A 54,345-nucleotide genomic window follows, 5' to 3' on the forward strand; every position below is an offset into this window, starting at 1 on the left:
ATGCCGGCGAAGGTGGCGAACACGATCGTGCCGTAGAGCACGTAGTGGAAGTGCGCGACGACGAAGTAGCTGTCCGACACGTGGAAGTCGATCGCCGGCGCGGCCAGCATGATGCCGGTCAGGCCGCCGAAGAGGAACGTGACGATGAAGCCCATCGAGAAGATCATCGGCGTCTCGAAGGACAGCTGGCCCTTCCACATCGTGCCGATCCAGTTGAAGAACTTGATGCCGGTCGGGACGGCGATCAGGAACGTCATGAAGGAGAAGAACGGCAGCAGCACGGCGCCGGTGGCGTACATGTGGTGCGCCCACACCGCGACCGACAGGGCCGCGATCGCCAGCGTCGCCCACACCAGGCTCTTGTAGCCGAACAACGGCTTGCGGCTGAAGACCGGGAAGATCTCCGAGACGATGCCGAAGAACGGTAGCGCGACGATGTAGACCTCGGGATGGCCGAAGAACCAGAAGAGGTGCTGCCAGAGGATCACACCGCCGTTTTCGGGGTCGAACACGTGCGCCCCGAGGTGCCGGTCCGCCAGCAGGCCCATCAGAGCCGCGGTCAGGATCGGGAAGGCGAGCAGGATCAGGATCGACGTCACCAGGATGTTCCAGGTGAAGATCGGCATCCGGTACATCGTCATGCCGGGCGCGCGGAGGCAGACCACGGTGGTGACCATGTTGACCGCGCCGAGGATGGTGCCGAGACCGGAGACCACCAGGCCGGAGATCCACAGGTCCGCGCCGACGCCCGGCGAGTGGATCGCGTCCGACAGCGGGGTGTAGGCGAACCAGCCGAAGTCGGCGGCGCCACCCGGGGTCAGGAAGCCGGACAGCACGATCAGGCCGCCGAAGAGGTACAGCCAGTACGAGAACGCGTTCAGCCGCGGGAACGCGACGTCCGGCGAGCCGATCTGCAGCGGGAGCACGAAGTTCGCGAAGCCGAAGAGGATCGGGGTCGCGTACAGCAGCAGCATCACCGTGCCGTGCATGGTGAACAGCTGGTTGTACTGCTCCTGCGACAGGAACTGCTGACCGGGGCGCGCCAGCTCGGTGCGGATGAGCATGGCCATCGCGCCGCCCGCCATGAAGAAGGCGAACGACGTGACCAGGTACATGATCCCGATCTGCTTGTGGTCCGTCGTGCGGAACAACCGCAGCAGGTACGAACCCTTGACCGACTCGCGCGCGGGATACGGGCGCGTCGCGATCGGCTTGGGGGCTACGGCCGTCACTCCTGCCTCCAACACTGAAACCTCGTGGTGGTCATCGTCCGGCCGCCGAGGCGGGCAACGCCCGGTTCAGCGGTCAAGGGGGATCGTAGCCCTCGCTACCGACAGTCGCGCGCACCGGCTGGCAAGATCGGGCCGTGGCCGACGAATACACGCGGACCGCGGTGCGCGCGGCACTGACCGTGACCTCGCGGCTCGGCCTGCGCGAGCACGCGCCCGAGGTGCTCCACGAGCGCTCGAACGTGCTGGTGAGGCTGGGTCCGCTGGTCGCGCGGGTGCCGGGGACCACCCGCCTCGCGCGGCCCGGTCCGGCCTGGCAGGAACGCGATCTGGCGGTGTCGCGGTTTCTCACGGAACGTGGTGTGCGCGTCGTCTCACCGGCCACGGATCCCCCGGCCGGGCCCCATTTCGCCGACGGTCTGCCGGTCACGCTCTGGAACTGGACGCCGCACGATCCGGACCACCGGTACGCACCGGACGTCGTCGCGCGCTCGCTCGCCGAGGTGCACGCGGCGCTGCGCGAGTACCCCGGCGAACTGCCCCGGCGCGGCCCGCTGGAGGACCTCGAACGCATCTTCGCCCGGCACGACCTGGACCCCCGGTTGCCCGCCGAGGCGGCGCGGCTGGCCGCGGCGGCGCCGGACGTCGCCGCGCAGCCGCTGCACGGCGACGCGCACCCCGGCAACCTGATCGCCACTCCCGCCGGGCCGTGCTGGCTGGACTTCGAGGACACCTGGCGCGGGCCGCTGGCCTGGGACCTCGGCATCCTCGCCCGCCAAGGCGGCCCGGAGTACCTCGCGGCGTACCCGGGTGAGGCGGACGAAGAGGTGCTTCGCTTTTTCACCCGGCTGCGGGAGCTGTACGCGGTCGTCTGGCAGTTCGTCATCGCGATCCGCTTCCCGGACCGGCTGGCCGGCGCCCGCTCGGCGCTCGACGCCTACTTCTCGTGAGTCGCCGGGTACCAGGACAGGATCGCCTCGACCACGCCCGCCGGGTCCTCCAGCGGGGTCAGGTGCCCGGCGCCGGGGAGCACCACGAGGGTCGCTCCGGCCAGCGCCTCGACCATGGCGCTCGCCGCCGCCACCGGGGTGATCGGGTCCTCTTCGCCGACGACGACCAGCGCCGGCACCCCCGACTCGCGCAGCAGCTCCACCGAATCCGGCCGCGTCCGCAGCGCGAGCGCCGTCCACGAGATGCCGGCCGGCGGCTGCGATTCGATGATCTCCCGGACGGTCTCGACGACCTCGGGCCGCGTGGCGCGGGTGGACTCGGCCAGCAGGTTCGGCAGGTTGGCCTCGGCGAGCCAGCCCTTGATGCCTTCGTCCTCGACGCGCTTCGCGACGTCCAGCCTGCTCTGCGCGGCCTCGGGTGTGTCGGGCGTGGCCTTGGTGTCGATGAGCACGAGCCCGCCTACCCGCTCGGGCGCCAGCCGCAGCACGGCCATCGCGAGGTAGCCGCCCATCGAGCAGCCGCCGAGCACCACGCGGTCCAGGTCCAGGCGGTCGAGCAGGGCGACGACGTCCCGCGCGGCGTCTTCGAGGCTCGGTTCGCGCTCGGACTCCGGCAGCGGCGAGCGGCCGAGCCCGCGCTGGTCCGGCGTGATCACCCGAAGGTGTGAAGCGAGGGGCTCGCGCACCGCGTTCCACATGCGGGCGTCCAGGGGAAAGGCGTGGAGGAGGACCAGCGGCAGTTCGGTCATGCGGGCCATTTTGTCGGACCCCCGCGCTAGCTTCGCCGATGTGTTCACCGACATCGAAACCGACCGGCTGCTGCTGCGTCCGCTCCACGAGGCGGACCGGCAGGCGATGGTCGACATCCACACCGACCCGCGCACCAACCGCTTCCACCCGGATCCGCCCGACGTCCCGCGCGCGTCGGCGATGTTCTCGGACTGGCTCGCGCACTGGGCCGAGCACGGCTTCGGCTACCCCGCGGTGCTCGAACGCGGGGGCACCGAGGTGCTCGGCATGTGCGGGGTGCGGCTGCGGGAGTTCCACGGCGAGAAGGTGCTGAACCTCGGCTACCGGTTCCGGCCGTCGGCGTGGGGCAAGGGGTACGGGGTGGAGGCCGGGCTGGCGGTGCTGGCGTGGTGCGCCCGCGACCTGCCGTCGCTGCCGGTGCTGGCGAGCGTCAGCGTGGAGAACAAGCCGTCGCTGCGGGTGGCGGAGCGGCTGGGCTTCACCGAGTACACGGAGGAGATGTACGACGGCGCGTACTCGCGTCACTACCGGCGCTGAGCCGGGCGGTGTTTGACAACTCCAGAGTGTTCAGCGGCGGCGGTTCGGCCGGCGCCGGGCCCGGGCGTCCCAGCAGGCCCGGTGCCAGTGCCTGCGGTCGGCGACGGAGCCGGTCTCGTCGGCGGGCCAGACGACGACGTGCGGCGTCCCGGGCCGGATCTCGTGGTCGCAGCCGGGGCAGCGGTAGGTCTTGCCGGCCTGCGCCCCGGGCACGGTCCGCACGAGCCAGTCGCCATCGGTGCCGGATTCGGCGCGCGCCCACCCGGTGGCGGCACCGAGCTCACGTTCGGGCGGCCCACCGTCCGAGCGGCGGCCGGGACGGTTCCGTCGAGGCACGCGGCCCACGGTAAACGGCGGCGGCCGGGGCCGGCCGCCCAGGCCCGCGCGGCTCCGGCCGGGGAGGCCACCACCCCGGAACGCGGGGCGCGAGCGGCCCGGTCCGCGCCGGCCCGGCACCCGGCGCGGACTCAAGCCGCCCGGCCCGGCGCCGTGTCCAACCCTGCATACCGCCGCGCGGCCCGGCCACCCGGCGGCCCTCACCCGGCGGCCCTCACCCGGCGCGGCCTCGAACCGCCCGGCCCGCCACCGGCATCCCTTCCGAGCGGCCCCGGCCACCCAGCGCCCATCACCCAGCGCGGCCTCAAACCGCTCGGCCACCCGGCGCCCATCACCACCGGAGGCCTCAAACCGCCCAGCCCGCCACCGGCATCCCCACCAAGCAGCCCCAGCCACCCAGCGCCCACCACCCGGCGCGGCCCCAAACCGCCCAGCCCGCCACCGGCATCCCCACCAAGCAGCCCCAGCCACCCAGCGCCCACCACCCGGCGCGGCCCCAAACCGCTCGGCCACCCAGCGCCCATCACCACCCGCGGCCTCAAGCCGCCCGTTCCACCGCCCCACGGCCGGCCGCCAATCGGCCCACGATCCCCTCGTGCCCCAGCCCCTCCCAGCCGAGCCGGACCAGCGTCCGCCCGGTCCGGCGGAAGTCCTCCCCGCCGAGCACGGACATGATCGTGATCGCCGCGTCCACCATCGGCGTCGCCACCCCGGCGCACCGCGCGAGCGCCTGCAGCGGCACCAGCGTCGACCGGATGTCCTCGGTCAGGAACCGGTGGTCGAGGCTCGTCGGCGCGGCGATCGTCCGGTACGGCTCCACCGTCCGCAACGCGTCCAGCAGCGTCGTGGCCGGGCACCCGTAGTACCGGTCGAGCACCTCGGTCATCGGCAGCAGCCGCGCGCCGTAGGCCCGCGCGACCAGCGCGAACTCCGCCTCGGTCCGCTCCAGCAGGGCGACCGTCCGCGCCGACACGCCGTCGACGTAGAAGAGCAGCTCCTCCGCGCGGTCGATGGTGCCGAGGTTGGCGAGCGCGATCGGCACGTGCGCGACCGCGCCGAAGTCGTGCAGGCCGCGTTCGACGGGGTTGCGCGCGACCTCCAGCATCGGGAACCACTCGCGCAGCAGCCCGGCGTGCCGTCCGACGGCGGCCGGCGTGCTGCCCGAGATCAAATTCCAGCCCTTGGCGCCCAGCACCGTCACTCCGTGGACGCCGGACGGTCGCGCGGCGAACAGCGCGTCCGTCTCGACGACGTCGACCTCGGGTGCCCCGGCGGCGGCGAGCGCGTGCGCGAATTCGACGCTCCCGCACAGCTTCCCGGAGAACAGCACCACGACCTGCCCGGCGCGCAGGTGCGGCGCGAGCCGGGCGGCGACCTCCGGATAGGCGGTGGTCACGGTGGCGACCAGCACCACGGCCCGCCCGGCGAGCGAGGCGCGGTCGTCGGTCACTTCCCGCAGCGGGAACCGCCCGGCGAACACCCCGCTCGCGACGATCTCCCGCCGGCGCGCGATCTCCGCCACCGCACCGAGGTCCCGCGTGCAGAGGTGCACCGCCAGGCCCCGCGAGGCGAGGTATGCCGCGACAGCCCGTCCCTCACCACCGGCTCCGACGACCCCGATCCCGTCCATTCCGCCCACTCCCCTCACTCGGATACGCAGTGGACGAGTCGGGGCACCGCGAGCGAAAGTTCCGGCGAGGGCACGTTCCCGTGAACCGGACCGGTCAGCCCTGGGCGAGGGCGAGCGGAACCAGCTGTTCGGCGGTGGTGAGCGACCCGTGCTGCCCGATCAACGACGTCTCGACGGCCTCGGCGAGCCCCCGGACCATGCCGAACCGGTCCCGGGCCGCCGCGACGACGTCGCCGATGCGCGGCAGCACCCGGTCGCTGACGGTGTGCCCGAACCACCCTTCGGCGACGGCCTCCTCCCGCGAGCGCACCCAGGCCCGCTCGCCCAGCACCTCGCGCCAGGCCGCGAGGACATCCGCGGCCGCGCCCGGTTCGGTGTAGACGTGCCGGGCGCGCACCTCGCCCCCGAACGTCCGGACGCCGTCCAGGAGTTCCGGGACGTCTTCGAGGTCGAGCTTGTCGTCGACGGTCACCATCCCGTGGTCGGCCACCACGGCCAGCAGGGCGCCGGGCGGCAGACCGTCCACAAGGGACTCGACGAGCCGGTCGATCTGGCGCAGCTGCATCCGCCACGCGGCCGAGCCGGGGCCGTAGACGTGCCCGAGCAGGTCGAGCTCGCTGTGGTAGGCATAGCAGAAGGCGCGGCCGCCGAGCACCGACAACGTCCGCGCGGCGAGGTCGCCCAGCGCGTGCACCCCGGCGTACTGGGCGCCGCCCTGGGTGGCCAGGGTCAAGGCCGTGTCGCGGAACTTGGCGGAGGACACCACGGCCGCGTCGATGCCCGCCGAAGCGGCCCGCTCGAAGGTCGTCGGCAGCGGCTGCACCTCGCGTGGCGGGAGGGCGCCGCGGAGATCGCTGCCGTCTTCGTGGCTGCACCAGCGCAACGCGTTCAGCACGCCGGTGCCGGGCATTTCGAAGGTGTAGCCGACCATGCCGTGCTCACCGGACGCGAGCCCGGTGCCGATCGCGGCCACGCCCGCGGCCGTCGTGGACGGGAACCCGACGCGCAAGGACTCCCGGGCGAGCTCGGTGAGCACCGGCGCATCGGCGGCGTGCTCGGCGAGCAGCTCCCGCCCGAGCCCGTCGACGAGCAGCACGCCGGCGCTGCGAGCCTCCGGCAGGGCGAGGGTGTTCCCGCAGCCCGGCACCCCGAGCGCGGCGAGCAGGGAAGGGACGACCTGGCCGAGGTGCGGGACATCGGCGAGCGAAGGCGGCTGCACGCGCCCAGCTTCCCACCGGAGGGCCCGCCCGGCCGAGCGGCTGGCCGCCCGGCGACGATTCCGTCGCCCGCCGCGGAGCCCGTCCACCGCGCGGCCTTTCCCCGGCCCGAGCGGTGGGCCCGGGCCGGGACTCGGCACCGACTGCCCCCACCCCGACGCGGCGCTCCCGGATACCGCGACCGCGCCGCTCCCCGGCCCCACCGCGGCCGCCCCAGCCGATTTCCGGCCCGGCACGGCAGCCACAGCCACCGAACCCAGCCGGCGCCACCCCACCCCACCGCGAAGACCCGGGTCTGTCCCCACAACCCGTTTCCGGCGATAATCGCGGCATGCCGACCTACGCCTACCGCTGCCGCGAGTGCACCGAGACCTTCGAGCTCCTGCGCCCGATGAGCGAATCCGGCGCGCCGGCGGCCTGCCCGGACGGGCACACCGACACCGTCAAGCTGCTCACCACGGTCGCCCTCACCGGGGCCGCGGGCGGACCCGCGGTCCCGGCCGGTGGCGGCGGTGGCTGCTGTGGCGGCGGCTGCTGCGGCTAGCGCGCCTTCAGCGCCTGCTCCAGGTCCGCCCAGAGGTCCTCGACGTCCTCCAGCCCGGCGGAAAGTCTGATCAGCTGGTCGGACACGCCGGCGTCGTGCCGGTCGCCCTCGTCGACGATCCGGTGGCTGATCGACCCCGGGTGCTGGATCAGCGTGTCGACGCTCCCGAGGCTGACGGCCGGCGTGATCAGCCGGACCGCACCGATCAGGGCGTGCGGGTCGCCGTCGACCTCGAACGCCACCAGTGGCCCGCCGATCCGCGGGTAGTGCACCGCCGTCACGGCCGGGTGTTCGCCCAGCCGCGCGGCCAGCGTCGCCGCGGTGGCCGACGCCGCGTTCACGCGCAGGGGCAGCGTGGAAAGCCCGCGCAGCAACAGGTATCCGGCCAGCGGGTGCAGCACGCCGCCGGTCGCGAAGCGGATCTGGCGCAGCCGCGCGGCTTCCTCCGCGTCACACGCGACGATCCCGCCCATCACGTCGCCGTGGCCGCCGAGGAACTTCGTCGCGCTGTGCAGCACGATCCGCGCCCCGTGGCGGCCCGGGCGCTGGAGCACCGGGGTCGCGAACGTGTTGTCCACCAGCAGCGGCACGTCTCCGCAGGCGCCGGCCAGCGCGGCGATGTCGGCCTCGGCCAGCGTCGGGTTCGCCGGCGTCTCGACGAACACCAGCCCGGTGTCGGGCCGCAGCGCGGCGGCGACCCCGTCCGGCGCGGCCCAGGTGACCTCGGTGCCGAGCAGCCCGGACTCGAGCAGGTGGTCGCTGCAGCCGTACAGCGGGCGCACGGCGACGACGTGCCGTTTCCCCTGCGCCACCGCGGAAAGCAGGCAGGCCGAGACGGCGGCCATCCCGCTGGCGAACGCGACGCCGTGCTCGAAGCCCTCCAGCTCCGCCAGCGCCCGTTCGAACCGCTCGACCGTCGGGTTGCCCACCCGGCCGTAGATCGGCGGCCCGTCGAGCTCGCCACCGGCGGCGAAGGCGTCGATCCGGGCGGCTTCGGCGGCACTGTCCCGGGACGGGTACGTCGTGGACAGGTCCAGCGGGGCGGCGTGCACGCCGAGGTCCGTGAGGTCGTCACGGCCGGCGTGGACGGCGCGGGTGCGCAGCGAGGAAGTCATGTCCGCATCGTCGAGCTTTCACCGGAGCGGGAGCAACACTCTCGGATATCATTCGGCGATGCCCGATTCCGTCGAACTGAGTCCGGTCGATCTCGAGATTCTGCGCCTGCTCCAGAACGATGCCCGGATCACCAACAAGGACCTCGCGGCCGCGGTCGGCATCGCGCCGTCGACGTGCCTGGACCGCGTCGCCCGGCTGCGGGACACCGGCGTGATCACCGGGCAGCACGCGTCGGTCGACGCCGCGAAGCTGGGCCGTCCGCTGGAGGCGTTCCTGTTCGTCCAGGTCCGCCCGCACCGGCGGCCGCTGGTCGACCCGTTCGTCGAGCACCTGCTGTCCCTGCCCGAGGTGCGCGCGGTCTACCACCTGACCGGGCCGGACGACTTCCTCGCGCACGTCGCGACCAGCTCCGCCGGCGAGCTGCAGCGCCTGGTCCTCGACGAGCTGACCGCGCGGGACGAGGTCGCCCGCGTGCACACGAACCTCGTCTTCCAGCACTGGAGCGGCGGCCCGCTGCTGCCGCCGGCCTGACCTCAGAACGTCGAGAGCCAGCGGCGGGTCTCGCGCGGCGATGTCAGCCGGACGACCGAGGGGCCCGGCGACGTCGCGGCCCACTCCCGGATGGTCGCCCGCTTCCGCGCGAACGACCGGAAGTGCCAGCGGATGATCGAGTCCCGGGAGAACATCTGGCGGAACGACTCGACGTTGCCGTTGCAGATCCGCTCCCGGGTGATCGAGCGCACGGCGGTCCGGCGCACGAGCCGGCCCAGCGAAAGCCAGCGCGGGTAGTCGAGCCCCACGATGAGCTGTGTGCGAGGCAGCACGACGTCCCTCCACTTGCCGTACACGGCGTCGAGGACCCAGCGCTCGCCCGCGCACACCTCGGCGATCCGGCGGCGCTGCTCGTCGTCCGGGACCCCGACCCAGCCCGGCTCCCAGGTGAGGTCGTCGGCCGAGACGTAGGGCAGGCCGGCGCGCTCGGCGATCCGGGCCGCGAGCGTCGACTTGCCCGAGCCGGTCACGCCGTAGACGACGATGCGTTCAGGCGTCGAGATCACGGGCGGGCTCCCTCGGTCCGCGGTAGGGCAGGGTCTGGCTGTAGACGATGCTCGTGGTCGTGCTGCCGAACTGGGCCAGCTCGTCCATCGTGTGCTCCAGGTGGGCCATCGAGGCCGCGGCGACCTTGAGCGTGTAGCAGTCGTCGCCGGTGGTGCGCAGGCATTCGAGGATCTCGAAGCGCTCGCCGAGCAGCTTGTGCAGCGCGTCGTGGCGGCTGCCGGGGTACTTGAGCCGGACGACGGCCAGCACCGGGTAGCCGACCTTGCCGAGGTCGACGTCGGCGCGGTAGCCGGTGATCACGCCCGTCGCTTCGAGCCGCCGGAGCCGTTCGGTGGTGGCCGACGCGCTGAGGTTCACCCGGCGGCCGAGTTCGGTCAGCGGCAGCCGGGCGTCCTGCTGGAGCTCGACCAGGATGGCCCAGTCCGTCGGGTCGAGACTCTCGGTCATCCGGTGAATGTACCGCGAGATCCACGGCCGAAGCCGCCGAACACCGTGATCATTCCCTTCCGACCACGGCTTCGACCTCGATAGCCTTTTCCGGTGAAGATCGGCGTGAACGTCCCCAACTTCGGCCCCGGCACGGACCCCGGCGTGCTGCGCGCGTGGGCGCGGACGGTGGAAGGCCTCGGCTTCGACCTGCTGATGGTGTCCGACCACGTCGCGATCACGCCCGACGTCGCCGGTCAGTACCCGGCGCCGTTCTACGAGCCGTTCACGACGCTGTCGTGGCTCGCGGGCGTCACCGAGCGGGTGCGGCTCGGCACCACCGTGCTGGTCGTGCCGTACCGGCACCCCCTGCTGGTGGCGCGGATGGCGGCGAACCTCGACGCGCTCAGCGGCGGCCGGCTGGTGCTCGGCGCCGGGATCGGCTGGGCGAAGCAGGAGTTCGCCGCGCTCGGCGTGCCGTTCGAACAGCGCGGGAAGCTCACCAGCGAGTACCTGCGGGCGATCCGCGCGGCGTGGGCCGACCGCGACGACTACCGCGCCGGCCCGATCCCGCTGTGGCTCGGCGGGCACAGCGACGCCGGGCTGCGCCGGGCGATCGAGCTCGGCGACGCCTGGCACCCGCTGCGGCTCACCCCTGACGGGTTCCGGGAAGGCTTGGCGCGCTTGAAGAACCTCGCGGGCGATCGGCCGCTGCCGTCGTTCGCGCCGCGGATCCTGCTGCGGGTGACCGAAGAGCCGGTGGCCGGGCCGGACCGGCGCGCCGGGGAAGGAACGCTCGCCCAGATCGTCGGCGACCTGGCGCAGCTGCGGGCGCTGGGCGCGGACACCGTCGTGCTCGACCCGTTCGATGCGGACCCCGCCGAGACCCTCCACCCGGAGGTCGCTTGGCGAGACCTCGCGGCGCTCGCCGCGTCCTGGAAGGAGAACCGGTGAAGGACACCGAAGAAGCCCTGCTGCGCCGTGCGATCGAGCTCGCCCGCGAGGCGCGGGAGGAGCACGGCAACCCGCCGTTCGGCTCGCTGCTGGCCGACGCCGACGGGAACGTCCTCGCCGAGGACCGCAACACGTCGTTGACCGACAACGACATCACGGCGCACCCGGAGCTGAAGCTCGCCCGCTGGGCGGCGCAGAACCTGGACCCGGAAACCGCGGCGGCGACCACGATGTTCACGAGCACGCAGCCGTGCGGGATGTGCACGGGCGCGATCGAGCGGTCCGGGCTCGGCCGGGTCGTCTACGCGCTGTCGTCGGAGCAGTTCATGACGCTGCGCCCGCCGGTGACGTGGGGCTACAAGTCGGAAGGCCCGGCGTTGTTCGACGAGGCGCGCGTGCCGGTCGAGGGCTACTACAAGTGACCGGCTACGAGGTGCGCCCGGTGGCGCGCGTCGAGTCGCCGTTGACCGACCGCGCGACGGCGCCGAGGCAGGCCGACGAGGGCGCGCCACCGGCCCGGGTGGTGTTCTCCCCGGAGTACCGCCCGGCGGCGGCCGACCTCCGCCCGGGCGACCGCCTGGTCCTGCTGACGTGGCTGCACGAAGCCGACCGGGAGGTCCAGGCGGTGCACCCGCGCGGCGACCCGGATCGCCCGCGCGAGGGGGTGTTCTCGACGCGCTCACCGGACCGCCCGAACCCGATCGGCCTCCACACGGTGACCGTGACGGAGGCAGCGGACGGCGTGCTGACGGTGACCGGACTGGAGGCGATCGACGGGACGCCGGTCCTGGACGTGAAACCGGTCCTCGGCGAGGTGGCCGAGCGCTGATCAGTAGTCCTTGAAGCCCTTCCCGGTCTTGCGGCCCAGCCGCCCGGCCGTCACGAGGTGCTCCAGCAGCGGCGCCGGCGCGAAGCCCTCCTCGCGGAACTCGTTGTACAGCGTCCGCTGGATGGCCAGCGACACGTCCAGGCCGACGACGTCCAGCAGCTCGAACGGGCCCATCGGCAGACCGCAGCCCACCTTCATGGCCGTGTCGATGTCGTCCGCGCCCGCGTAGTGGGCCTCCAGCATCTTCACCGCGTCGTTCAGGTACGGGAACAGCAGCGCGTTGACGATGAAGCCCGCGCGGTCTCCACAGTGGACCGCGTGCTTGCCCACCGCGGCGCAGACCGCGCTCGCCGTCGCGACGACGTCCGGGGCGGTCGCGATCGTCGAGACCACCTCCACCAGCTTCATCACCGGGGCCGGGTTGAAGAAGTGGAGGCCGATCACGTCGGCGGGGCGGGACGTCGCCGCCGCGCACTCGATCACCGGCAGCGAAGACGTCGTCGTCGCCAGGACCGCGCCCGGGCGGACGACCTCGTCGAGCGCGGCGAACACCGCCTGCTTCACCGAAAGCTCTTCGGCCACCGCCTCGACGACCAGGTCGACCTCGGCCAGCGCCTCGAAGTCGGTGACCGGGGTGATCCGGCCCAGCGCCGCCGCGGCGTCCTCTTCGGACAGCTTTCCGCGAACCACGGCCTTGTCGAGCGACTTCTTGACGCGAGCCACCGATGCCTGCGCCTTCTCCAGGCTCCGGGCGCGCAGCACGACGTCGAGGCCGCGCTTGGCGAACACCTCGGCGATGCCGGTCGCCATCGTCCCGGTGCCGATCACACCCACGCGGGCGACCGGGCGCGGTTCAACAGCGTCCACAATGGACACGACCGTCGAGTCCGCGACCACGTTCGGGGAATCCGGCGCGTCGTAGGCGTAGAAGCCGCGGCCGGTCTTGCGGCCGAGCAGGTTCGCCGTGATCATCTGCTTGAGCAGCGGCGCCGGCGCGTGCAGCCGGTTGCGGGACTGGTGGTACATCGTGTCGAGGATTTCGTACGCGGTGTCCAGCCCGATGAGGTCGAGCAGCGCCAGCGGGCCCATCGGGTACCCGCAGCCGAAGCGCATCGCCGCGTCGAGGTCCTCGCGCGTCGCGTAGCGCTGCTCGTACATCCGCACCGCGTGGTTGAGGTAGCCGAACAGCAGCGCGTTCGCGATGAACCCGGCCCGGTCGCCGATCACCACCGGCACCTTGCCGAGCCGTTCGGCGAACGCGACCACCTCGGTGACCACTTCCGGCTCGGTCACCACCGTCTTGACGATCTCGACGAGCTTCTGCACCGGCGCCGGGTTGAAGAAGTGCATCCCGACGACCTTGCCCGGGCGCGTGGTGTGCACGCCGATCTCGGTGATCGACAGCGACGAGGTGTTGGACGCGAAGACCACCTCGGGCCGGGTGATCTTGTCCAGCTCGGCGAAGACGTCCGCCTTCAGCCCCAGGCTCTCCGGGATCGCCTCGACGACCAGGTCCACTTCGGACAGATCCGACAGCGAGGTCCCGTACCGGATCCGGCCCAGCAGCGCCTCCCGGCCCGCCGCGTCGAGCTTGCCGCCGGAGAGCGCGCGTTCGGTCGAGTGCTCCAGGTGCCCGCGGCCGCGGGCGACACCGGCCTCGTCGAGCTCGACCGTGACGACGTCGAGCCCGCTGCGCGCGAGCACTTCGGCGATGCCGGCCCCCATCGTGCCCAGGCCGACCACTCCGACCGTCGAGATGTCCCGCGCCATCGAGGCCTCCAGAGATGTTACTCGCTGGTAATTGGCCCCGATGCTGCCACACGGAACCGCCGGAAGCCCAGACGGAATCGAGTCAGAACCGCGGACGTCACCCGGTCGGCGACCCCGGATCACTCGCCGAAATTGCCGTCCACCAGCTCTTTCGCCTTGTCCAGCGCGGCGGTCGCCTGCGGGCCGCGCGCCCGCACGCGGATCCGGTCGCCCTGGCGGGCACCCAGCGACATCAGCGCCAGCACGCTGTGCCCGTCGGCCTCCTGCTCGCCGAGTGAGACGGTGACCTCGGCGTCGAACGCGCTCAGCGCGCGCACCAGCACCGCGGCCGGGCGCGCGTGCAGCCCGACCTCGTTGCGCAGCACCAGCTCGACCTCGTCGCCCCCGCCGGCGCCGGGTTCGACGGGCGCGAGGTCTTCGGGCATGCCGGCCGCCGCGGCGGCCTCCGCCACCGCCTTGCGGTCCCGGCCCGACTGCGCCGCGACCGCCGCCGCGATCGCGCCTTCGACCAGCGGTCCGTCCGCGACGACGGCGGCCGAGGGGTCGGCCAGCGACTCGACGGCGAGCTCGGCGGTCATCTGCGCGCTGCCGAGGTCGTAGAGCAGCACGACGCCGTCGCCGGAGTCGGCGCGCTGGGTGGCGGCGACGACCTCGTCGTAGTCCGTGCCGATCGAGCCGTCGGAGAGGCCGCCGGCCGGCAGGATGGTGACGTCCGGCGCCATCTGGGCCGCCAGCTCGGCCAGGCCTTCCGCGAGCTTCGAGCTGTGCGAGACGAGCACGATGCCGACGCTCACCGGGCGGCCTCCGCGAAGGCGCGTAACAGCAGCGCGGACGACCGCGCACCCGGGTCCATGTGCCCGACCGCGCGCTCGCCGAGGTAGGACGCGCGGCCCTTGCGCGGCACCAGGTCCACTGTGGACTCCGCGCCCCGGTCGGCCGCGTCGGCCGCCGCCGTCAGCACCGCGGCGACGTCACCGCCGTCCTCGGCCGCCTTCTCCGCAGCCGACACCGCCGGGATCAGGGCGTCGACCATGGTCGCGTCACCGCCCACGGCCTTGCCACGGGCCTGGACACCTTCCAGCGCGGCGCGCAGCGCGTCGAGCAGGCCTGCGACATCGAGGTCTTCGGCGGTGCCGAGCTTGGCCGACGCCCGCAGGAAAGCCGTGCCGTACAACGGCCCCGCGGCCCCGCCGACCTTGGAGATCAACGTCGTCGCGACGAGTTTCAGCACCCCGCCGGGCGTGTCCGGAGCGGCGGAGTCGAGCCCCGCGACGACGGCCGTGAACCCGCGGTTCATGTTCTCGCCGTGGTCGCCGTCGCCGATCGCGCGGTCGAGGTCGATCAGCTCGGCGCGGTGCTCGGCGACCACCGCCGCGGCGGCGCGCACGGCGGCCGCGACCCCGTCGGCCTTGCAGGTCATCAGAGCCCCCACCGCAGCGCCGCGGTGTTGACCGGTGCGTCCCAGAGCTCGGTCAGCTCGTCGTCCAGCTTGAGCAACGTCAGACTCATCCCCTGCATCTCGAGGCTGGTGATGTACGGGCCGACCAGCCGGCGTTCGACCACGATCCCACGCTCGGCCAGCAGCCGCTCGGCGATGCCGTGGGCCAGGTACAGCTCGACGAGCGGGGTGCCGCCCATCGAGTTGGTGAACAGCAGCACGCGGTCGCCGGAGGCGAACGGCAGGTCGAAGGCGACCGCCTCGACCAGCCGCGCCACCAGCGCGTCGGCCGGCTCGGCCGGGATCCGCTCGCGGCCGGGCTCGCCGTGGATGCCGATGCCGAACTCGATCTCGCCGTCGCCGAGGTCGAAGCTGGGGGTGCCGGCGTGCGGCACGGTCGGCGCGGTCAGCGCGACGCCGATCGAGCGCACCTGGCCGATCACCTTCCGCGCCAGCGCCGTCACGGCGTCGAGCGAGTCACCGCGCTCGGCGGCCGCGCCGGTGATCTTCTCCAGCAGCACCGTGCCGCCGACGCCGCGGCGGCCCGCCGTGTAGGTCGAGTCCTTGACCGCGACGTCGTCGTCGATCACGACGCTGCGCACCTCGAGGCCCTCGGCGGCGGCCAGCTCGGCGGCCGTCTCGAAGTTCAGCACGTCGCCGGTGTAGTTCTTCACGATGAGCAGGGCGCCGGCGTCGCCGGTGGTCGCGGTGACGGCGGCCTGCACGGCGTCCGGCGTCGGCGAGGTGAACACCGCGCCGGGCACGGCGGCGGCGAGCATGCCCGGGCCGACGAACCCGCCGTGCAGCGGCTCGTGCCCGGAGCCGCCGCCGGAGATCACGGCGACCTTGCCCGCGACCGGCGCGTCGGCGCGGACCACGACGTCCGGGTCGTACTGGACGCGGAGGATGTCGGCGTGCGCGGCGGCGAGCCCCCGCAGCGACTCCGCGACGACGTTCGCCGGATCGTTGATGATCTTCTTCACGGCAGCCTCCGGCACATCGGCGGGTGGGGTGTCCCCTTCCTACCTCGCCGCGCGGCCGACCGCCAGATCAGGGTTTGGGCAGCTTCGAAACGACGTTCTTCGCGACGGTGACCGCTTTGCCGCACGGATCGTCGGTGCCCGGTTGGGCGGCGTAGCTCTGGTAGTCCACTTGGGCCAGCTCGACGTCGTCGCCCTGCCACGGCCGGTGCTGCCACTCGACCTGGCACTGCGACGAGCTCGTCGACCCCTTCTTCTGGAAGCCGGTCACGCCACCGCCGAGGTCCACCTTGGAGTACCCGTCGCCTTCCAGCGGCGGGAGACCGGGCAGGAACTCGACGGTGACGGTCGGGTCGGTGCCGTTGCTCTTCCAGTCGCAGGAGTGCAGGCCACTCGGCGCGGACTTCGGCGACGGCACGACGGGGGTCACCACCGCGGTGTCGGCCATCGTGCACGGGTCGGCCGTCAGCACGGTGCCCGACGGCGTCGAGTACTTCTCCGGCCCGTTGTGCACCTTCTGGACCACGGCTTCCATCACCGTCCGGCCGGGACGGCACGGGTCGCCGGGGTAGGTGACCGACAGCGTCAGGGCCAGGTCCGGGTTGAGCGCCGTCATCGCCGCGACCGTGCAGCTGGTCTCGTCGGTCTTGTTCTCGCGCAGCGGCAGCCCGCCCACCTGGCCGGTGGTCTTGTCCGCGCGCGGCAGCAGGGTGTTGCCGATCTCGAACTCGAGCCGGATCTCCTTGCCGCCCGGGTCCTTCACCTTGGTGCTGCACCGGTCGAAGGCGATCGAGGACGGCGACGGGTCCTCTTCGACCGTGCCGAGGCCCAGCGAGCCGAGGGCCTCCTTGGTCAGGAACTGGCACGGCTTGATCGTGCGCAGGACGTTCGCCGCCACGGCGGCGTCGGTGATCGGGCCGTCGGAGGTCTGGCCGGTCCCGGCCGCCGCGGGCACCGTCGTCCGCGCGAAGTTGGACTTGCCGAGGTCCTGCCCGCACGCGGTCAGCGGCAGCGCGAGGGCGGTGACCAGCAGGAACAGCTTCGGGAGACGGCGGCGCCGAACGTCAGGGAGCACGCGGTGCACGGTAGCGGGAACCTCGCACCCCTGTCCGGACAACCCGGCTATTCGGCCTTCGCCGCGGGTGTGTCGTCGCTCTCGGGCTCGGCCGGCACGACCAGCGGCCGGACCTTGGCCCAGGTGACGAACAGCGCGGCCACGACCAGCATGCCGATGCCGGCCCACAGGTTGATGTTGACGTCCGCGGCCTTCTTGATCTCCTCGTCGGAGGTGAAGCCGATGCCCATGACCGTCAGGATGATCCCGTAGACGCCGATCAGCAGGGCGATGATCAGCCGGATGTCGAAAGCGCCGGCCTTCCGCGGCCGCGCGCCGGACTCGGTAGCCATGACGGACCTCCTAGAAGATGGCGTTGAGGGCGATGGTCAGGATGAGCACGATGCCCGCGAGCAGGCCCGGCTTGCGGTACCAGCCCGCGTTCTCGCCGGTGTCGTCGTGCATGCGCGTTTCCTTCGGGGTCAGCGAGTAGACCAGCCCCACCAGCTCTTCGTCCGGCTTCGGCTTGGTCGCCAGCGACACCGCCACGCTCACCACGATGTCGACCACGAACGCGGTCCCGGCGGCCACGAAGCTGGTGCCCTGGCCCTCGAGCCCGATCACCCCGGCCTGCGAGAGGCCCCAGACCGTGATCGCGGAGGCGGTACCGAGCACCAGGCCGCTCCAGCCCGCGTGCGGGGTCATCCGCTTCCAGAACATACCCAGGATGAACGTCGCGAACAGCGGCGCGTTGAAGAAGGAGAACAGGTCCTGCAGGTAGTTCAGGATGTTTCCGGAGTTCGACGCGATGAACGCGGTGCCGATGGCGAGGATCGTGCCGACCGACGTCACCACGCGGCCGAGGCGCAGGTAGTAGCCGTCCGGCTTGTCCTTCTGGATGTAGGTCTGCCAGATGTCGTAGGTGAAGACGGTGTTGAACGAGCTCAGGTTGGCCGCCATGCCGGCCATGAAGGAGGCGAGCAGACCGGCGATGGCGATGCCGAGCATGCCGTTCGGCAGCAGGTCGCGCATCAGCAGCAGGAGCGCGTTGTTGAACGTCACGCCGCTCTCGGCCTTGCCGCCGTCGAGCAGCACCTGCTTGTCCTTGACGTACTCGGACACGCTGACCGCGGCGATCATGCCGGGGATGATGACGATGAACGGGACCAGCATCTTCGGGAAGGCACCGATGATCGGCGTGCGCCGCGCGGCCGACATGCTCTTCGACGCCATCGCGCGCTGGACCTCGACGAAGTTCGTCGTCCAGTAGCCGAACGACAGCACGAAGCCCAGACCGAACACGATCCCGAGGATCGACAGGATGTTGTTGCCGAAGCCGGTGAGGTTGTCACCGGGCCAGGAGTGCAGCTGCGCGGTGCCGCCCGGGCTGTTGGTGACCTTGTCGACCAGGCCTTCCCAGCCGCCGACCTTGACCAGGCCGATGATCGTCAGCGGCACCAGCGCGATGACGATCACGAAGAACTGCAGCACCTCGTTGTAGATCGCGGCGGAGAGACCGCCGAGCGCGGTGTAGGAGAGCACGATCGCCGCGGCGACGATGATCGACACCCACAGCGGCCAGCCGAGCAGCAGATTCACCACGCTGGCCAGCAGGAACAGGTTCGCGCCCGCGATCAGGATCTGAGCGGCGGCGAAGCTGATGCCGTTGACCAGGTGGGCCGGCTTGCCGAAGCGCCGCCGCATGAATTCCGGGACGCTGCGGACCTTCGAGCCGTAGTAGAACGGCATCATCACGATGCCGAGGAACAGCATCGCCGGGATCGCGCCGATCCAGAAGTAGTGCACGGTCGGCAGGCCGTACTGGGCGCCGTTCGCCGACATGCCCATGACCTCGACCGCGCCGAGGTTCGCCGAGATGAACGCCAGGCCGGTGACCCAGGCGGGCAGCGACCGGCCGGACAGGAAGAAGTCGAGACTGCTGGACACCTGCCGGCGCGCCAGGTACCCGATGCCGAGCACGAGGGCGAAGTAGAACGCCAACTCGATGTAGTCGATCGCGCTCGCGTCGAGTCGCAGGTTCGCATCGGCTAGGACGAGCACCCGACCCACCTCATTTCCCAACTGGACAACAACCCACAGGAATCACCACTGTCCTGTCGGATCCGGACAGTACTGCATGGATTCAGGGTCGGCACGCTGACGTGTCCAAAATGGTCAGAGGGCGCGTCCCCCCGGCTGCGACCTGGGGAAACGCGCCCTCTTTCGAGTGCCGCGGGAGCGGTGCGGGGGATCACCGGTCGGTCGGGACCCCGATCTCGCCCTCTTCGTCGATCAGTTTGGCGAGCACCTCGTCGGGCAGGTAGGTGCGGTGCGGGAAGCCCGGGCCCCACGAGTTGAGCAGCGGCACGGCGCCGAGTTCGTCGGCCCGCGGGTTGGCGAGCACGGAGTGCACGTCGTCGACCGACTTGGCCCAGCGGAAGGCCTTGATGCCCTGCTTGGCCTCGGGCACGTACTTCTCGCGCGCCTGCCAGTCGTCGTTCGCGTAGGAGTCGTCCCACAGGACGTGCCCGGCTTCCTTGAGCACCTCGGCCGCGGCCCGGACCGACGTGCCGTTGTCGTCGCCGGGGTTGGTTTCGGGCCATTCGTCCCGCTTCTTGGCCGAGTCCCAGAGCCAGCGGGCGGTGTACTCGCTGCCGTTGAAGATCGACATGCAGCGCGACCAGCCGAACCCGACGCAGGCGCCTTCCTTGCCCTGGTCGTAGAAGCCGTACCAGGCATCGGTGTCCGGGGTGCCGCCCGGTTCGAGGCAGACGCAGTGCCCGCCGCGGATCCGGCCCAGCTTCTTGACGCCCGCCCTGGCGATGAAGAACTCACCGGAGGTCTCGTCCTGCTCCGGCTTGTCGAAGGCGGAGTACCAGTTGACCCCGATCACGACGGGCGCCCGGCTGGGCCGGTCGTCCTCGGACAGCGCGGTCAGCGGATACCGTTCGACGTGCCGCCAGTCGTCCGGGATGAACCGGCCCAGCCGCGGATCGGCGGGATCGGAACCGAGTGGGCGATAACGCATGACTTCCTCCTCCGTGCAGGCGAAAAGCGCGCACACCGGCCGGAAGAAGTGGCGCACACCGAGCTCGAAGGCGGACTGAAACGTAGGCACGGCAAAGAAAGACGGCCGAGCGCACCACCCTCCGGCCACGCCGGACGCACCGGCGGAACCCCTCGGAAATAGTGTGCCACCCGCCGGTGAAAAAAGATCCCGAACTCACCCGAACAGCGCATAAAGCCAGGTCAGAATGGGACGGATAACTTCTCGGCCACGTATCGGGTCAACGATTTCCTTGCGGAGTAATCGACGGGGAAACGAGATACCGGAATCAGGCATCGATTCGGTATCGGTGTTTCAGCTCGACACCGCACGCCCGGCGGAGCTCAGTCCGCCACCCGCCGGAACCGGGGCACCGGCCCCGAAGCCGTCTCGACGGTCTCGGCGAACATCGCCTCCGGCCGCACCCACAGCCCTCGCGAACCGTAAAGCGCCCGGTACACCACCAGCCGCTCCTCGGTCTCGCTGTGGCGCGCCACCCCGAGGACCTCGTACTCGCCGCCCTTGTAGTGGACGTAGCGGCCCGGTTCCACCTCAGAACAGCCGGAACTCGTCGGACTCGATGCCGCGCAGCTCGTCGTAGTCCAGCGTCAAACAGCGGATCCCGCGGTCCTCCGCGAGCGTCCGGGCCTGGGGCTTGATGATCTGGGCCGCGAACACCCCCTGCACCGGGGCCAGCAACGGGTCGCGGTTCAGCAGCTCCAGGTACCGCGTCAGCTGCTCCACCCCGTCGATCTCGCCTCGGCGCTTGATCTCCACCGCCACCGACTTGCCGTCCGCGTCGCGGGCCATGATGTCGACCGGGCCGATCGCCGTCGGGAACTCGCGGCGGACCAGCGTGTAGCCGTCGCCCAGCGTTTTGATGTGCTCGGCCAGCAGTTCCTGCAGGTGCGCCTCCACGCCGTCCTTCTGCAGGCCCGGCTCCGCTCCCAGCGCCTGCGAATAGTCGTGGAAGACCTCTTCGATCGAGATCACCAGCTTTTCGCCCTGTTTGTTCTCGACGATCCAGAGCTTGCCGTCCTCGATCAGCCAGCAGGGCGGGCTCATCCAGTTCAACGGCTTGTACGCACGGTCGTCGGAGTGGACCGACACCGAGCCGTCGGACTTCACGAGCAGCAGGCGGGTGGCCATCGGCAGGTGGGCGGTGAGCCGGCCGGCGTAGTCGACCTGGCACCGCGCGATCACGAGACGCACCCGAGGAGGGTAGGACAGGGTCGGTGATACTGGGCGCGTGGACCCCATTCAGCGTGTCGCGTCCCGCGAGGTGTACCGGAACAACTGGATGACCGTGCGCGAGGACGACATCCGCCGTGCGGATGGCTCGGCCGGCATCTACGGCGTGATCGACAAGCCGGACTACGCCCTGGTCATCGCCCAGGACGGCGACCGGTTCCGGCTGGTCGAGCAGTTCCGCTACCCGCTGGGCGAACGGCGCTGGGAGTTCCCCCAGGGCACCGCGCCCGACCTGGCCGACGTGCCGCCCGCCGAGCTCGCCGCGCGTGAGCTGCGCGAGGAGACGGGCCTGCGCGCCGGCACGATGACCCTGCTCGGCAAGCTCGACGTCGCCGCCGGGATGAGCAGCCAGCGCGGCTGGGCGTTCCTCGCCACCGACGTCACCGAAGGCGAGCCCGAACGCGAGCTCGAAGAGCAGGACATGCGCAGCGCGTGGTTTTCCCGCGCCGACCTCGAGAAGATGATCCTGGCCGGCGAGATCACCGACGCCCAGTCGATCGCCGCGTGGGCGCAGCTCATGCTGGCCGAGCGGCACCGGCCTTGAGCATCCCCCGGATCACCAGGTGGTGGAACGGCTTGATCAGCGCGAAGTAGGCCGGCCCGATGCGGTTGTGGAAGTGCACGATCGTGCCGAGCCGGAAACCGCGGGGCACCGCTTCGAAGGTCAGGTACCCGGTCAGGTGGCTGTCGTCGATGCCGCCGACCAGGTAGCGCTCGGGATCGCCCGCCCGCACGGTGAAGATCGCGACCTGGTCGCCGGGCGTGAAACTGACGTCTTCGGGCCGCAGGCGGCCGGTGCGCGGGACCGCGGCCGTTTCCAGCCGCAGGGCTTTCGCGAGCACGTACCGGACGCCGAAGAGGGCTTTCATCCACGCCGGCGACCAGCCGAACACGCCCGCGACGAACTCGCGCAGGCTGTTCTCGCTCTCGATCTCCTTGAATTCGACGTAGTCCGCGCCGTCGGCGAAAGGTTCGGTCATGTCCGTCTCCCCAGTACGAGTTCCAATGTGTTCTCGAGCTGCCGTCCGGTCAGCGGCGGCACGACCTGCCCGGCGCCGACGACGATCAGGTACAGCGCCTGCGCCAGGCCGGCGTCGCCGCTGACGTCGGTCAGGTAGGCCACGCGGGTCCGGTCGACGCGCTCCTGCACCGCCCTCGCTTCGGCGTCCTGCAGCGCCCAGGCCCGGACGGCGATCTCCAGCCCGAGGCCGGGGCCCGGCGCGAGGACGAGCTTCAGCAGCGCGCCGAGACGGTCATCGGGCGCGGTGTCGGCCTGCTCCATGAACCGCGTCGTGCGTTCGGTCTCGAAGTGCGCCAGCAGGGCCGTGCGAAAGCCGCTGATGCCCTTGAAGTGGTGGTAGAAGGAGCCCTTCGACAGGCCGAGCCGCTCGGTCAGCCGCTCGATGGTGACCGAAGGCGCACCCTGCTCCGCCAGCTGCACCAACCCCGCGTCCAGCCAGTCCCGCTTGCTCACCATGACTCGACCATACCATACCGTATGGTACGGTCAGCGGACAGCGAAAGCCGCACTTTCACGTGAAAGTGCGCCTTGGGGTCAGTCGGGCCAGGACGGCTTGCGCTTCTCCAGGAACGCGGCCATGCCTTCGCGGGCGCCGGGCAGCTGTGACGCCGCGGCCATGACCTCCAGCGCGATCGCGTAGGCGTCGGCCTCGGGCCGGTCGAGCTGGGCGTACAGGGTCACCTTGCCCATCGTCTTGCTCGCCCGGCTGCCCCGCGTCGCGCGGGCCAGCAGCTCCGCGACGGCGTCGTCGAGCCGGTCGTCGGGCACGACCCGGTTGACCAGCCCCCAGTCCAAGGCGGTGGGCGCGTCGATGACGTCGCCGGTCAGGGCCAGTTCCATCAGCCGCTTGCGGCCGATCGAGCGCGCCACCGGGACCGCCGGGGTGTGGCAGAACCAGCCGCCCTTGCCGCCGGGCAGCGCGAAGCCCGCGGACTCGGCGGCGATCGCGAGGTCGCACGACGCCACGAGCTGGCAGCCGGCCGCCGTCGCCAGGCCGTGCACCCGCGCGATGACGACCTGCGGCACGGACTGCATGGTCTTCATCAGGTCCGTGCACAGGGTGAGCAGCTCACGCACGCCCATCAGGTCGCGCGCGGCGACGTCGCCGAAGTCGTGGCCGGCGGAGAACACCGGCCCGGCGGCGGCCAGCACGATACCGGTCGCGTCGGACGTCCCGGCCTCGTGGAACGCGGCGAGCAGCTCGGCCAGGTGGTCCGCGGACAGCGAATTGCGCCGCGCCGCCCGGTTCATGGTGATCGTGACGGTGTCGCCGTCGCGCTTGACCAGGATGTGTTCGTACTCGGTCATGCTTCGAAGGTACAGCGGCGCGGAGCGCCTCAGTTGAGGGTGGCGGTGGGGAGGAAGGCGGAGGTAACCCTTCGGAACGTGCGCCGATAGCTGTCCGGACCGACGCCGACCTCGGCGTGCATCCGGCGCCGCAGGTTCGCCGCGGTCCCCAGGCCAGACCGCTCCGCCACGCGGTCGACCGGCAACGACGTCGTCTCCAGGAGCTGCTGGGCGAGCCGGACGCGTTGCACGCGCAGCCAGCGCCCCGGCGTCACCCCGGTGGCCGCGGCGAACTCGCGGTGGAACGTCCGCTCGCTCATCCGCGCGTGCCCGACGAGGTCTTCGACGCCGATCCCGGACCCGAGCCGCGCCAGCGCCCAGTCCATTGTGGACGAAAGCCCCGGCTGCGTCGCGGACGGCACCGGGCTGTCGACGTACTGCCGCTGCCCGCCTTCCCGCGCCGGCGGCATCACCAGCCGGCGCGCCAACGCCGCGGCCACGTCCGCGCCGTGATCGCGGCGGACCAGGTAGAGGCACAGGTCGAGGCCGCCGACGACACCCGCGGACGTCAGGACGCCGCGGTCGTCGGTGTAGAGCACGTCCCGCTGCAGGTCCGCCCGCGGCGCGACGCGGGCCAACGCGTCGAGGTCGCGCCAGTGCGTGGTCGCCGGGCGGCCGTCGAGCAGGCCCGCGGCGGCCAGCGTGAACGCGCCGGAGCACAGCCCCGCGACCGTGCGGCCGTCCCGATGAGCCCGGCGCAGCGCGGCGCCGGCGGCGGCCGGCACCGGCGCGAGGGGATCGTCGCGGCCCGGCGCCAGCACGAGGTCACAGCCGTCCAGCCCGGTGAGCCCGTGCGTGGCCGCGACGTCCCCGAACGGCGACACGGCCGTGCGCGCCCGGCCCGGGCTGCACAGCCGCACGGTGAACGGGCCGATCCCGCTGTCGGTGCGGTCCTGGCCCCAGACCTCGCCGATCACCGCGAGGTCGAACATCCGGGTGCCGGGCAGCAGCAGAACGCCGATGGTGCGCATGGCAGGAAAGTACCGCATCGCGCGTCTTCTGCCACTCCCCTGGGCGCGAGCGGCCCGCGAAACTCGACGTCATGACCGCACCAGCACTCATCCTGATCGACGTCCAGCGCGGGTTCGACGAGGCGGATTTCTGGGGGCCGCGCAACAACCCCGGCGCCGAAGCGAACATGAAGGCACTCCTCGACGCGTGGCAGGAGCGGCGGCGGCCCGTCGTGCTCGTGCACCACGACTCCGTGAAGCCGGACTCGCCGCTGCGGCCCGGTCAGCCGGGCAACGACTTCAAGCCCGAACTCGACGGCGCGCGGCCGGACCTCGTGTTCGGCAAGAAGGTCAACTCGGCGTTCCTCGGCGACGTCGACCTCGACGCGTGGCTGCGCAAGCGCGGTATCGGCAGCATCGTGGTGGCCGGGATCCAGACCAACTTCTGCTGCGAGACCACCGCGCGAATGGGCGGGAACCTCGGCTACGACGTGACTTTCGCCCTCGACGCCACGTTCACCTTCGACCTGCCGGAGGTGACCGCCGACGAGCTGTACCGCGTCACGGCGGCGAACCTGGCGAACCAGTTCGCCACCGTGAAGTCCACAAAGGACGTGCTGGCCGGGCTCAGCTGAGCCCGTTGCGCTCCCGCACCAGCGAAACGATGCCGTCCATGATCTCGGTCAGCTCGTAGTCCTTGGGCGTGAACACCCGGGCGATGCCGCGTTCGGTCAGGAGCGCGGCGTCGTCCGGCGGGATGATCCCGCCGACGATCACCGGCACGTCCCCGGCGCCCGCGGCGCGCAGGCCGTCGACGACGTGCGGGACGACCTCCAGGTGCGAGCCGGACAGCACCGAGAGCCCGACGACGTGCACGCCCTCCTGCACGGCGGCCGCCACGATCTGCTCGGGCGTCAGCCGGATGCCCTGGTAGACGACCTCGAAGCCGACGTCACGCGCGCGGACGGCGACCTGCTCGGCGCCGTTCGAGTGCCCGTCGAGCCCCGGCTTGCCGACCAGGATCCGCAGCCGCTCGCCCAGCTCCGCCTCGGTTTCCCGGACCCGGGAGCGGACGCGCTCGATCTCGGGGTCGCCCCCGCCACCCGCCGCGGCGGCGGAAACCCCGGTCGGGGCGCGGTATTCGCCGAACACCTCGCGCAGCGCGCCCGCCCACTCGCCGGTGGTCACGCCGGCCCGCGCACAGTCCACAGTGGCCTCGAAGAGGTTCTCCGTGGTCTGCGCGCGCTCCTTCAGCGCGGCCAGGGAGCGCTCGACGGCCTCGTTGTCGCGCTGGGTGCGCCACTCCTCGATCGCCGTGACGGCGGCCTTCTCGACCGCGGGGTCGATCGTCTCGATCGCCTTCGCGCCTTCGGCCTGCAACGGCGAGGGTTCGGTCGTCTCGAACTTGTTGACCCCGACCAGGACGCGCTCGCCGTTCTCCATCCCGCGGCGGTACTCGGCCAGCGACGCGACCAGCTGAGACTTCATGTAGCCGCTTTCGACGGCGGCGACCGCGCCGCCGAGGTCCTGCACGCGCGCGATCTCCTCGCGCGCGCCGGTCATGATCTCGTCGACCTTGGCCTGGATGACGTGCGAGCCGTCGAAGATGTCCTCGTACTCCAGCAGGTCCGTCTCGAACGCGAGCACCTGCTGCATCCGCAGCGCCCACTGCTGGTCCCACGGCCGAGGCAGGCCGAGGGCCTCGTTCCACGCGGGCAGCTGGATCGCGCGGGCCCGGGCGCCGCGCGAGAGCGACACCGCGAGCATCTCCAGCACGATCCGCTGGACGTTGTTCTCCGGCTGGGCTTCGGTGAGCCCGAGCGAGTTGACCTGGACGCCGTACCGCAGCCGCCGCGCCTTCGGATCCGTTACGCCGTAACGGTCCCGCGTGAGCTCGTCCCAGAGCGCGGTGAACGCGCGCATCTTGGACATCTCCTCGACGAACCGGACGCCGGCGTTGACGAAGAACGAGATCCGCGCGACGACCTTGGCCATGTCGGCCGCGTCGACCTGCCCGGAGTCGCGGACGGCGTCGAGCACGGCGATCGCGGTGCACAGCGCGTAGGCGACCTCCTGCGTCGGCGTCGCGCCGGCTTCCTGCAGGTGGTAGCTGCAGATGTTGATCGGGTTCCACTTCGGCACGTGGTGCACGGTCCACGCGATCATGTCGGTGATCAGCCGCAGGCTGGGGCCCGGCGGGAAGATGTAGGTCCCGCGGGACAGGTATTCCTTGATGATGTCGTTCTGCGTGGTGCCGGTGAGCTTCGCGAGGACTTCGTCGACGTCGCGGCCCTCGGCTTCGGCCTGCTCACGCGCCACGGAGACGTACAGCGCGAGCAGCCACATGGCCGGCGCGTTGATGGTCATCGACGTGTTGGCCTCGGCGAGCGGGATGCCGTCGAAGAGCCGCCGCATGTCACCGATGTGCGACACCGGCACGCCGACCTTGCCGACCTCACCGCGGGAGAGCTGGTGGTCCGGGTCGTAGCCGGTCTGGGTGGGCAGGTCGAAGGCGACCGAGAGGCCGGTCTGGCCCTTGGCGAGGTTGCGCCGGTAGAGCTCGTTCGACGCGGCCGCGGAGGAGTGCCCCGCGTAGGTCCGCATCACCCACGGTCGGTCTCGCTCGCGGTCCGTTGGGTACGGCACTGGGCACCTCCGGCGGTGGACGTTTCGTCGAGTGTACCGACCGGTAACTTAACGTGGCAGTGCAATGGGACACGTCCGGGTGAGCGTGCCGGAGCCGTCGACGCCGGGCGAGGTGATCGCCGGGATGCTCAGGTCCGCCTGCCTGCGGGCGTGGCCCGAGAGGCGGGCGGTTGCCTTCAGGCGGCCGAGCTGCCGGACGCGTCCGGCGGGGCCTGACGGGACTTGGCCTCTTCGATCGCCTTGACGAGCAGGTCGCGGACGCGGCGGGACTCGCCGATGCCCATCAGCGTCACGGTTCCCGGCGCGGCGAAGGAAAGGGTGCCGGTGCGGGACGGGCCCGGCTTGAGCACCGGCTCCGGCAGGCCGGCCAGCTCGCTCGAACGTTCCTTCTGCCGGAACAGCCCCGAGCGCGCGATGATGCGGCTGTCGGTCACCGCGTAGGTCGTGCGGCCGAGCGCGAGGTACCGGACCACGGACCGGCCGACGGCGCCGTAGAGCCCGATCACCAGCACGACGACGGCGCCGGCCATGGCGCCCCCGCCGGGCTGCTTCGCGAGCAGGAACCAGAGCGCGGCGGCGGTGAGGATGAGTCCGGCAGGGGCGATCACCCCGTCCGCGGCGACGTAGAGCGGGCGCTGGACCGGTTCTCCCGCCCAGAGCACGCGCTCACCGGGTAGAAGATCGATTTCCCCTGCTGACATGGCCGAACACTACTCTGTGGACCCTCCTCCCGCCGAGTTCCGCGCGCGCCGCACGCGTTCGTGCACCCTCTGTGCCCGCCCGTACCCCGGGTCCGAACGATGTGACGGAAATCCGCGAGACCGGACCGATGCCCCTCGATTAGCGTGGGCAGCCGTGACGTGGAGTGCCTACGGGAGTTACCTGGTCATCGTCGTCCTGATCGTGCTCGCGCCCGGTCCCGACACGATGGTGATGCTGAAGAACGCGCTGTCCGGCGGGTTCCGCGGTGGGCTGCTCGCTTCGCTGGGCATCTTCGCCGGCAACGCCGTCCAGGGCAGCGCCGCCGCGCTCGGGCTCGGCGTGCTGATCGCGCGGTCGCAGCCGGTGTTCCTCGCGCTCAAGTGGGCCGGCGCGGCCTACCTCTGCTTCCTCGGGTTCCAGGCGCTGCGCGGGGCGTTCCGCGGCAACTACGACGTCGTCGGGAACGCCCAGCGTCGGCGCGGCGGCGGGTTCCGGCGGTTCCGCGAAGGGTTCCTCTCCAACGTCACGAACCCGAAGGTGCTGGTGCTGTACCTGTCCGTGCTGCCGCAGTTCCTGACGCCGTCGTCGACGGTCGCCGACTCGCTCGTCCTGGCCTACACCGTCGCGGTGCTCGGCGGGCTGTGGCTGCTGGTGCTGCTGTTGTTCGTGCACCGCGTGCGCGAGTGGCTGGGCCGCCGCCGGGTCCGCCGTACGCTGGACGGCGTGACCGGCACCGCGCTGCTCGGGTTCGGCGCCGCCCTCGCCGTGGAGTCCTGATGACGTGGAGCACCTACCTGGGGTTCGCCGGGATGATGGCGTTCCTGGCGATGATGCCGGGCCCGGACACGATGGTCGTCCTGAAGAACGCCCTGACCGGCGGCGCCCGCGGCGGCGGCTGGGCGTGCGCGGGCATCAGCGTGGCGAACTTCCTGCAGGGCACCGCGGTCGCGCTCGGGCTGGGCGCGGTGATCACCCGCTACCAGCCGTTGTTCGAGACCGTGAAGTGGCTGGGCGCGGCCTACCTGGTGTTCCTGGGGATCCAGGCCCTGCGCGGGGCGTGGCGCGGGAACTACGAGGCCCTCGACGACGTCCGCCGCGCCCGCGGCAGCCGGGGACGCCGGTTCCGCGAGGGGTTCCTGTCGAACATCACCAATCCCAAGGTGATCGTGCTGTACCTGTCGGTGCTGCCGCAGTTCCTCACGCCGGCCTCGACGTTCGCCGACTCGCTGCTGCTGGCCTACACGGTCGCGGCGCTCGGCGTGGTGTGGCAGGTGCTGCTGCTGTTGTTCGTGCACCGGGTGCGGGGCTGGCTGCAGCGCCGCCGGGTGCGCCGCGCGATGGACGGCGCAACCGGCATGGCGCTGCTGGGCTTCGGCACGGCCCTGGCGCTCGAGGGCTAGAGCGTCCGGTCCAGCCAGTCGTAGACGCGGCCGGCCGCGAGGCGCTGGGCGCCGACGTGGCAGTGCGCGTCCGCGCCTTCCTCCGCCGTGAACGTCATCAGCGTCTTCGGGGCCTTCAGGTGGTCGTACAGCCGGCGCGGCTCGGTCTCCGTCTCCCCGGCGAAGAACAGGTCGTCCGCCGCCTCGCAGACCAGCGTCGGGCACTCGATCCGCTCCGCGATCCCGCCTTCGAGCGAGTACTGGAGGTACTTCGCGACGAACTCGCGGTCCGTCGCCGCACCCAGCACGTACCGGCCGTGGTCGCACGCCCAGCGCAACGTCGAACTCGCTTCCCGGCCCGCCGCGAGGATCGCGTCGAACTCCGCGTCTTCGGCCGCCCGGGCCCGGCGGACGATCTCCTCGCGCGGCCACGGCAGCATCGACGTCACCGCGGAACCCGCGTCGTACACGCCGTCGACCGCGACCACCGCCGCCAGGCGACGCTCGAACGCCGCCGCGCGCGGGGCCAGCACGCCGCCCAAGCTGATGCCCAGCAACGCGATCCGCGCCGGGTCGACCCCGTCGAGCCCCAGCGCGAAGTCCACCACCGGCGTCACGACGTGCTCCCAGTCCGGCCGGAACACGAGCTTCTCGCGCCGCAGCGCGCTCGGCTGGCCCGGGCCGTCGAACGTCAGCACGTGGTAGCCGCGCTCGGTGCCCGCGCCCGCGCCCATGAAATGGCATTCCTCGGCGCTGCCGTCGAAACCGTTGTGCATGATCAGCAGCGGCTTCGGGCCGTCCCCGGGGGCGCGGTAGAAGTACCCGTGCAGAACCGTTCCCTCGTAAGGGATTTCGACCGGTTCCGCGACACCCGCACGCCGGAAGCACTCGACGCTGCGGTCGTACGCCGACGCGATGCGCGGGTCCGCCGGGTCGCCGTGCAGGAAGAACTCCGCCGAAAAGTAGTACGTCGACGCGCGCAGCAGCAGGTCGCGCGCGGTGACCGGGCCGGCGTCGGCCGCTTCGGCGGACAACCGGTCGGCCAGGGCGCGGTAGGCGTCGTGCCAGCTGTCGTAGTCGCCGGCCGTCACGGTCGACGCGGCGGCGAGCACCTCACCGAAGTCCGAACCACCGTAGGTCGCGTGGCCGAACAGGCGCAGCGTCTCGAACCAGAACTGCGGGTCTTCTCGGAACAGGAGCTGCTTCATCGGATCTCTTCCTCCACAAAGGTTTCGAACGAGCGGGCGGGCCGGCCGGCGACCTCTTCGACGGCCGTGGTGACGCGGTCTTCGGCACCGCGCCGGATGTCCTCGTCGAGCGCGGCGAGCACCGCCGCGAACTCCGCCGGGATCCCGGACGCGGTCAGGCGGGCGGCGAACTCGGCGGTGCCCACCGCGCGGTGCCGCACCGGGCGTCCGGTGTGCGCGGCGATGATCGACGCGGCTTCGGCGTAGCTCACCGCCGCGGGACCGGTCAGGACGTGTTCGGTGTTGTGCGGTTCGGGGTCGGTCAGCGCGCGGACGGCGACCGCCGCGATGTCGCCGGCGTCGACGAACGCGACGCGGGCGTCGCCGGTGGCCGTCACGATCTCGCCGTCCCGCACGCCCTGGGCGACCAGGTGCTCACCGGTGAAGTTCTGCATGAACCAGGACGGCTTCAGCACAGCCCACCCGGGTGTCGCGCGCACCAGCCGCTGCAGGTCGCCGAGCCCGGGCGTGTCCGCCGTGACGGCCGACGAGCTGAGCAGCACGACCCGCCGGACGCCGGACGCCAGTGCGTCGTCCAGGAAGGGTTCGACGAGCCCCGCCGGCGCGGCCTCGCCGATCGGCGCGAGCAGGTACACCGCGGAGGCGCCGCGCAGCGCGTCGGCGTGGGTCGAGCGGTCGGCCCAGTCGAACCGGACCTGATCGGGCCCGGCGGGCTTGCGGGTGGCCGCCCGCGCCGCGAATCCGGCGTCCCGCAGGCCCGTGACGACCCGGCGGCCGGTGGTGCCGGTGCCGCCGAGCACCAGGACGTCACCCACCGAAGGCCGCCGTCAGCTCGTCGACGCCACCGAGGATCCCGGCCGCGGCGAGCGGGCTCCAGTAGTCGCGGTAGTGCCGGATCTCGCCGTCCTCGACGGTGATCACCGCGATGTACGACAGCTCGTACGGCTTCCCCGTGGCCACCACGACCCCGGCGAGCGTGAACTCGGCGACGACCACGGCCGGATCGGTCGTCTCGTGCACCGTCTTGGCGACGACCTCGCGGACGTCCAGCAGGTTCGGGTAGTCGCGCAGGTACTCGGTGATCGCTTCGCGCCCCTCGACGCGTTTCGGGTAGCCCGGGCCGGCGAACGGGAACTCGAGGACGCCGTCCGGGGCCCACAGCCCGGCGAACCCGGTCATGTCGTGCTTCAGCAGCAGATCGAGCGCGCGGGAGACGAAGTCGCGCATCGCAGCCTCCTTGAACGTTTGGACGAGACGGTACCGTCCCGACGTCAGGATAGACGCGACGGTACCGTCTCGTCCACCCGCTAGACTGCCACCCATGGCACGCACCCCCACCGGCGCGGCGGTCCTCCAGCCCGAGGTCACGCACGCGATCACCGACGCGGTCCTGCACGAGCTGGCCGAGCAGGGCTACGGACGGCTGTCGATGGAGGCCGTCGCGAAACGCGCCGGAGTCGGCAAGAGCGCGCTCTACCGGCGCTGGAAGTCGAAGGAGGAGATGATCGCCGCGGTGGTCACGGAGTTCAGCGTGTCCCGCGCGGTGCTCGAAGACACCGGCTCACTGCGCGGCGACCTGCGCGCGACGATGCAGGCGGTGCTCGACTGGCTGACCCACCCGCTGTTCTCGCGGATCCTGCCGGACCTGGTCGCCGAGGCCGCGCGGAACCCGGAGCAGGCCCGGGCCACCAGCGAGAACATCGGCGGGCCGCGGCGCGAAGTCGCCGAGGTGATGCTGCGCCGGGCGATGACGCGCGGCGAGCTGCCGGCGGACCTCGACCTGGAGATGGCGATGGACGTCCTCGCCGCGCCGATCTACTGGCGGCTGGTGGTCCGCCAGGCGCCGGCGGAACCCGACTACCTGGACCGGCTGGTGGAGTTCGCCCTGCGCGCACTGGGCGCGCAGGGCGCTTGACTCAGTTGCGTTCGGGGTCGCCCTCGACGCGCTTGATGTTCGCGCCGAGCCGGTTGAGGTTTTCCACGAAGTGCGGGTAGCCGCGGTCGATGTGGAAGACGTCCCAGACCTCGGTGACGCCGTCCGCGCACAGGCCCGCAAGCACCAGGCCGGCGCCCGCGCGGATGTCGGACGCCCAGACCGGCGCGCTCGACAGCGTCTCGACCCCGCGCACCACCGCGTGGTGCCCGTCGGTCCGCGCGTCACCCGACAGCCGGACCATCTCCTCGATGAACCGGAAGCGCGCCTCGTAGACGTTCTCCGTGATCATCGACGTGCCTTCGGACACCGCGGACAGCGCGACCGCGAACGGCTGCAGGTCGGTCGCGAAGCCGGGGTACGGCAGCGTCACCCAGTCGACCGCCTTCGGCCGCTCGGGCTGGACCACGCGGAAGCCCTTGTCGTCGTAGGTCTCGACTTCGGCGCCGGCCAGCTGCAGCTTGTTCAGCACCAGGTCGAGGTGGTGCGGGTTGACACCGCGGACGGTGATGTCGCCGCGGGTCATCGAGGCGGCGAAGGCCCAGGTCGCCCCGACGATCCGGTCGCCGATCACGCTGTGGGTGGTCGGGTGCAGCTGCTCCACGCCGTGCACGGTCAGCGTCGACGTCCCGGCGCCCTCGATCTTCGCGCCCATCTCGGTCAGCATCGTGCAGATGTCGACGATCTCTGGCTCGCGCGCGCAGTTGTCGATGACCGTGGTGCCCTCGGCCAGCACGGCCGCCATCAGGATGTTCTCGGTCGCGCCGACGCTCGGGAAGTCCAGCCAGATCTGCGCGCCGACCAGCGTCTCGGCCTTCGCGACGACACAGCCGTGCTCGATCGTGCTCGTCGCGCCCAGCTTGCGCAGGCCGTTCTGGTGCATGTCCAGCGGGCGCGAGCCGATCGCGTCGCCGCCCGGCAGCGCCACGACGGCCTGCTTCAGCCGTCCGACCAGCGGGCCCAGCACGCAGACGGACGCGCGCAGCTTGCCCATCGCCGCGGAGTCCGCGCGGTGCGACAGCTCGGCCGGCGTCGTGATGGTGGCGGTGTCGCCCTCGATGACGACCTCGCAGCCGACGCTCCGCAGCACGTCTCCCATCAGCGGGACGTCCAGGATCTGCGGGCAGTTCGTGATCGTCGTGGTGCCCTCCGCGAGAAGGGCCGCGGCCATCAGCTTCAGCACGCTGTTCTTGGCGCCGACCACGTCGACCTCGCCGACCAGCCGGGCTCCGCCATGCACGTCGAAGTGCTCGCTCATGGCCGCCAATCATGCCCTCTCGCCCGGATTCGGCCCGGGCGGGGGCCGCTATGGTGGGTTCATGGTCGTTCGCATCAACCGCGTCTACACGAAGGTCGGCGACAACGGCACGACCGCCCTCGGTGACGGCTCGCGCGTGCCCAAGACGTCCCCGCGGCTGGGCGCGTACGCGGACACCGACGAGACGAACTCGGTGCTGGGCCTGGCGATCGCGGTCGGGCAGCTGCCCGGCGAAATCACGGACGTGCTGCGTACGGTGCAGAACGATCTCTTCGACGTCGGCGCCGACCTGTGCCTGCCGATCTCCGACGACCCGCCGTACCCGCCGCTGCGGATCACCGAGAAGTACGTCGAGCGGCTCGAAGGCTGGTGCGACGAGTTCAACGAGCGGCTGCCGAAGCTGACGTCGTTCATCCTGCCGGGCGGCACGCCGGGCGCGGCGTTCCTGCATCAGGCGCGCACGGTGTCCCGGCGCGCGGAGCGCAGCGCGTGGGCGCTCCACGAGGCGGAGCCCGAGACGACGAACCCGATCGCGGTGAAGTACCTGAACCGGCTCTCGGACCTGCTGTTCATCCTCGCCCGGCTGGCCAACCCCGAGGGTGACGTGCTCTGGCAGCCGGGCGGGCAGCCCTCCTAGATCCCCCAGCTCTCCCGCAGAGAGCCCAGCGCCTGGTGGAAGCCGGGGAACGTCTTCTTGACGCACTCCGGGTCGTCGAGCGTGATACCGGGCGTGCGCAGGCCCGTGATGCTGAACGCCATCGCGATCCGGTGGTCCCGGCGGCACTTGACCAGGGCGCCGGCCGGCGTGCCCGGCTGGATCTCGATCCAGTCCCGGCCCGTCTCGACCCGGATGCCCAGCGCGCGCAGGTTCTCCTCGCACGCGTCGAGGCGGTCGCACTCCTTGATGCGCGTGTTGTAGACGTCCTCGATGCGCACCGGCCCGGACGCGAAGGGCGCGATCGCCGCCAGCGTCGGGACCGTGTCGGAGATGTCGCGCATGTTCACCGTGACCCCGCGCAGGCCGTCCGACGGCCCCGCGACGGTCACCGAATCGGGAGCCAGCTCGACGTGCGCGCCCATCTCCCGCAGCACGTCGGCGAACTTCACATCACCCTGCAGGGCCGAAGAGCCGAGGCCGGGGATGGTCACCGTGCGGCCCGTGACGGCCGCCGCGGCGAGGAAGTAGCTCGCCGTCGACGCGTCGGGCTCCACCGGGTACTCGCACGCCTGGTACGGCTGCGGCGGCACCACGAACGTCTGTCCCTCCCGCCGGACGTCGACGCCGAAGCGGCGCATCATCTCCAGCGTGATCTCGACGTAGGGCACCGACACCAGGTCGGTGACCGTGATCCGCAGCCCCTCCGCGGTCAGCGGCCCGAGCAGCAGCAACGCCGTCAGGAACTGCGACGACAACCCCGCGTCGAGGGTCAGCTCGCCGCCCTTGACGCCGTTCGCGCGGACCGTCACCGGGTGGTGGCCCGGCTCGCCGTGGAAGGTCAGGTCGACGCCGAGCTCCGCCAGCGCGTCGGTCAGCGGTCCCAGCGGGCGCCGGCGCATCTGGTCGGAGGCGTCGAAGTGGAACGTGCCGGTGCCGGCCGCGGCCAGCGCGGGCAGGAACCGGGCCGTCGTGGCGCCGTCGCGGCAGAAGACGTCGGCTTCGGCCACCCCGGGGCCGGACGGGCGGCCCTCGATGGTCCAGGCGCCCGGCTGCCGGTCGACGCGGTAGCCGAGCTTGACCAGGCCCTCGGCGAAGCCCTCGGTGTCGTCCGAGTGCAGCGGGCGGCCGAGGGTCGTGGTGCCGTGCGCGGCCGCGGCCAGGAAGAGGCCGCGGGCGGTGACGGACTTGGAGCCGGGGATCTCGACGAGGGTCACACAGCGAGTTTAGTGCGGCTGGATCTCGGCCATCGGGCCCCAGTCGGAGGCGTCCTGGACGTTGATGATCTGCGGGTTGTCGCTGAGGTAGGCGCCGAGGTTCGCCACCGCCCACTTGAAGTGGTCGGAGCCGACGTGCGCGACCGCCGCGTCCTGGCCGTCGAAGCCTTCGACCAGCACATACGTGTTCTCGTCCTCGAGGCTGCGCGACCACTCGAAGAACCGGTTCCCCGCCTCGGCGCGGGTGTTCCGGGTGTAGTCGGCGACGATGTCCGGCCAGTTTTCCGCGTGCTCCGCCTTGACCGGGAACTTGACCACGATGAAGATCATGGCCCCAACCCTAAGGCCTGCCGCGGGGGTCCGGCTGTCCCAGTTTGAGACAGGTCAGGAAGCGCGCGGGAGGCGTCGCCCGGGCGGGGCGGATTCGAGCCACGAGAGGAACCCGGTCAGCGCGCCCGGCCCCATGGCGATCTCGATCGCTTCCTGGGTCTCGGACTCGCAGCGCAGCACGGTCGAGCCTTCGGGAACGGCGTAGGCCTCGGTGCCGGACGGGTCGCGCCGGTCGGCGATCTGCATGCTTTCGCGCTGGAAGACGCGGTCGGGGCCGGTCCGCAGGCTCCACACCCGGTACCAGACGAATTCGTCGCCCTCGTAGCGGCCCAGCCCCAGGTGCCAGCTGGACCGCGCGTTGTCCGGACGCCACCGCAGCGCGACGCTCACGCCCCCGCCGCGGCGCATCCGGATCCACCGCTGGCCGTACCAGGCGGCCAGCACGGCGAGCACGATCAGGAGCCCGACTACGACCACGGTGATCTTCACGGCCCGGCTCCTGCCCGTCTCGCGCTCAGACCGACTTGCCTGCCGCGCGGAGCTGGGCCGAGGCCCTCGCCCGCTCGGTCTCGTCATCGGCGCTCAGTGCCGCCTTCGCGGCGTCGACGTCGATTTCGTCGGACAGCTCGGCGCTCTCGGCGAGGATGCTCACCCCGGTGCCGGTCACGGAGAGGAATCCGCCGTGCACGGCCGCGCAGACCGTCTCGCCGTCGGTGGTCGTCACCTTGACTACGCCACCCTCGACGAGCTGCCCGAGCACGGGTTCGTGGCCGGCCATGATGCCGATCTCGCCCTCGGTGGTCTGCGCCACCACGAAAGTGGCGGTACCCGACCAGAGACGGCGCTCGACGGCCACCAGCTCCACGGACATCTCGGCCACGTAGCACTCCTTAACTCGGGGTGTTGCCACCGAGTGTAATAGGTCTGTCTGGGGTTATGAGAACGGCGGGGGCATGAGTCCACATAGGACACTGCCCCCGCCGCGCTCAGGACATCACTTCTTGGTGATTTCCTTGTACTTCTTCTCGAGGTCCTCGAGGCCACCGATACCCAGGAACGCCTGCTCCGGGTAGTGGTCGAAGTCACCCTTGGTGATGCGGTCGAACGACTCGATGGTCTCCGACAGCGGCACCGTCGAGCCCGGGATCTGCGTGAACGCCTCGGCGACCAGCATGTTCTGCGACAGGAACCGCTCGATGCGGCGCGCGCGCTGAACGGTCAGCTTGTCCTCTTCCGACAGCTCGTCCATACCGAGGATCGCGATGATGTCCTGCAGCTCCTTGTACTTCTGCAGGATCCGGATGACCTCGGAGGCGACGCGGTAGTGGTCCTCACCGACGATCGCCGGGTCGAGGATCGTCGACGTCGACGCCAGCGGGTCCACCGCCGGGAAGATGCCCTTCTGGAACACCGACCGGGAAAGCTCGGTGGTGGCGTCCAGGTGGGCGAACGTCGCGGCCGGGGCCGGGTCGGTGTAGTCGTCCGCGGGGACGTAGATCGCCTGCATCGAGGTGATCGAGCGACCCCGGGTCGAGGTGATCCGCTCCTGCAGCTGCCCCATCTCGTCGGCCAGCGTCGGCTGGTAACCCACGGCCGAAGGCATGCGGCCCAGCAGGGTCGACACCTCGGAACCCGCCTGGGTGAACCGGAAGATGTTGTCGATGAACAGCAGCACGTCCTGGTTCTGGACGTCGCGGAAGTACTCCGCCATGGTCAGCGCCGACAGCGCGACGCGCATGCGCGTGCCCGGCGGCTCGTCCATCTGGCCGAAGACCAGGGCGGTGTCGTTGATGACGCCGTCCTCGGACATCTCCAGGAAGAGGTCGTTGCCCTCACGGGTGCGCTCGCCGACCCCGGCGAACACCGACGTACCACCGAAGTTCCGGGCGACACGGGTGATCATCTCCTTGATGAGCACCGTCTTGCCGACGCCGGCGCCGCCGAACAGGCCGATCTTGCCACCCTGGACGTACGGGGTGAGCAGGTCGACGACCTTCAGGCCGGTCTCCAGCATCTCCGTCTTGCCCTCGAGCTGGTCGAAGGACGGCGGGTTGCGGTGGATGCCCCAGCGCTCGAGGTCGTCGCCGTAGCCGGGCTCGTCGAGGCACTCGCCGAGCGCGTTGTAGACGTGGCCCTTGACCTTGTCGCCCACCGGCACGGTGATCGGCTTGCCGGTGTCGGTGACCTCGGCGCCCCGGACCAGGCCGTCCTGCGGCTGGAGCGAGATGGTGCGGACGAGGTTGTCACCCAGGTGGCTGGCGACCTCGAGGGTCACCGTCTTGCGCAGCTGCTCGAACTCGATGTCGACCTTGAGCGCGTTGAACTGGTCGGGAACGGAACCGCGCGGGAACTCGACGTCGACGACCGGCCCGGTCACCGAGACGATGCGCCCCTTGGCGCGCGGGGCTTCAGTACTGGTCATCAATCATCACTTCCTGCTGCGGTGAGCGCGTTCGCGCCACCGACGATTTCGGAGATCTCCTGGGTGATCTGCGCCTGGCGGGCCTGGTTCATCTCCCGCGTCAGGGTGCCCACCAGCTCGTTCGCGTTGTCCGACGCGGCCTTCATCGCCGTCCGGCGGGCGGCCAGCTCGGACGCCGCGGACTCGAGCAGCGCCGCGTAGAGCCGCGTGTTGATGTACTTCGGCAGCAGCGCGTCCAGCAGCTTGTCGGCACTCGGCTCGAACTCGTAGCTGGGGAGGAGGCCCGCGGGCTTCTCCTCTTCGCCTTCGGAGTACTCGACCTCGAGCGGCGCGACGCGCTTGGCGACCGGCCGCTGGGTCAGCATCGACACGAACTCGGTGTAGACGATGTGGATCTCGTCGACACCCGTGATGCCGTCGGCGTTGCCGTGCTCGTCGTCGGCGCCGAGCATGAACGACTCGACCAGCGCCTCACCGGCGGCGACCGCGTTGGTGTAGGCCGGCTGGTCGGAGAAGCCCGTCCAGCTGTCCACGACCGGGCGGTCGCGGAACCGGTAGTAGTTCAGCCCCTTGTTGCCGGTGACGTAGACCTCGGGCTCCTTGCCCTCCGAACGCAGGAGGGCGAGCAGCTCTTCGGTCGCGCGCAGCACGTTGGAGTTGTAGCCACCGCACTGGCCCTTGTCACTGGTCACGACCAGGACAGCGGCCCGCTTCGGGTTCGGGCGCTCGACCAGCATGGGGTGGTCGAGGTTGGCCGCCGCACCGGCCAGCGCCGAGAGCACCTTGGTGATCTCGTCCGCGTACGGCCGGGAAGCGGCGACCTTCGCCCGCGCCTTGGTGATGCGCGCGGTGGCGATGAGCTCCATCGCCTTGGTGATCTTGCCGATCGACTTGGTCGCCTTGATGCGCGACCGGAGTTCCCGGAGTTGTGCGGCCATGAGCTATCAGCTCACTTCTTCGGGGCGGGCTTGTTGACCTTGACGGTCTCGTGCCCGACCTTGTCGGCGTCCATCGCGTCGGCGTCCGCCTCGACCAGGGGCTTGCCCTCGGAGGTGGTGAACTCCTTCTTGAACTCGTTCACCGCTTCGACGACGGCCTCGCGGGTCTCCTGCGGGAACTTGCCCGACTCGCGGATCTCCTTGATCAGGTCGGCGTGCTTGCGGCGGGCCGAGTCGATGAACTCGTGGTTGAACCGGCGGACGTCCTCGGTCGGGACCGAGTCGTAGTGCCCGTTCGTGCCCAGGTACACCGTGAGGACCTGCTCCTCGACCGGGATCGGCGAGTACTGCGGCTGCTTGAGCACCTCGTACAGCCGGGCACCGCGCTCGAGCTGCGCCTTCGAGGCGTCGTCGAGGTCGGAGGCGAAGGCCGCGAAGGCCTCCAGCTCGCGGTACTGCGACAGGTCGATGCGGAGCGAGCCCGCGACGTCCTTCATCGCCTTGACCTGCGCGGCACCACCCACGCGGGAGACCGAGATACCCACGTCGATGGCCGGGCGCTGACCGGCGTTGAACAGGTCCGACTGGAAGAAGCACTGGCCGTCGGTGATCGAGATGACGTTCGTCGGGATGTAGGCCGACACGTCGTTCGCCTTGGTCTCGATGATCGGGAGACCGGTCAGCGAGCCGGCGCCCAGCTCGTCCGACAGCTTCGCGCAGCGCTCCAGCAGGCGGGAGTGCAAGTAGAAGACGTCGCCGGGGAACGCCTCGCGGCCCGGCGGGCGGCGCAGCAGCAGCGAGATCGCGCGGTAGGCGTCGGCCTGCTTGGTCAGGTCGTCGAACACGATGAGGACGTGCTTGCCCTCGTACATCCAGTGCTGGCCGATGGCCGAGCCGGTGTACGGCGCGATCCACTTGAAGCCGGCCGAGTCGGACGCGGGGGCCGCGACGATGGTGGTGTACTCCAGCGCGCCGGCGTCCTCGAGGGACTTCTTCACGGCGGCGATCGTGGAGCCCTTCTGGCCGACCGCGACGTAGATGCAGCGGACCTGCTTCTTCGGGTCGCCGGTCTCCCAGTTGGCCTTCTGGTTGATGATCGTGTCCACGGCGACGGCGGTCTTGCCCGTCTTGCGGTCACCGATGATCAGCTGGCGCTGGCCGCGGCCGATCGGGGTCATCGCGTCGATGGCGGTGATACCGGTCTGCAGCGGCTCCGACACCGGCTGGCGCTCGACGACCGAAGCGGCCTTCAGCTCCAGCGCGCGGCGCTCGGTGGTCTCGATGTCGCCGAGGCCGTCGATGGCCTGGCCCAGCGGGTTGACGACGCGGCCGAGGTAGCCGTCGCCGACCGGCACCGACAGGACCTGGCCGGTGCGCTTGACCTGCTGGCCTTCTTCGATGGTCTCGAAGTCACCGAGGATCGCGGCACCGATGGAGCGCGCGTCCAGGTTCAGGGCGACGCCCAGGATGCCGCCGGGGAACTCGAGCAGCTCGTTGGCCATGGCCGAGGGCAGGCCCTCGACGTGGGCGATGCCGTCACCGGCGTCCACCACGATGCCAACTTCTTCCCGGCTCACGTCCGGGGCGTAACTCGAGACGTAGTTCTCGATCGCGCTACGGATCTCATCCGAGGAGATCGTCAGCTCGGCCATGTCTTTCCCGCTCTCGCTTCGTTCTTGCCAGTATGCAAAGTCTTGTGTGACCGGGGCTATGCCCGGGCCAGCCGCCTGCGCAGCGCCGCCAGCTGACCCGCCGCGCTCCCGTCGATGACCTCGTCACCGACGCGGACGACGAGCCCGCCGCCGAGCCGGGGGTCGACCTCGACGTGCAGCGCGATCGGCCGCCCGTAGATGTCGTTGAGCTTCGCGCCGAGCTGGGCGGTCTGCTCGTCGGACAGGGCGTTCGCGCTGGTCACGTAGGCGACCGAGCGTTCACGGCGTTCCGCGGCCAGCTTGACCAGCTTGTCGAGCCCGACGCCGACGCCGCGGCCCTTGGCCCGGCGCACGACCTGCTCGACGAGGGTCTCGGTGACCACGTCCACCTTGTCGGCGAACAGCCCGCGCACCAGGGTGCGCTTGGCGTCGGCGGGACCGGCCAGGTCGGAGAGCGCGGCCTCCAGTTCCGGGGCGCCGGCCACGATCCGCGCGACCTGGAAGAGCTGGGACTCGACGGTGTCGACGTTCCCGGTCTTCTCGGCCGCGGTGAGCAGCGCCGAGCGGCCGAGCTCCTCGAGCCCGTCGGTCAGCTCACGGGGGCTGGACCAGCGGCTGCCGGCCACGGCGTCGAGCACCTTGAGGGCCGGTTCGGACAGCTTGCCGTCGAACAGCCGGCGCACCAGCTCGGTGCGCGCCTCCGGCGTCGTCGACGCGTCGCTCACCGCCCGGCGCAGGCCGATCTCCCGGTCCAGCAGGTCGACGACCGAGAGCAGCTCGTCGCCGACCGTGGCGGCATCGGCTCCCGCGTCGGCCAGAACCTCGCCGAGGCGTTCCTCGGCGAGGCCGAGCGCTTCACGGCTCGCAGCATGCAGCGTCATCTCTGGTCTACTTCCCCGCTCCGTTGGAGGCACCGGCGGTCTCCAGCTCCGCCAGGAACCGGTCGACGGTGCCGCGGCGGCGCGCCTCGTCCTCGAGCGACTCGCCGACGATGCGGCTCGCCAGCTCGACGGCGTTGCGGCCCATGTCGGCCCGCAGCTCGGCGATGATCTGCGCCTTCTGGGCCTGCAGCTGGGCCTGGCCCTGGGCGACGATGCGCTGGGACTCGGCCTCGGCCTCGGCCCGCAGCTCCGCCTTGATCTGCTCGGCTTCGAGCCGGGCGTCGTCGCGGATCTTCGCCGCTTCGGTCCGGGCGTCCTGCAGCTGGGCCCGGTACTTGGCCAGCGCCTCTTCGGCCTCGGCCTGGGCCTTCTCGGCCTTCTCGATGCCACCCTCGATCTTCTGCGCACGCTCTTCGTACGCGGCCTCGAAGCGAGGGACGACGTACTTCTTGAGGATGAACAGCAGGATGAGGAAGGCGACGATGCCGAGGATCAGCTCCGAGATGTCGGGGATGATCGGGTTGTGCGTTTCGCCCTCTGCGGCGAGGACCAAGGCACTGTTCAGCACGGCGTCTCCTTAAAGCGATGAGCCGAGGACTCAGGCGGCGGAGGCGATGAAGTAGATGACGATGCCGATCAGGGCGAGCACCTCGGTCAGAACGAAGGTCGAGAAGCCGATGCCCTGCAGCTTGCCCTGCGCCTCCGGCTGACGCGCGGTGCCGTTGATGACGGCGGCGAAGATCAGACCCACACCGATGCCCGGGCCGATCGCGCCCAGGCCGTAACCGATGGCGGCGAGACCGGGGTTGATGTTGGCGGCCTGCTCGGCGGCCTGGGCCAGAACGATGTTGCTCACGTGCATTTCCCTTCACTTCGGTCCACGCGCTCGCGTGGATCGGGGGCTTGTGTTCTCAGTGCTCCGACGCCAGCGCGGCGCCGATGTACCCAGCCGACAGCAGGGCGAAGATGTAGGCCTGCAGCACCTGGATGAAGGCTTCGAGGAAGGTCATCCCGATGGCGAAGATCCACGCCACCAGCGAGACCGGCTTCAGCGCCCAGCTCGACGTCTCGGTCAGCAGGAAGGTGCCGCCGAGGGTGAACACCGCCAGGATCAGGTGACCCGCGAACATGGCGGCGAAAACACGGATGGCGAGCGTCAGCGGGTTGAGGAAGAACTTCTCCGCGAACTCGATCAGCGAGAAGAGCGGCAGCACCGCCTTGGGAACGCCCGGCGGGGCGAGTTCCTTCTTGAAGTAGCCGGCGAAACCGTGCCGCTTGAACCCGACGAAGTGGTAGACCGGGTACACGACGAGGACCGACAGGGCGACCGGGAAGCCGAATCGCGCCATGGTCGGGAACTGCAGGACGGGGATGATCCCGTAGAGGTTGTTCACCAGCACGAAGGTGAACAAAGCGAAAACGAGGGGAACGAACGGCTTGAAGTCCTTCGAGCCGATCTGTTCACGCGCGATGTTGTTGCGGCTGAAGTCGTAGATCGACTCCGCGACGAACTGTCCCTTGCTCGGGACGACCTGGAGTTTGCGGGTCGCCAGCAGGAAGTACGTCGCGATGATGACCACCGAGGCCACGACGAGCAGCATCGGCTTGGTGACCCCGCCGAACAACGCCGGCAACTCGAAGCTTTCGGCGCCGGGCGGCGCGAATACCGCACCCTCGGCCAAAACCAGCGCGCCCACTGGGCTCCTTCCGGTTCTCCCGGCCGGCGTTCACTCCGCCGGGGGAATCGTCACGATCTGGACTTAACGTACCCGATACGTATCGGGACGTCGGAGGCGGCTACCCCACGGTCCGCAGAACACACCTTCACGTTCTGCACACGGGGTTGTCTCGCGTGAACACTGCCCTGCGGTCTACTTCGGACCAGCTGCGGAGGAGGCGGAACTACACGGTCGCCACACTGCTGATCGCGGTTCGTCTTAGGGAGTGCGCGGCCGAGGCCGCCACCCTTGACGCGGACCATACCAGCAGGTCAATCAGTGCCGTACACGCGTACTCCATACCCACCGATCAGCCCAGGACCTAAGTCCCGGGTCGATCCGGGACCCAGGTCCGGGACCGGGCGGGACCCGCCCGGCAACGGCGCAGGCGGCGGGTCCCGGCGCAGATTCCGGGCGCGCACGAAGGCGCACTTTTGTGGCACCGGTCACACTCGGGCGGCCGCAGCCCGGCTCACGGTGCGTAACGGAAGACCGTGGCAAAACGGACGGCGCCCGGCGGCGTCAGGAGGGGATGATCGTCGGGATCTTGGTCTTGCGGAAGGCGGCGAACTCGGCCGCGGCGGCCACCAGGATGGCGACGATCATGGTGATGCCGAGCGACATCGGGTGCAGCGCGGTGACGCCCTTCAGCAGCGTCAGCGCACCGAACAGCAGGACGACCTTCACGACGTACCCGCCGAGCGCGATGACCATGACGAACATCGGGTCCTGGCCCGCGCTGAAGCGCATCAGGCCGAGCGTGCTCAGCGACGCCACCATCGCGAGCACCGCGCCGACCAGCGAGCCGAGGAAGCCGGGCATCCCGTTGAGGATGCTGAAGAGCACGATGCAGACGAGCACCGCGGGCGGGGTGACGAGCAGCGAAGCCTTCGTCATCGCGCGGGCGGCCTGCAGCACCACCTTGGCGTGCGGGTTCTCCTGCGCTTCGGTTTCGGTCTCGCTCACGGCTGGCTCCCTGCTCGGTTCAGCCACCGAGTGTAGAGAACCCGGCCGGTCAGGTTCCGGGCTGGTTGCGCGAGCGCAGCCGCGGCACGATCGAGACCACCACCGCGAACACGAGCCCGGCCCCGATGATCCAGAGCGCCGCGGCGTCGTCGAAGAGCGTCACCGAGACCGCGCCGAACGCGAGGATCCCCGCCCACAAGTAGATGAGCAGGACCGCGCGGCGCTGGGAGTGGCCGATCTCCAGCAGCCGGTGGTGCAGGTGCATCTTGTCGGCCGCGAACGGGCTTTCGCCGCGGCGCGTGCGGCGGACGACGGCCATGATCAGGTCCAGCATCGGCACGAACAGCACCGCCGCCACGACCACCAGCGGGGAAAGCAGCGCGATCGCGTCCTTGCCGCTGAACTGCGGGTACGGCACGCGCCCGGACGCCGAGGTCGTCGCACCCGCGAGCATCAGGCCGATCATCATCGACCCGGAGTCGCCCATGAATATCTTGGCGGGCTGGAAGTTGTACGGCAGGAACCCCAGACACGCGCCGGCGAGCGTGGCCGCGATCAGCGCCGGCGGGTAGGTGCCGACGTCGCCGCCGGAGCTGTCGAGCAGGCCGATGGAGAACGCGCACGTCGCCGTGGCGGCGATGAACCCGAGGCCGCCGGCCAGCCCGTCGAGGCCGTCGACGAAGTTCATCGCGTTGACCATCACCACGACCATCACGACGGTGAGCAGCGCGCCCTGGTTCTTGTCGAGCACCAGCACCGAGCCGAACGAGTCGCCCTGACCGCCCCACGGCACCCAGAACGACACCCACTGCACGCCGAAGATGACCAGGATCCCGGCGCACATGACCTGCCCGGCCAGCTTCGTCCACGCGTCCAGCTCGAACCGGTCGTCGAGCGCGCCGATGAGCGAGATGACCCCGGCGGCGAGCAGCACGCCGACCGAGTCGAACGAGGCGTCGAAGCCGTGCGACAGCGCGGGCAGCTGGTGGGCGAGGCCCATCGCGCCGGCGACGCCGAGGTAGATGCCGACCCCGCCCATCCGCGGGATCGGGGCGACGTGGACGTCGCGGGCGCGGGGGTTGGCGATCGCGCCGACCCGGATCGCGATCCGGCGCACGACGCCGGTGAGCAGGTAGGTCACGGCCGTCGCGGTCAGCGCGACGAGGATGTATTCCCGGATGGGGAGGAGACCGGATGTGGGCGGCACGGGTGCGTCACGCTCGCGGGGTCGGGGTCACCCGCGACACGCTATCGTGCCGCGGATCTTGGCCGGATCCGGCTTCACGCCAACGATTCCGCGGGCACACCGAGCACCTCCGCGATGGCGTCCTTGCGCACGGCGCCCTCGCGCAGCACCACCGGTTCGGTGCCGGTGAGGTCCACGATGCTCGACGCGACGGGCTCGCCACTCGACCCGCCGTCGAGGTAGACGGCGACCGAGTCGCCGAGCTGTTCCTGCGCTTCCTGCGCGGTGCTGGCCGGCGGCCGGCCGGAGACGTTCGCGCTCGAGACGGCCATCGGGCCGACGTCGCGCAGCAGTTCGAGGGCGACCGGGTGCAGCGGCATCCGCAGCATGACGGTGCCGCGGGCGTCGCCGAGGTTCCACTGCAGGCTCGGCGCGTGCGGGAGCACGATGGACAGATCGCCCGGCCAGAAGGCTTCGATGAGCGCACGCGCCTGCGGGGGCACGCCGAGGACGAGGCCGTCCACAGTGGACCAGGACCCGACGAGCACGCCGACGGGCATGTCCGGCCCGCGGTTCTTCGCCCGCAGCAGCGCTTGGACGGCGCCGGCGTCGAAGGCGTCGGCACCGATGCCGTAGACCGTGTCGGTCGGCAGGACGACCAGCCTGCTCGACCGAACCGCGCCCGCGGCCGCCGCCAGTCCGTCGGCCCGGGACTCCCGCTTGCTGCAGTCGTAGACCACGCTCATGGTGGCCAAGAGTAGTCCCGCCGCCGGAGGGGGCGTTCGCCGCGTCACACCGGGTCGGTCCGGGGGCGCACGTTCTCGCGCGCGCCGGCCTGGAGCCGTCGCCCCGTGGGCCGGACTGACCGGCGCCCCCGATCCCTCGCCCCATCCGGCCCGGTCCGCTACCCCACCCACCGCAAGGTGCACGCCGCCGGGCGGCCGCGGTCGCCGCTCCCTCGCCAGTCACCGGCCGGCCTGGAGCCATCGCCCCATGGGCCGGACCGACCGGCGCCCCCGAACCCTCGCCCCAACCGGCCCGATCCGCTACCCCACCCACCGCAAGGTGCACGCCACCGGGCGGCCGCGGTCGCCGCTCCCTCACCAGTCACCGGCCTGGAGCCATCGCCCGGTGGGCTCGCTCAGCCGGCCGCCCGCTGTCCCGCCGTCTCCGTGCGGCAAGACACCCCGCGAGGCCGAACGGAGCCCGCGCGGGGGCGCCCCCGTCTTCAACGCTACCGGCGACCACCGACAGTTCCGGGTGCTCGCCGAGCGTTCTTCCCGGAGTTGTCCACAGCTCCCGGCTGACAAACCGGCCAAACTTTCGTCGTGGGGCAAGCGGGTAAACCTCGCCGCGAGGCAGAACCACGACAGCGCGGCTCAATACGGTCGATCTTCGGGAACCACCACCCCCGTGGGTTCCCAGTGAAGGAGCCGCAGATGCGCCCCAGAACCCCGAAAGCGCTCGCCCTGCTCGCCGCGGTCACCGTCCTCACCGGGCTCGGCGCCGGCACCGCCGCCGCCGAGCCGCTCACCCGTGGCTGGCCCGCCCCGATCGACGCCGCGCACTGGGAGAACCAGGACCACATGACCTGGTCCGACTACAAGAAGGTGCCCGGGACGAACTGGGCCGACCCGAGCGTCAAGCCGACCCAGCGCACCTTCAAGGGCGCGGTCGTCCTCGCCGACTACCCGGACCAGGACTTCGTCGTCACGAAGCCGGCGAACTCGACCATCTTCGGCAACCCCGGCCCCGCCGCCGCGAACATCCCGCGGGCCGGCGTCGCGCAGTACTACCAGGACTTCCTCAACAAGCCCGAGGCGCTCAACAACGGGCACACGATCAACGAGTACTGGATGGAGGACTCCGGCGGCCGGTTCGGCGTGCAGCTGACCGCGTTCGGGCCGTACCGGATGCCCGGGAAGTCCTACGAGTACGGCATGGAGTTCCAGCCGAGCGCGTGCCCGCCCGGGGCGAACTGCACCCGCGACATCCGCAAGGACGCCGGTGACGCGTGGCGCGCCGACGTCGGCGACACCGCGAAGCAGTTCGACTTCGTCTTCTACCTCTCCGCCGGCCAGGACGAGAGCTCGACCTGGCAGGAGTTCGGCGAGATGAAGTTCGGCACCAAGGAGAACGTGCCGGACAGCTTCGGCCCGCCGAACCACGACCTGCCCAACTACGCGGCGACGCGGTACGTGCCGTGGACGTCGTGGGCGTCGGCCGCCAGCATCTGGCCGAACGCCCAGGACGGCAGCTCGGTGCAGGCCGAGAGCTCCGGCCAGTCGACCTACGCCCACGAGTTCAGCCACATCCTGGGCATCGGCGACAACTACAACAACCCGTTCGGCGTCCCGCCGTCCCGCAGCTACAGCGGACCGTGGGACATGCTCTCGCGCGGGACGTTCAACGGGCCGGGCGGCCCGCACACCCGCTGGCAGATCCCGGCGACGCAGGGCAGCTCGATGGGGGCCCAGCACCAGCTGCGCAACAAGCTGAAGCTCGGCATCGTCGACCCGGCGGACGTCCTGCAGCTGGATCGCAACGAGCTGGCGAAGACCGGTCCGGTGTCCGCGCGCATCACCGCGCGCGAGACGGAGGCGCAGCCCGGCGCGTTCACCGGGATGAACATCAAGCTGACCGGCGGGGACAAGGCGCCGAAGTGCGACCGGGCGACGGACCCGTTCTGCGACGGCGGCGGCTACGACAACTACACGGTCGAGGTCGTCGACCGGATGGGCGCGGACTCGTTCGCCCCGGACTCCGGCGTCATGATCACCAAGACGAAGAACAAGGACAACGCGCCCTTCGACTGGGTGATCGACGCGAACCCGCAGGACATCGGCATCACCGACTACACCAAGCCGGACGGCACCCCGGTCAAGATCACCATCGGTGACTACCGCCAGCTCAACGACGCGCTGTTCAAGGCGGGCACGGAGGCGGCGAGCCCGTACGAGTACACGGACGAGGCGAACCGGCTGCGGTTCCTGATCACCGACTTGGCGCGCGACCGCCGCGGCGTGCTGTCGTACACGGTGATGGTGGCTTCCCTGGACGGCTCGGGCAGCCAGGCGCGCGGCGCGGCGCTGACCCCGGCACTGCCGGCGTTCGCCCGCGGCGGCCTCGCGACCTGCGACTTCGGCCTGCTCAACACGGGGTCGGCGCATGGTGCGACGGCACCGTACGACACGGACACGTACCGGCTGAGCGTGTCGACGGACGCGAAGGGCTGGGAAGTCCGCCTGCCGAACGAGCTGGCGACGGCGAAGTTCGGCGGCCACGTGAAGGTCCCGGCGTACGCGAAGCGCGGGGCGCGAGGTGACCTGGCGGCCCGGGTGAAGCTGACGGCGACGTCGATCAGCGACCCGTCGAAGACCGCGACGGCGAGCTGCACGGCGTTCGGCTTCTAGTGGACATCCGGAGGGGGCTGTGGACAGCCCCCTCCGGACCACCGGAAACTGTCGGTGCCCACCGGTAGCGTGGAAGACGGGGGGCGCCCCCGCGGGCGGGCAGGGCTCCGGCAAAGTCGAAGCGCTTTTTTGCTGGTGTTTCACCGGCCCGAACGGCAGGCTGACGGCCGGATCTGCACCCCCATCCAGACCTCCCCCGCCGCCCCGATCCGAAGCCAGAACCGGCCGTAGTCACAATCGGGCTTCGGGGTGGTGGGCACCACATGATCACCACCGAGAGCCACTGTCCGCCTGCAGCGACACGACTTTGCCGGGCCCCCGCGGGCGGGCGGGGGGGTCAGCCCAGCCGGCGCGCCGTGACGAACCGGGCCCGGCCGGTCAAGTCCGCGTGGTCCTCGACCCCCGTCAGCACCCGGCGGGCCCGCACCAGCGCCGGCACCGCCGACCCGTGCGTGTCGTCGTGCTCGATCGCCAAGCCTCCCCCGGGCCGCAGCAGGCGGGCGCCCGCCGCGATCGCGTGGCGGATCACCGCCAGCCCGCTCTCCTCCGCGAACACCGCGCGCGGTGGGTCGTGCTCCGCCACCTCCGGCGGTACCGGGGTGCCCTCCGGCACGTACGGCGGGTTGCACAGCACCAGGTCGACCAGGCCGTCCAGCTCGGCGAACATCGTCGGGTCGCCGATGTCACCCGAGTACAGCCGGATCGGGGTGTTGCCCGCGTCCGCGTGGACGTCCGCGTTGTGGCGCGCCCAGGCCAGCGCCTGCGGGTCGACGTCCACCGCGTACACCACCGCGTCCGGCCGCGCGTGCGCCACCGCCAGCGCCAGCGCCCCCGATCCCGTGCACAGGTCCACCACCACCGGGAACTCGCGCCCCTGCAGGAACTTGACGCCCCACTCGAGCAGCAGCTCGGTCTCCGGCCGCGGCACGAACACCCCCGCGCCGACCGCCACCGTGATCTCCCCCAGCGCGGCCCAGCCCGTCAGGTACTGCAGCGGGATCCGCTTCGCGCGCTGCTGGACGAGCTGGCCGATGGCCTCGATGACCGGCGGGTCGACCAGCGGCACCATCGGCAGCCGACCGCGGTCGACGCCCAGCACGTGCGCCGCGATCACCTCGGCGTCGAACCGCGGCGACTCGACGCCCGCCCGTTCGAGAATCCGGGTGGCCTCGATGATGGCCAGGCGCAGCGGCTGCCGATTCACTCGTCGTCCTTCACCTCGTCAAGCCTGGCACACCAGGCGGAACTCCCCCGTCAGGACACGCGCCGGTCCTACGCCGTCCAGCGTATCGAGGCCCCCTCACCCGCATGACAAACAGCCGCGAAACACGGGTCACCGCCACAATGGATCCGCCCGGGGACGCTCACGGCCCGCCATCGCGCGGATATCCTGGCCGGACCGTCGCCGATCACCGAGACCCGACCCACCGGGAGCGCCAGTGCCGACCGAGCCGACCACGCGCCGCCGGGTCGCGTTCATCTTCCCCATCTACAACGAGGAAGCGAACATCGACCTGCTGCACCGCACGGTCGACGAGGTGACCGCGCCGCTGGCCGGGCGGTACGACTTCAGCTTCATCTACGTCGACGACGGCAGCCGCGACGCTTCGCTGGACCGGCTCACCGAGCTGGCAGCGCGCGACCCGCGGGTCACGGTCGTCGAGCTGTCCCGCAACTTCGGCCACCAGATGGCCGTCACCGCCGGGCTCGACCTGGTCGACGCCGACGCCGCGATCATCATGGACAGCGACCTGCAGGACCCGCCGCGGGTGGCGCTCGAGCTGCTCGAGAAGTGGGAAGAGGGCTACGAGGTCGTCTACGCGCAGCGCCGGTCGCGCCGCGATCCGCCGTTCAAGCGGTTCACCGCGAGCGCGTTCTACTGGTTCCTGCGGAAGATGGCCGCGGTCGACATCCCGAAGAACACCGGCGACTTCCGGCTGATCGACCGCAAGGTCGTCGACGAGCTGCGCAAGTACCGCGAGCGCGACCGGTTCCTGCGCGGGCTGGTCAGCTACGTCGGGTTCCGGCAGACGGCGGTGCTGTTCGACCGCGACAAGCGCAACGCGGGCGTCACCGGCTACCCGCTGACGAAGATGCTCCGCTTCGCCGCCGACGGCATCCTCGGGTTCTCGACGACGCCCCTGCGGATGATCACCCGGATGGGGTACCTGATCTCGCTGCTGAGCTTCCTCGGCGTGCTCTACGTCGTCGGCGTGAAGCTGTTCGCGCCGGAGACCGCGGTGCCCGGCTGGGCGTTCATCACCATCGCGATGTTCTTCCTCGGCGGGATCCAGATCATCATGCTCGGGGTGCTGGGCAGCTACATCGGCCGCACGTACTCGCAGGTCCAGAACCGGCCGTTGTACACCGTGGCGTCGGTGCGCACCGGTGCCGGCGATCGGAGCGCCGTCCAATGAGGTTCGTCACGGCCACGCAGGTGCGCTTCGGGATCGTCGGCATCGGCAACACCCTGGTCGACGCGCTCGGCTACGCGCTCCTCGCGACGCTCGGCGTCCCGACGTTCGTCGCCAACTTCATTTCGACGACGGCCGGGATGCTGCTGTCGTTCGCGCTGAACCGCAATTTCACGTTCCGGGCGAAGGACGGCGACATCCGGCGTCAGGCGCTGCTGTTCTTCGGCGTGACGGCGTTCGGGCTCTGGGTGGTGCAGTTCTCCGTGATCTGGCTGGTCGGGCGGCTGTTCCCGGGCGTCAACCTGCTGGTTCCGAAGGGCGCGGCGATCGTCGTCGGGCTGTTCTGGAACTACCTGCTCTACCACTACGTCGTGTTCCGGCACCGGCCCGTTTCGCCCGTTCCCGGTGCAGCGCCCGCCGACTCTGCGTGATCTCGTACCCTCTTCGGAGTGCGATTCCGTGAACTGCGCTTCGGCTTGGGCGTCTTCGTCCTTTCCCTGGGCGTCCTGCTGGTCCGGTTCCTCGTGCCGCGGCCGGTCGGGATGGCCGACAACGGCGACGGCTGGCGCCTGCTGTGCGGCCTCGGCGGCCGGCACCCGGAGCTGAGCTCCGAGTTCTACGTGCACTTCAGCTACGGGCCGGGTTCGGCCTGCAAGAGCGACTACATCTCCAGCCAGGCGTGGCTCGACTGGTTCGCGAGCAAGCTCGGCAAGGTGCTCGGCTCGTCGGCGGAGCTCAACCTGCTGGTGCTCGGCGCGATCACGTGCGTGCTGGTCGCGGTGGGCGTCGCGGCGACGGTGCTCGGCCTGGACCTGAGCCGCCGCAACCGCGTGATCGCCGCGGTGCTCCTGCTGCTCGTGATGGCCGACTCGGCGTTCTTCGGCTACTTCGCGTCGGTGCTCAGCGAGGGCGCCGGGTTCGTCGGGATGCTGCTGATGGCCGGCGGTCTGCTGCTGATGAGCCGCACGGACGCGGGCCGGTACTGGGGCGCGGGGCTGACCGTCGTCGGCGCGCTGATCGGCATCAACGCGAAGTCGCAGACGCTGCTGCTGATCCCGTTGTTCGTGCTGGCACTGGCGCTGATCAAGCCGCTCGGCAAGCGCGGCTGGTCGCGCTGGCTGCTGCCGCTGGGCGTGCTGGTGGTCGTCGGCGCGGGGACGGCGGCGGTGCAGTCTGACGGCGACCCGGCCAACGCGGAGTACCGCGAGGCGAACATGTACCACGTGGTGTTCGACAGCATCGTCGACGGCAAACACGACACGGACGCCGACCTGGCGGCGCTGGGCCTGCCGCCGAGCGCGAAGAAGTTCATCGGCACGGGCTGGTGGGCGGCGCACCCGTGGACGGACGCGGACTACAACGGCTTCCGCGACAAGATCAGCCGCCGCAACGTGGTGAGCTACTACGCGGCCCACCCGCAGCGCACGCTGCAGATCCTCCAGCAGGGCGCGGTCGACACGCTGACGGCGCGCCCGTCCCGGCTGGGCAGTTTCGCGGAGTCGTCCGGGCTGCCGCAGATGGCGCAGGAGTACCGGGTGCCGGTGTTCTCCGGGCTGTCGAAGCTGGCGGCGCCGCTGGGGCTGTTCGTGCTGGTCCCGTTCTGGCTGCTGATCGGCTGGGCGGGCGTGCGCGCGTTCCGCCGTCACCGCCGCGAGTACGGGGTCGTGGTGTTCTTCCTGCTGCTGTTCGCGGTGGGTCAGTTCGGGCTGTCGGCGCTCGGCGAGGGCGTCGAGGGCGTGAAGCACCAGCTGCTGACGCTGTTCCCGACGTTCCTGGCGTTCGTGTTCGGGGTCGTCAGCCTGTTCCCGAAGCCGGCGCGGCCCGAGCCGGAGCCGGACGAGGTCCCGGACGTGGACCAGCCGACCGAGATCTTCGAGGCCTTCAAGGAGCCGGAGAAGCCCGCCCTCCGCTGAGACGGCGGGCTCGCCGCCTCGGTCAGCCGGCCGAGGCGGCCAGCCGCTCCTCGCGGTCCGCGGTCGCCAACGCGTCCAGCACGCCGTCCAGGTCGCCGTCCAGGACCTGGTCCAGGTTGTACGCCTTGTAGTTCACCCGGTGGTCGGAGATGCGGTTCTCCGGGAAGTTGTACGTCCGGATCCGCTCCGAGCGGTCGACCGTGCGGACCTGGGACTTGCGCGCGTCCGACGCCTTCGCCGCGGCCTCTTCCTCAGCGATCGCCTGCAGCCGCGCCTGGAGCACCTGCAGGGCGCGGGCGCGGTTCTGGATCTGGGACTTCTCGTTCTGGCACGACACGACGATGCCCGTCGGCAGGTGGGTGATCCGGACCGCCGAGTCCGTCGTGTTGACGCTCTGGCCGCCCGGGCCCGACGACCGGAACACGTCGATGCGCAGGTCGTTCGGGTCGATCTCGACCTCGACCTCCTCCGGCTCCGGGTAGATGAGCACCCCGGACGCCGACGTGTGGATCCGGCCCTGGGACTCCGTCGCCGGCACGCGCTGGACGCGGTGGACGCCGCCCTCGAACTTCAGCCGCGACCACACGCCGTCGACGACCGCCGACTTCGTCTTGATCGACAGCGTCACGTCCTTGAAGCCGCCGAGGTCGGAGTCGACCGAGTCGAGGACCTCGGCCTTCCAGCCGTGGCGCTCGGCGTAGCGCAGGTACATCCGCAGCAGGTCGCCGGCGAACAGGGCCGACTCCTCGCCGCCCTCGCCGGACTTGATCTCCATCACGACGTCGGAGCCGTCGTACGGGTCGCGCGGAAGCAGCAGCTCGGTGAGCTTCGACTCCAGCTCGGGGATCTTCGCGGCCAGCTCGTCGGCCTCCGCGGCGAACTCCGCGTCCTCCGCGGCCATCTCCCGCGCGGCCGCGAGGTCGTCGCGGGCCGTGTCGAGCTCGTGGACCGCGCGGATCACCGGCGTCAGCTCGGCGTAGCGGCGGCCGAGCTTGCGGGCGCGCGCCTGGTCGGCGTGCACCGCGGGGTCCGCCAGCTGCTGCTCCAGCTCCGCGTGCTCGGCGAGCAGCCCCTTCAGCG

61 protein-coding genes (1 of these 61 only partly in view) are annotated in these 54,345 nt (G+C 71.0%); 17 read left to right on the forward strand and 44 right to left on the reverse strand.

Annotated features, from left to right (window positions below):
* On the reverse strand, positions 1–1,232 hold a 1,232-nt coding region (locus ACWEVP_RS41660; protein WP_452068106.1), incomplete at its 3' end, for a cbb3-type cytochrome c oxidase subunit I.
* Positions 1,233–1,366: 134 nt separating this feature from the next.
* Here ACWEVP_RS41660 and ACWEVP_RS41665 point away from each other — a divergent pair.
* Positions 1,367–2,179 (forward strand): phosphotransferase, encoded by an 813-nt coding sequence (locus tag ACWEVP_RS41665; RefSeq protein WP_452068107.1) that lies wholly within the window; start codon positions 1,367–1,369, stop codon positions 2,177–2,179.
* On the opposite strand, the gene ACWEVP_RS41670 is transcribed toward ACWEVP_RS41665, so the two are convergent.
* The gene (locus ACWEVP_RS41670) at positions 2,167–2,928 is read right to left on the reverse strand and encodes an alpha/beta fold hydrolase (protein ID WP_452068108.1); all 762 of its coding nucleotides are present in this window, start codon (positions 2,926–2,928) and stop codon (positions 2,167–2,169) included. The two genes, ACWEVP_RS41665 and ACWEVP_RS41670, sit on opposite strands and share 13 nt — an antisense overlap.
* Between ACWEVP_RS41670 and ACWEVP_RS41675 the strand changes: the two genes are divergently transcribed.
* Entirely contained in the window at positions 2,927–3,466 is a 540-nt protein-coding gene (locus tag ACWEVP_RS41675) for a GNAT family N-acetyltransferase (RefSeq protein ID WP_452068109.1), read from the forward strand. The two genes, ACWEVP_RS41670 and ACWEVP_RS41675, sit on opposite strands and share 2 nt — an antisense overlap.
* A 30-nt stretch (positions 3,467–3,496) precedes the next feature.
* On the opposite strand, the gene ACWEVP_RS41680 is transcribed toward ACWEVP_RS41675, so the two are convergent.
* The 3 genes from ACWEVP_RS41680 to ACWEVP_RS41690 all read right to left on the reverse strand — a co-directional run bounded on the left by ACWEVP_RS41680 (position 3,497) and on the right by ACWEVP_RS41690 (position 6,651).
* Positions 3,497–3,802 (reverse strand): hypothetical protein, encoded by a 306-nt coding sequence (locus ACWEVP_RS41680; RefSeq protein ID WP_452068110.1) that lies wholly within the window; start codon positions 3,800–3,802, stop codon positions 3,497–3,499.
* A gap of 538 nt (positions 3,803–4,340) precedes the next feature.
* On the reverse strand, positions 4,341–5,432 hold the full coding sequence (locus ACWEVP_RS41685; RefSeq protein WP_452068111.1) for an NAD/NADP octopine/nopaline dehydrogenase family protein: 1,092 nt from the start codon (positions 5,430–5,432) through the stop codon (positions 4,341–4,343).
* Between the two features lie 94 nt (positions 5,433–5,526).
* The gene (locus ACWEVP_RS41690; RefSeq protein WP_452068112.1) at positions 5,527–6,651 is read right to left on the reverse strand and encodes an alkaline phosphatase family protein; all 1,125 of its coding nucleotides are present in this window, start codon (positions 6,649–6,651) and stop codon (positions 5,527–5,529) included.
* A 329-nt stretch (positions 6,652–6,980) separates the two neighbouring features.
* On the opposite strand from ACWEVP_RS41690, the gene ACWEVP_RS41695 reads away from it, so the two are divergent.
* Positions 6,981–7,193: an FmdB family zinc ribbon protein gene (locus ACWEVP_RS41695; RefSeq protein ID WP_452068113.1), complete on the forward strand. Its 213-nt coding sequence runs from the start codon at positions 6,981–6,983 to the stop codon at positions 7,191–7,193.
* Here ACWEVP_RS41695 and ACWEVP_RS41700 read toward each other — a convergent pair.
* The gene (locus ACWEVP_RS41700; RefSeq protein ID WP_452068114.1) at positions 7,190–8,308 is read right to left on the reverse strand and encodes a trans-sulfuration enzyme family protein; all 1,119 of its coding nucleotides are present in this window, start codon (positions 8,306–8,308) and stop codon (positions 7,190–7,192) included. The two genes, ACWEVP_RS41695 and ACWEVP_RS41700, sit on opposite strands and share 4 nt — an antisense overlap.
* 58 nt (positions 8,309–8,366) lie before the next feature.
* Here ACWEVP_RS41700 and ACWEVP_RS41705 point away from each other — a divergent pair, with 58 nt between their 5' ends.
* A complete protein-coding gene (locus tag ACWEVP_RS41705; RefSeq protein WP_086672559.1) occupies positions 8,367–8,840 on the forward strand; it encodes an Lrp/AsnC family transcriptional regulator in 474 nt (157 codons plus the stop codon).
* 2 nt (positions 8,841–8,842) lie between these two features.
* On the opposite strand, the gene ACWEVP_RS41710 is transcribed toward ACWEVP_RS41705, so the two are convergent.
* Together ACWEVP_RS41710 and ACWEVP_RS41715 are read right to left on the reverse strand one after the other, a co-directional pair.
* Positions 8,843–9,367, reverse strand: coding sequence for an adenylate kinase (locus ACWEVP_RS41710; RefSeq protein WP_452068115.1), 525 nt, complete (start codon positions 9,365–9,367; stop codon positions 8,843–8,845).
* Positions 9,351–9,815 (reverse strand): Lrp/AsnC family transcriptional regulator, encoded by a 465-nt coding sequence (locus tag ACWEVP_RS41715; RefSeq protein WP_452068116.1) that lies wholly within the window; start codon positions 9,813–9,815, stop codon positions 9,351–9,353. The genes ACWEVP_RS41710 and ACWEVP_RS41715 overlap by 17 nt, the downstream gene beginning before the upstream one ends.
* 93 nt (positions 9,816–9,908) lie before the next feature.
* Here ACWEVP_RS41715 and ACWEVP_RS41720 point away from each other — a divergent pair, with 93 nt between their 5' ends.
* Genes ACWEVP_RS41720 through tsaA form a run of 3 tightly spaced genes read left to right on the forward strand, consistent with a single transcriptional unit; the run spans position 9,909 to position 11,577 of the window.
* Entirely contained in the window at positions 9,909–10,748 is an 840-nt protein-coding gene (locus ACWEVP_RS41720; protein ID WP_452068117.1) for an LLM class flavin-dependent oxidoreductase, read from the forward strand.
* Positions 10,745–11,170: a nucleoside deaminase gene (locus tag ACWEVP_RS41725; RefSeq protein ID WP_452068118.1), complete on the forward strand. Its 426-nt coding sequence runs from the start codon at positions 10,745–10,747 to the stop codon at positions 11,168–11,170. Before ACWEVP_RS41720 ends, ACWEVP_RS41725 begins: the two co-directional genes overlap by 4 nt.
* A complete protein-coding gene (gene tsaA, locus ACWEVP_RS41730; RefSeq protein WP_452068119.1) occupies positions 11,167–11,577 on the forward strand; it encodes a tRNA (N6-threonylcarbamoyladenosine(37)-N6)-methyltransferase TrmO in 411 nt (136 codons plus the stop codon). The genes ACWEVP_RS41725 and tsaA overlap by 4 nt, the downstream gene beginning before the upstream one ends.
* Here the strand turns inward: tsaA and ACWEVP_RS41735 are convergent, their stop codons facing one another.
* The 10 genes from ACWEVP_RS41735 to nucS form a co-directional block, all read right to left on the reverse strand.
* Positions 11,578–13,347, reverse strand: coding sequence for a 3-hydroxyacyl-CoA dehydrogenase family protein (locus ACWEVP_RS41735; RefSeq protein ID WP_452068120.1), 1,770 nt, complete (start codon positions 13,345–13,347; stop codon positions 11,578–11,580).
* A 119-nt stretch (positions 13,348–13,466) separates the two neighbouring features.
* Positions 13,467–14,141 carry a dihydroxyacetone kinase phosphoryl donor subunit DhaM gene (dhaM, locus tag ACWEVP_RS41740; protein WP_452068121.1) on the reverse strand — a complete coding sequence of 225 codons (675 nt, stop codon included), beginning with the start codon at positions 14,139–14,141 and terminating at the stop codon, positions 13,467–13,469.
* The gene (gene dhaL / locus ACWEVP_RS41745) at positions 14,138–14,767 is read right to left on the reverse strand and encodes a dihydroxyacetone kinase subunit DhaL (protein WP_452068122.1); all 630 of its coding nucleotides are present in this window, start codon (positions 14,765–14,767) and stop codon (positions 14,138–14,140) included. The genes dhaM and dhaL overlap by 4 nt, the downstream gene beginning before the upstream one ends.
* Positions 14,767–15,768 carry a dihydroxyacetone kinase subunit DhaK gene (gene dhaK / locus ACWEVP_RS41750; RefSeq protein ID WP_452068123.1) on the reverse strand — a complete coding sequence of 334 codons (1,002 nt, stop codon included), beginning with the start codon at positions 15,766–15,768 and terminating at the stop codon, positions 14,767–14,769. The genes dhaL and dhaK overlap by 1 nt, the downstream gene beginning before the upstream one ends.
* Before the next feature lie 67 nt (positions 15,769–15,835).
* A complete protein-coding gene (locus ACWEVP_RS41755) occupies positions 15,836–16,840 on the reverse strand; it encodes a DUF3558 domain-containing protein (protein ID WP_452068124.1) in 1,005 nt (334 codons plus the stop codon).
* Positions 16,841–16,887: 47 nt separating this feature from the next.
* Complete coding sequence (locus ACWEVP_RS41760; protein ID WP_452068125.1) at positions 16,888–17,172, reverse strand: hypothetical protein; 285 nt, start codon at positions 17,170–17,172, stop codon at positions 16,888–16,890.
* 10 nt (positions 17,173–17,182) lie between these two features.
* Positions 17,183–18,880 (reverse strand): sodium:solute symporter family protein, encoded by a 1,698-nt coding sequence (locus tag ACWEVP_RS41765; RefSeq protein WP_452068126.1) that lies wholly within the window; start codon positions 18,878–18,880, stop codon positions 17,183–17,185.
* A gap of 190 nt (positions 18,881–19,070) precedes the next feature.
* A complete protein-coding gene (locus ACWEVP_RS41770) occupies positions 19,071–19,847 on the reverse strand; it encodes a hypothetical protein (protein ID WP_452068127.1) in 777 nt (258 codons plus the stop codon).
* A 362-nt stretch (positions 19,848–20,209) separates the two neighbouring features.
* Positions 20,210–20,416: a DUF1653 domain-containing protein gene (locus ACWEVP_RS41775; protein WP_452068128.1), complete on the reverse strand. Its 207-nt coding sequence runs from the start codon at positions 20,414–20,416 to the stop codon at positions 20,210–20,212.
* 1 nt (position 20,417) lies between these two features.
* Positions 20,418–21,077: an endonuclease NucS gene (gene nucS / locus ACWEVP_RS41780; protein WP_014467679.1), complete on the reverse strand. Its 660-nt coding sequence runs from the start codon at positions 21,075–21,077 to the stop codon at positions 20,418–20,420.
* A gap of 37 nt (positions 21,078–21,114) precedes the next feature.
* On the opposite strand from nucS, the gene ACWEVP_RS41785 reads away from it, so the two are divergent.
* Positions 21,115–21,660 carry an NUDIX domain-containing protein gene (locus tag ACWEVP_RS41785; protein WP_452068129.1) on the forward strand — a complete coding sequence of 182 codons (546 nt, stop codon included), beginning with the start codon at positions 21,115–21,117 and terminating at the stop codon, positions 21,658–21,660.
* Here the strand turns inward: ACWEVP_RS41785 and ACWEVP_RS41790 are convergent.
* The 4 genes from ACWEVP_RS41790 to ACWEVP_RS41805 form a co-directional block, all read right to left on the reverse strand.
* Entirely contained in the window at positions 21,632–22,096 is a 465-nt protein-coding gene (locus tag ACWEVP_RS41790) for a DUF2867 domain-containing protein (protein ID WP_452068130.1), read from the reverse strand. The two genes, ACWEVP_RS41785 and ACWEVP_RS41790, sit on opposite strands and share 29 nt — an antisense overlap.
* The gene (locus ACWEVP_RS41795; RefSeq protein WP_452068131.1) at positions 22,093–22,593 is read right to left on the reverse strand and encodes a TetR/AcrR family transcriptional regulator; all 501 of its coding nucleotides are present in this window, start codon (positions 22,591–22,593) and stop codon (positions 22,093–22,095) included. The genes ACWEVP_RS41790 and ACWEVP_RS41795 overlap by 4 nt, the downstream gene beginning before the upstream one ends.
* A gap of 78 nt (positions 22,594–22,671) precedes the next feature.
* A complete protein-coding gene (locus tag ACWEVP_RS41800) occupies positions 22,672–23,445 on the reverse strand; it encodes an enoyl-CoA hydratase-related protein (RefSeq protein WP_452068132.1) in 774 nt (257 codons plus the stop codon).
* Positions 23,446–23,474: 29 nt separating this feature from the next.
* Positions 23,475–24,455 carry a GlxA family transcriptional regulator gene (locus ACWEVP_RS41805; protein WP_452068133.1) on the reverse strand — a complete coding sequence of 327 codons (981 nt, stop codon included), beginning with the start codon at positions 24,453–24,455 and terminating at the stop codon, positions 23,475–23,477.
* A gap of 71 nt (positions 24,456–24,526) precedes the next feature.
* Here ACWEVP_RS41805 and ACWEVP_RS41810 point away from each other — a divergent pair, with 71 nt between their 5' ends.
* Positions 24,527–25,069 carry a cysteine hydrolase family protein gene (locus ACWEVP_RS41810; RefSeq protein WP_452068134.1) on the forward strand — a complete coding sequence of 181 codons (543 nt, stop codon included), beginning with the start codon at positions 24,527–24,529 and terminating at the stop codon, positions 25,067–25,069.
* Here the strand turns inward: ACWEVP_RS41810 and ACWEVP_RS41815 are convergent.
* On the reverse strand, positions 25,062–27,080 hold the full coding sequence (locus ACWEVP_RS41815) for a protein meaA (protein ID WP_452068135.1): 2,019 nt from the start codon (positions 27,078–27,080) through the stop codon (positions 25,062–25,064). The two genes, ACWEVP_RS41810 and ACWEVP_RS41815, sit on opposite strands and share 8 nt — an antisense overlap.
* 176 nt (positions 27,081–27,256) lie before the next feature.
* Positions 27,257–27,781, reverse strand: coding sequence for a PH domain-containing protein (locus tag ACWEVP_RS41820; protein WP_452068136.1), 525 nt, complete (start codon positions 27,779–27,781; stop codon positions 27,257–27,259).
* A gap of 154 nt (positions 27,782–27,935) precedes the next feature.
* On the opposite strand from ACWEVP_RS41820, the gene ACWEVP_RS41825 reads away from it, so the two are divergent.
* Positions 27,936–28,559, forward strand: a complete 624-nt coding sequence (locus ACWEVP_RS41825; protein WP_452068137.1) for a LysE family translocator — start codon at positions 27,936–27,938, stop codon at positions 28,557–28,559.
* Positions 28,559–29,182 (forward strand): LysE family translocator, encoded by a 624-nt coding sequence (locus ACWEVP_RS41830; protein WP_452068138.1) that lies wholly within the window; start codon positions 28,559–28,561, stop codon positions 29,180–29,182. The genes ACWEVP_RS41825 and ACWEVP_RS41830 overlap by 1 nt, the downstream gene beginning before the upstream one ends.
* On the opposite strand, the gene ACWEVP_RS41835 is transcribed toward ACWEVP_RS41830, so the two are convergent.
* The 3 genes from ACWEVP_RS41835 to ACWEVP_RS41845 are packed head-to-tail and all read right to left on the reverse strand — an operon-like array spanning position 29,179 to position 31,596.
* The gene (locus ACWEVP_RS41835) at positions 29,179–30,369 is read right to left on the reverse strand and encodes an alpha/beta hydrolase family protein (protein ID WP_452068139.1); all 1,191 of its coding nucleotides are present in this window, start codon (positions 30,367–30,369) and stop codon (positions 29,179–29,181) included. The genes ACWEVP_RS41830 and ACWEVP_RS41835 overlap by 4 nt on opposite strands.
* Positions 30,366–31,184, reverse strand: a complete 819-nt coding sequence (locus tag ACWEVP_RS41840; RefSeq protein WP_452068140.1) for an NAD(P)H-binding protein — start codon at positions 31,182–31,184, stop codon at positions 30,366–30,368. The genes ACWEVP_RS41835 and ACWEVP_RS41840 overlap by 4 nt, the downstream gene beginning before the upstream one ends.
* On the reverse strand, positions 31,177–31,596 hold the full coding sequence (locus ACWEVP_RS41845) for a nuclear transport factor 2 family protein (RefSeq protein WP_452068141.1): 420 nt from the start codon (positions 31,594–31,596) through the stop codon (positions 31,177–31,179). Before ACWEVP_RS41845 ends, ACWEVP_RS41840 begins: the two co-directional genes overlap by 8 nt.
* A 94-nt stretch (positions 31,597–31,690) precedes the next feature.
* Here ACWEVP_RS41845 and ACWEVP_RS41850 point away from each other — a divergent pair, with 94 nt between their 5' ends.
* Entirely contained in the window at positions 31,691–32,284 is a 594-nt protein-coding gene (locus ACWEVP_RS41850; protein ID WP_452068142.1) for a TetR/AcrR family transcriptional regulator, read from the forward strand.
* A 1-nt stretch (position 32,285) separates the two neighbouring features.
* Here ACWEVP_RS41850 and murA read toward each other — a convergent pair whose 3' ends face one another.
* Positions 32,286–33,560, reverse strand: coding sequence for a UDP-N-acetylglucosamine 1-carboxyvinyltransferase (gene murA / locus ACWEVP_RS41855; protein WP_452068143.1), 1,275 nt, complete (start codon positions 33,558–33,560; stop codon positions 32,286–32,288).
* A 61-nt stretch (positions 33,561–33,621) separates the two neighbouring features.
* On the opposite strand from murA, the gene ACWEVP_RS41860 reads away from it, so the two are divergent.
* On the forward strand, positions 33,622–34,197 hold the full coding sequence (locus ACWEVP_RS41860; RefSeq protein ID WP_452068144.1) for a cob(I)yrinic acid a,c-diamide adenosyltransferase: 576 nt from the start codon (positions 33,622–33,624) through the stop codon (positions 34,195–34,197).
* Here the strand turns inward: ACWEVP_RS41860 and aroA are convergent.
* The 14 genes from aroA to ACWEVP_RS41930 all read right to left on the reverse strand — a co-directional run bounded on the left by aroA (position 34,194) and on the right by ACWEVP_RS41930 (position 46,271).
* A complete protein-coding gene (gene aroA / locus ACWEVP_RS41865) occupies positions 34,194–35,432 on the reverse strand; it encodes a 3-phosphoshikimate 1-carboxyvinyltransferase (protein WP_452068145.1) in 1,239 nt (412 codons plus the stop codon). The two genes, ACWEVP_RS41860 and aroA, sit on opposite strands and share 4 nt — an antisense overlap.
* A 9-nt stretch (positions 35,433–35,441) precedes the next feature.
* The gene (locus ACWEVP_RS41870; protein ID WP_452068146.1) at positions 35,442–35,762 is read right to left on the reverse strand and encodes a putative quinol monooxygenase; all 321 of its coding nucleotides are present in this window, start codon (positions 35,760–35,762) and stop codon (positions 35,442–35,444) included.
* A gap of 54 nt (positions 35,763–35,816) precedes the next feature.
* Positions 35,817–36,251: a DUF2550 domain-containing protein gene (locus ACWEVP_RS41875; RefSeq protein ID WP_364452807.1), complete on the reverse strand. Its 435-nt coding sequence runs from the start codon at positions 36,249–36,251 to the stop codon at positions 35,817–35,819.
* A gap of 25 nt (positions 36,252–36,276) precedes the next feature.
* A complete protein-coding gene (locus tag ACWEVP_RS41880; RefSeq protein ID WP_372664123.1) occupies positions 36,277–36,642 on the reverse strand; it encodes a F0F1 ATP synthase subunit epsilon in 366 nt (121 codons plus the stop codon).
* A 114-nt stretch (positions 36,643–36,756) separates the two neighbouring features.
* Positions 36,757–38,184 (reverse strand): F0F1 ATP synthase subunit beta, encoded by a 1,428-nt coding sequence (gene atpD / locus ACWEVP_RS41885; protein ID WP_452068147.1) that lies wholly within the window; start codon positions 38,182–38,184, stop codon positions 36,757–36,759.
* On the reverse strand, positions 38,184–39,122 hold the full coding sequence (locus tag ACWEVP_RS41890) for a F0F1 ATP synthase subunit gamma (RefSeq protein WP_452068148.1): 939 nt from the start codon (positions 39,120–39,122) through the stop codon (positions 38,184–38,186). The genes atpD and ACWEVP_RS41890 overlap by 1 nt, the downstream gene beginning before the upstream one ends.
* Before the next feature lie 11 nt (positions 39,123–39,133).
* Positions 39,134–40,774: a F0F1 ATP synthase subunit alpha gene (atpA, locus tag ACWEVP_RS41895; RefSeq protein WP_452068149.1), complete on the reverse strand. Its 1,641-nt coding sequence runs from the start codon at positions 40,772–40,774 to the stop codon at positions 39,134–39,136.
* 56 nt (positions 40,775–40,830) lie between these two features.
* Positions 40,831–41,655: a F0F1 ATP synthase subunit delta gene (locus ACWEVP_RS41900; RefSeq protein ID WP_452068150.1), complete on the reverse strand. Its 825-nt coding sequence runs from the start codon at positions 41,653–41,655 to the stop codon at positions 40,831–40,833.
* Positions 41,656–41,662: 7 nt separating this feature from the next.
* A complete protein-coding gene (locus ACWEVP_RS41905) occupies positions 41,663–42,223 on the reverse strand; it encodes a F0F1 ATP synthase subunit B (protein ID WP_439383227.1) in 561 nt (186 codons plus the stop codon).
* A gap of 30 nt (positions 42,224–42,253) precedes the next feature.
* Complete coding sequence (locus ACWEVP_RS41910; protein ID WP_033261340.1) at positions 42,254–42,511, reverse strand: ATP synthase subunit c family protein; 258 nt, start codon at positions 42,509–42,511, stop codon at positions 42,254–42,256.
* A 55-nt stretch (positions 42,512–42,566) separates the two neighbouring features.
* A complete protein-coding gene (gene atpB / locus ACWEVP_RS41915) occupies positions 42,567–43,352 on the reverse strand; it encodes a F0F1 ATP synthase subunit A (protein WP_086861260.1) in 786 nt (261 codons plus the stop codon).
* 543 nt (positions 43,353–43,895) lie between these two features.
* The gene (locus ACWEVP_RS41920) at positions 43,896–44,339 is read right to left on the reverse strand and encodes a hypothetical protein (protein ID WP_452068151.1); all 444 of its coding nucleotides are present in this window, start codon (positions 44,337–44,339) and stop codon (positions 43,896–43,898) included.
* A 49-nt stretch (positions 44,340–44,388) separates the two neighbouring features.
* Positions 44,389–45,546 (reverse strand): glycosyltransferase family 4 protein, encoded by a 1,158-nt coding sequence (locus tag ACWEVP_RS41925; protein ID WP_452068152.1) that lies wholly within the window; start codon positions 45,544–45,546, stop codon positions 44,389–44,391.
* Between the two features lie 74 nt (positions 45,547–45,620).
* The gene (locus ACWEVP_RS41930; protein ID WP_372664115.1) at positions 45,621–46,271 is read right to left on the reverse strand and encodes an L-threonylcarbamoyladenylate synthase; all 651 of its coding nucleotides are present in this window, start codon (positions 46,269–46,271) and stop codon (positions 45,621–45,623) included.
* Between the two features lie 693 nt (positions 46,272–46,964).
* On the opposite strand from ACWEVP_RS41930, the gene ACWEVP_RS41935 reads away from it, so the two are divergent.
* Positions 46,965–48,938 (forward strand): M6 family metalloprotease domain-containing protein, encoded by a 1,974-nt coding sequence (locus tag ACWEVP_RS41935; protein ID WP_452068153.1) that lies wholly within the window; start codon positions 46,965–46,967, stop codon positions 48,936–48,938.
* A gap of 337 nt (positions 48,939–49,275) precedes the next feature.
* Here ACWEVP_RS41935 and prmC read toward each other — a convergent pair whose 3' ends face one another.
* Entirely contained in the window at positions 49,276–50,142 is an 867-nt protein-coding gene (gene prmC / locus ACWEVP_RS41940; protein WP_372664113.1) for a peptide chain release factor N(5)-glutamine methyltransferase, read from the reverse strand.
* Between the two features lie 235 nt (positions 50,143–50,377).
* On the opposite strand from prmC, the gene ACWEVP_RS41945 reads away from it, so the two are divergent.
* Genes ACWEVP_RS41945 through wsfD form a run of 3 tightly spaced genes read left to right on the forward strand, consistent with a single transcriptional unit; the run spans position 50,378 to position 53,265 of the window.
* Positions 50,378–51,355: a glycosyltransferase family 2 protein gene (locus ACWEVP_RS41945; protein WP_452068154.1), complete on the forward strand. Its 978-nt coding sequence runs from the start codon at positions 50,378–50,380 to the stop codon at positions 51,353–51,355.
* Positions 51,352–51,783 (forward strand): GtrA family protein, encoded by a 432-nt coding sequence (locus ACWEVP_RS41950; protein WP_452068155.1) that lies wholly within the window; start codon positions 51,352–51,354, stop codon positions 51,781–51,783. Before ACWEVP_RS41945 ends, ACWEVP_RS41950 begins: the two co-directional genes overlap by 4 nt.
* Positions 51,784–51,801: 18 nt before the next feature.
* The gene (gene wsfD / locus ACWEVP_RS41955) at positions 51,802–53,265 is read left to right on the forward strand and encodes a glycan biosynthesis hexose transferase WsfD (protein WP_452068156.1); all 1,464 of its coding nucleotides are present in this window, start codon (positions 51,802–51,804) and stop codon (positions 53,263–53,265) included.
* A gap of 22 nt (positions 53,266–53,287) precedes the next feature.
* Here the strand turns inward: wsfD and prfA are convergent, their stop codons facing one another.
* Positions 53,288–54,345: the 3' portion of a peptide chain release factor 1 gene (gene prfA / locus ACWEVP_RS41960; protein ID WP_452068157.1), read on the reverse strand. It continues 13 nt past the right edge of the window; the window shows 1,058 of its 1,071 coding nt (coding positions 14–1,071); the start codon falls outside the window, past its right edge; the stop codon is at positions 53,288–53,290.

The sequence above is a fragment of the Amycolatopsis sp. NPDC003865 genome (genome assembly GCF_053605345.1).

Excerpts from the sequence above, each read along its gene's own strand:
- ACWEVP_RS41675 (WP_452068109.1), top strand. The coding sequence starts at position 2,927 with ATGCGGGCCATTTTGTCGGACCCCCGCGCTAGCTTCGCCGATGTGTTC.
- ACWEVP_RS41670 (WP_452068108.1), bottom strand. The coding sequence starts at position 2,928 with ATGACCGAACTGCCGCTGGTCCTCCTCCACGCCTTTCCCCTGGACGCC.
- ACWEVP_RS41685 (WP_452068111.1), bottom strand. The coding sequence starts at position 5,432 with ATGGACGGGATCGGGGTCGTCGGAGCCGGTGGTGAGGGACGGGCTGTC.
- ACWEVP_RS41695 (WP_452068113.1), top strand. The coding sequence starts at position 6,981 with ATGCCGACCTACGCCTACCGCTGCCGCGAGTGCACCGAGACCTTCGAG.
- ACWEVP_RS41700 (WP_452068114.1), bottom strand. The coding sequence starts at position 8,308 with ATGACTTCCTCGCTGCGCACCCGCGCCGTCCACGCCGGCCGTGACGAC.
- ACWEVP_RS41705 (WP_086672559.1), top strand. The coding sequence starts at position 8,367 with ATGCCCGATTCCGTCGAACTGAGTCCGGTCGATCTCGAGATTCTGCGC.
- ACWEVP_RS41715 (WP_452068116.1), bottom strand. The coding sequence starts at position 9,815 with ATGACCGAGAGTCTCGACCCGACGGACTGGGCCATCCTGGTCGAGCTC.
- ACWEVP_RS41735 (WP_452068120.1), bottom strand. The coding sequence starts at position 13,347 with ATGGCGCGGGACATCTCGACGGTCGGAGTGGTCGGCCTGGGCACGATG.
- dhaL (WP_452068122.1), bottom strand. The coding sequence starts at position 14,767 with ATGACCTGCAAGGCCGACGGGGTCGCGGCCGCCGTGCGCGCCGCCGCG.
- ACWEVP_RS41760 (WP_452068125.1), bottom strand. The coding sequence starts at position 17,172 with ATGGCTACCGAGTCCGGCGCGCGGCCGCGGAAGGCCGGCGCTTTCGAC.
- ACWEVP_RS41770 (WP_452068127.1), bottom strand. The coding sequence starts at position 19,847 with ATGCGTTATCGCCCACTCGGTTCCGATCCCGCCGATCCGCGGCTGGGC.
- ACWEVP_RS41790 (WP_452068130.1), bottom strand. The coding sequence starts at position 22,096 with ATGACCGAACCTTTCGCCGACGGCGCGGACTACGTCGAATTCAAGGAG.
- ACWEVP_RS41795 (WP_452068131.1), bottom strand. The coding sequence starts at position 22,593 with ATGGTGAGCAAGCGGGACTGGCTGGACGCGGGGTTGGTGCAGCTGGCG.
- ACWEVP_RS41800 (WP_452068132.1), bottom strand. The coding sequence starts at position 23,445 with ATGACCGAGTACGAACACATCCTGGTCAAGCGCGACGGCGACACCGTC.
- ACWEVP_RS41805 (WP_452068133.1), bottom strand. The coding sequence starts at position 24,455 with ATGCGCACCATCGGCGTTCTGCTGCTGCCCGGCACCCGGATGTTCGAC.
- ACWEVP_RS41810 (WP_452068134.1), top strand. The coding sequence starts at position 24,527 with ATGACCGCACCAGCACTCATCCTGATCGACGTCCAGCGCGGGTTCGAC.
- ACWEVP_RS41820 (WP_452068136.1), bottom strand. The coding sequence starts at position 27,781 with ATGTCAGCAGGGGAAATCGATCTTCTACCCGGTGAGCGCGTGCTCTGG.
- ACWEVP_RS41830 (WP_452068138.1), top strand. The coding sequence starts at position 28,559 with ATGACGTGGAGCACCTACCTGGGGTTCGCCGGGATGATGGCGTTCCTG.
- ACWEVP_RS41835 (WP_452068139.1), bottom strand. The coding sequence starts at position 30,369 with ATGAAGCAGCTCCTGTTCCGAGAAGACCCGCAGTTCTGGTTCGAGACG.
- ACWEVP_RS41845 (WP_452068141.1), bottom strand. The coding sequence starts at position 31,596 with ATGCGCGACTTCGTCTCCCGCGCGCTCGATCTGCTGCTGAAGCACGAC.
- ACWEVP_RS41850 (WP_452068142.1), top strand. The coding sequence starts at position 31,691 with ATGGCACGCACCCCCACCGGCGCGGCGGTCCTCCAGCCCGAGGTCACG.
- murA (WP_452068143.1), bottom strand. The coding sequence starts at position 33,560 with ATGAGCGAGCACTTCGACGTGCATGGCGGAGCCCGGCTGGTCGGCGAG.
- ACWEVP_RS41860 (WP_452068144.1), top strand. The coding sequence starts at position 33,622 with ATGGTCGTTCGCATCAACCGCGTCTACACGAAGGTCGGCGACAACGGC.
- ACWEVP_RS41870 (WP_452068146.1), bottom strand. The coding sequence starts at position 35,762 with ATGATCTTCATCGTGGTCAAGTTCCCGGTCAAGGCGGAGCACGCGGAA.
- atpD (WP_452068147.1), bottom strand. The coding sequence starts at position 38,184 with ATGACCAGTACTGAAGCCCCGCGCGCCAAGGGGCGCATCGTCTCGGTG.
- ACWEVP_RS41890 (WP_452068148.1), bottom strand. The coding sequence starts at position 39,122 with ATGGCCGCACAACTCCGGGAACTCCGGTCGCGCATCAAGGCGACCAAG.
- atpA (WP_452068149.1), bottom strand. The coding sequence starts at position 40,774 with ATGGCCGAGCTGACGATCTCCTCGGATGAGATCCGTAGCGCGATCGAG.
- ACWEVP_RS41900 (WP_452068150.1), bottom strand. The coding sequence starts at position 41,655 with ATGACGCTGCATGCTGCGAGCCGTGAAGCGCTCGGCCTCGCCGAGGAA.
- ACWEVP_RS41930 (WP_372664115.1), bottom strand. The coding sequence starts at position 46,271 with ATGAGCGTGGTCTACGACTGCAGCAAGCGGGAGTCCCGGGCCGACGGA.
- ACWEVP_RS41935 (WP_452068153.1), top strand. The coding sequence starts at position 46,965 with ATGCGCCCCAGAACCCCGAAAGCGCTCGCCCTGCTCGCCGCGGTCACC.
- ACWEVP_RS41950 (WP_452068155.1), top strand. The coding sequence starts at position 51,352 with ATGAGGTTCGTCACGGCCACGCAGGTGCGCTTCGGGATCGTCGGCATC.